Origin of the sequence: Xanthomonas sp. fls2-241-TYG-148 (assembly GCF_030208815.1) — a bacterium.
Lineage (GTDB): Bacteria > Pseudomonadota > Gammaproteobacteria > Xanthomonadales > Xanthomonadaceae > Xanthomonas > Xanthomonas campestris.
The window spans coordinates 169,419-227,089 of sequence record NZ_JARVTE010000012.1 but is presented as its reverse complement, the minus strand read 5'-3'; the positions used below and the strand labels follow the sequence as shown (position 1 = coordinate 227,089).

Below are 57,671 nucleotides of genomic sequence, written 5' to 3'. Positions count from 1 at the left end.
TGGGCCGCACCACCATCGTCGAGTTCCTGGTGATGAACGACGAACTCCGCCGCGCGGTAATGCGCCGCGCCGGCATGGGCGAGATCGAGCAGTTGGCGCGCAAGTCCGGCATGCGCACCATGTACGAAGATGGCTTGTCCAAGGCCCTGCGTGGCGAAACCACCATCGAAGAAGTCCTGCGCGTCACGGAGGATGCGTGAGAGCAGCGAGTGCAGCAACGCGCGCAGCATGCGCGTTATCTAACGCGGACCATGTTGGCTTTCAGGCAGTCCCACGCATGCGCTGCAACGCAAAGGCCCCCGCACCCATCGCCCGCAGCGCCGCGCTGTTCCTAAATCCCCACGACCAAGCGCCTCACCCCATTCCCGATTCCCAATTCCCAATTCCCGGCCTCCCAGCCTAATGCCCCTGTACCGCTACAAGGCGCTCGATGCGCACGGCGAAATGCTCGATGGTCAGATGGAAGCGGCCAACGATGCCGAGGTGGCGCTGCGTCTGCAGGAGCAAGGCCACCTGCCGGTGGAAACGCGTCTGGCCACCGGCGAAAACGGTTCGCCGTCGTTGCGCATGCTGTTGCGCAAGAAGCCGTTCGACAATGCCGCGCTGGTGCAGTTCACCCAGCAGCTGGCCACGCTGATCGGCGCCGGGCAACCGCTGGACCGCGCGTTGTCGATCCTGATGGATCTGCCCGAAGACGACAAAAGCCGCCGCGTCATCGCCGACATCCGCGACACCGTACGCGGCGGCGCGCCGTTGTCGGTGGCGCTGGAACGCCAGCACGGGCTGTTTTCCAAGCTCTACATCAACATGGTGCGCGCGGGCGAAGCCGGCGGCAGTATGCAGGACACCCTGCAGCGCCTGGCCGACTATCTGGAGCGCAGCCGTGCACTCAAGGGCAAGGTGATCAACGCGCTGATCTACCCGGCGATCCTGCTGGCGGTGGTCGGCTGCGCGCTGCTGTTCCTGCTGGGCTATGTGGTGCCGCAGTTCGCGCAGATGTACGAAAGCCTGGATGTGGCCCTGCCGTGGTTCACCCAGGCGGTGCTGAGCGTTGGGTTGTTGGTGCGCGATTGGTGGCTCGTGCTGGTGGTGATTCCTGGCGTGCTCGGTCTATGGCTGGATCGCAAGCGCCGCAATGCCGCGTTCCGTGCTGCGCTCGATGCCTGGCTGCTGCGTCAGAAAGTCATCGGCAGCCTGATCGCACGGTTGGAAACCGCGCGGCTCACGCGCACGCTGGGCACCTTGTTGCGCAACGGTGTGCCGCTGCTCGCCGCGATCGGCATCGCGCGCAACGTGATGTCCAATACCGCGCTGGTCGAAGATGTGGCCGCCGCGGCCGACGACGTCAAGAATGGGCATGGCCTGTCGATGTCGCTGGCGCGCGGCAAGCGATTCCCGCGGCTTGCGCTGCAGATGATCCAGGTGGGCGAGGAGTCCGGCGCACTGGACACCATGCTGCTCAAGACCGCCGACACCTTCGAGCTGGAAACTGCGCAGGCCATCGACCGCGCGCTGGCCGCGCTGGTGCCCCTGATCACCCTGGTGCTGGCCTCGGTGGTGGGGCTTGTCATCATTTCGGTGCTGGTACCGCTGTATGACCTCACCAATGCCATCGGTTGAGCGTGGTGGCCGCGTGCGGCGCGCAGCAGGCGTAGATGTGCGCCTGGCAACCGGCATGCGCATCGCTGATGCCGCGCTGGCTGCCGGTCCTCTGCGTGCAATTGGCGACATCGCTTCGCATGCTGACACGCGCTCCCGTGTACACGCACCACATCCACCACAACGTTTCGGTGACCGCATGACACCCATGCGGGAACCATTGCAGTGCCGGCCGTGTCATCTTCTGGCGGCAGCATCTTTCATCGACGTGCAAGGAAATCGTTCATGATCAAGCGTTCCATCACCCGCAGTCCGTCGCGCGCAGGCCAGGCCGGCATGAGCTTGCTGGAAATCATCATCGTCATCGTGCTGATCGGCGCGGTGCTCACCCTGGTCGGCAGCCGCGTGCTCGGTGGTGCCGATCGCGGCAAGGCGAACCTCGCCAAGTCGCAGATCCAGACCCTGGCCGGCAAGATCGAAAACTTCCAGCTCGACACCGGCAAGTTGCCGAGCAAGCTCGATGACCTGGTCACCCAGCCTGGCGGCAGCAGCGGTTGGCTGGGCCCGTACGCCAAGCCGGTCGAGCTCAACGACCCGTGGGGCCACACCATCGAATACCGCGTGCCCGGCGATGGTCAGGCCTTCGACCTGATCAGCCTGGGCAAGGATGGCCGCCCCGGCGGCAGCAGCTACGACTCGGACATCAAGTACCAGTAAGCAGCGACCCATGCGCGTTGCGCGTCTGCCGTTGCTGTCCCCGCACCGCGCTGCGCCCGTTGTGCGCAGGCAGCTGCGTGGCAGCTCGTTGCTGGAGATGCTGCTGGTCATCGCGCTGATCGCGCTGGCCGGTGTGCTGGCCGCCGCCGCGCTCACCGGCGGCATCGACGGCATGCGTCTGCGCAGCGCGGGCAAGGCCATCGCCGCGCAACTGCGCTATACGCGCACCCAGGCCATCGCCACCGGCACGCCGCAGCGCTTTCTGATCGACCCCCAGCAGCGGCGTTGGGAAGCGCCCGGCGGCCATCACGGCGACCTGCCCGCTGCCCTGGAGGTGCGCTTCACCGGTGCACGTCAGGTGCAATCGCGCCAGGATCAGGGCGCCATTCAGTTCTTTGCCGATGGCGCCTCCACCGGCGGGCGCATCGATCTGACCATCAAGGACGCGCGCTGGCGCGTGGACGTGGGCTGGATCACCGGTGAGGTGCGTTCCGGCCCGCTGCGGACGCCAATGCCATGAAGCATCAGCGCGGCTATTCGTTGATCGAAGTGATCGTGGCTTTTGCGTTGCTTGCCTTGGCGCTGACGCTGTTGCTCGGCTCCTTGTCCGGTGCGGCGCGGCAGGTGCGTGGGGCCGATGAAAGCACCCGCGCCACCTTGCATGCGCAGTCGTTGCTGGCCGTGCAGGGCATGGAACAACCGCTGGTGCCGGGGCAGCAGCAAGGCAGCCTGGAAGACGGGCATTTTCGCTGGTCGCTGGATGTGCGCCCCTACGACGAACCGCGTCGCAATGCGCAGGCGCCGGCAGACCCGAGCGCCCCCACGCTGCTGCAGCTCACCTTGGTGGTGCGGTGGGGCGAGCAACCCAACCAGCGCTTGTTATGGCGCACGTTGCGGCTGGTGACGGCCACCGCACAGGGCAACCCCGCGTGATACGTCCGCGCGCTGCCGGGTTCACCCTGATCGAAGTGCTGCTGGCCACGATGCTGCTGGTCGGCGGGCTGGCGCTGGCCTTTGCCACGTTGCGTTCGGCCAGCGCGATCAGCCAGCGCGGCGAAGCCATTGCGCAACGCAGCGAACGCACGCGCGCGGTAGAAGAATTCTTGCGTCGCCGGTTGTCTGCCGCGTTGCCGATCGCGATGGGCATCGATACGCAAAGCCAGCAACCGATGCTATTCGTCGGCGAGCCGCAGCGCATGCGGTTTGCCGCCGATGTGCCGGATTATCTGGGCCGCGGCGGGCCGTATCTGCATGACGTGTCGGTGGTGGGCGATGGCGAGCAGCGCACGCTCACCATTGCGCTGACCATGTTGCAATCGGGCAAGGAGATCGAAGAAGGCAACGCCTTGCCGGCTGAAACGCTGGCCGATGACGTGCAGCAGGTGAGCTTTCGCTATCGCGGGCTCGATCCACAAAGCGGTGCGCTGAGTGGGTGGCTGCCGCAATGGGAATGGCATGATCGCCTGCCCTTGCTGGTGCGCATCGACATCCGCAGCGGCGGCGCGGCCTGGCCGCCAGTGGTGGTGGCGTTGCCGCAGTCCGGCGGTGGTGGAGCGCTGGCGCAATGAAGACGATGCGCGGCGCAGCGCTGGTGCTGGTGTTGTGGTTGATCGCCTTGCTCACCGCGATGATCGGCGCGTTTGCATTGACCGCGCGCGTGGAAGCGCTACAGGGGTCCATGCTGCGCAACGGCGGCCAGGCGCAGGAATACGCACGCGCCGGCATGGAATACGCGCTGTCGCGATTGAGCAGTGGCGAGCCGCAAGCGCGCTGGCGTCCGGACGGGCGCCGCTATCGTTGGCAGATGGACGATGCCAACGTGGAGATCCGCATCATCGATGAGAGCGGCAAGGTGGATCTGAACATGGCCGAGCCAACGCTGCTCGCCGGGCTGGTGCGCGCAGTGGGTGGCGAAGCCGGGCGCGATGTGCGCCTGGCTGGCGCAATCGTGGATTGGCGCGATGGCGACACGCTCACGCAGCCGGGCGGTGGTGCGGAAGATCGCGACTACGCCGATGCCGGGCTGCCGTATGGCGCCAAGGATGGTCCGTTTGAAACACTGGGCGAATTGCGCCTGGTGCTGGGCATGGACGCAGAGCTGTACCGCAAGCTGTTGCCGCATGTCACCTTGTACAGCGGCCGTTCGCGCCCGGAAGCGCGCTTTGCCACCGGCCCGGTGCTCACCGCCATGGGCCTGGATGCGCAGCAACTGCTGGCGCAGCGTGACGCGCCGCTGGGTTTGCCAGGCAGCGACGCGACGCTTGGTGGGACAGACACTTATAGTATCGAGAGCCGGGCACGCCTGAGTCAGGGACGCGAGGCCGTGCTGCGTGCGGTCGTGCGCACCGGTGCGTCGGCCCTGCCCGGGTCCGCCTACACCGTTTTGCGTTGGGAAGAGGGAGCAGCAGTGCAATGACCGCGTGGCGGGATACCTTGGGACGCATTGGCGTTCGCGCCATGCCCGGCGCGGGCGGCTTCTGGCGTTGGTGGCAGCAATCGTTGCTGGCGTGGTTGCCGCAGCGCTGGCAGTGGCAGCTTGGCCTGTCGCAGTCACGGCTGCTATTGCAGCTGGATGGCGAGGCGCTGCAGTTGCTGCGTCAGCGCGACCAGACCAGCGACACCGTCGCCAGCCTGCCGTGGCCGGTGCAACCGCAGGAAGTGAACGCGCTGCTGCCCACCGCGCTGGAAGGCTTGCCGCAGCATTGGCTGCTGCCGGCCAGCCATGCGCTGCGCCGCCCGTTGCGGCTGCCTGCCGCCGCCGCTGCACGCCTGCAGGACGTGGCGCGCTTCGAGATCGACCGGCAAACCCCGTTCACCGCCGACCAGGTGTACTTCGATGCACGCGTGCTCGACGTGCGCGAAGACGGCCAGCTCGACGCCGAACTAGTAGTGGTGCCGCGGCGCATGATCGACGGCCCGGCCGGCGTGCCCGAGGCCTGGAGCAACGCGTTGTCCGGGATCGACGTGGCCGATGCGCGCGGCGCGCCGTTGGGCGTGAACCTGCTGCCGCCGGCCCGCCGCTTGCGCCGCAGCGACCCGATGCAGCGCTGGAATCTGTTGCTCGCCGTGGCCGCGCTGGTGTTGCTCGCGGTGGCCGGCTGGCTGCTGCTGGACAACCGCCGCCAGGCCGCCGACGACCTGCGTACCAAGGTGCAGGCCAATGCCGGGCGCGCGCGCCAGGTGGCCGCCGAGCGCCAGCAGTTGCTGGAACTGGTGGAGGGTGCAGCGTTCTTCCAGGAGCAACGTGCCACGCGTCCGACTTCGGTGGAAATCTGGGACGAATTGAGCCGCCGCCTGCCCAGCGGTACCTATCTGGAAAAGTTTTCGGTCGAGGGCGGGCAATTGCAGTTGATCGGTTTGAGCAAGGAGGCCTCCTCGCTGGTGCGCCGTCTTGAAGGTTCGCCGCTGTGGCACACGCCATCGCTGACCGGCGTGCTGCAGAGCGATGCCGGCCGCAACGTGGACCGCTTCACCATCACCGCCGAACTGGCCGGTCCCGATGCCAAGGAGGCCGCCGATGCCGCGCAGCGTTAAACGCGATCGCTGGATCGCCTTGGGCCTGTTGCTGCTGGTGATGGGCGTGGCATATCTGGTGTTGGTGCACCCGTGGTTCACCCAGCCGATGCTCGCCGTGCAGGACGACCTGCAATCGCTGCGCGAGCGCGAATTGCGTGTACGCGTGCAGTTGCAACAGGCTCCACAGGTCAGCCAGCGCCTGCAGCAGGCCAGGCAGACGCTGCAAAGCCGCCCCGGCTTCTTGCCGGAGAGTTCCGCCGAGCTGGCCTCGGCCGGGCTGGTGCAGCGGCTGGAACGTGCCGTGGTCGACGCCAGCCCGGGCAACCGCAGCTGCGCGATCAGCAACCGCTCGCCGCTGCAGCCGGAAACCAAGCGCTTCACCCGCGTGGCGGTGCAGGTGCGCTTGCGCTGCGGCACGCCGGAACTGGCCTCGGTCTTGTACAGCCTGGAAAACGGCACGCCGCGCCTGTTCGTGGACAACCTCAACGTGATGGCGCAGCGCTACCAGCTCTCACCCAACGAAAGCGGCAACGGCCTGGATATCGCCTTCGAACTGGCCGGCTACCTGCGGCCGGGCAGCAATGCCGGCCCGGTGAACACCGGCGCCGCGCCTGCCGCCGGGGAGGCCAGCAATGCGCCTTGAAATGATCGGCCTGCGCACCTGGTTGCTGGCCACTGTGGTCGGCTGGGCGTTGCTGGTCTGCGTGCTGGCCGTGGCCGGCCTGGGCAAGCGGGTGGAATTGCTGCCCGATGACCCGGCCCTGGTGCAGCGCCTGCCGGCGTTGCCGGCACCGGCCCCGGAGCGGCTGGGGCCGTTCGAGAAATACGCCGAGATCGCCGCGCATCCGGCGTTTGCCGAAGATCGCCTGCCGCACCCGTTCTTCCTGTCCGGCAACGACGGCAGCGGCGCCGCCTCCACGGTGCGCCTGACCGGCGTGCTGCTGACCTCCACCTTCAAGATGGCCACGCTTACGCTGGATCCGGCCGATTCGGTGCGGGTGCAGCTGGGCGGCGATGCGGTGAAGGGATACCGGTTGCTGGCCCTGCAGCCACGCAGTGCAACCATCGAAGGCCCGGGCGGCACCCAGACCCTGGAGCTGCAGGTGTTCAACGGCCAGGGCGGGCAGCCGCCAACCGCCATCGGGGGCCGCCCGCAGGCGCCCGGTGCCGTGCCGCCGTTGCCGCCGAATGTTCCGCCGGCACCTGCAACACCCGCGCCGCCGCCAGCCGAGGTGCCTCAGCAGCAGCCCGGTGGCCAGGCGCCGCCGACGGTGCCGCCGCAGCGCAGCGATGGCGCCCAGGAAGCACCACGCCCCTCCGATGAGCAGATGCGCGCCATCCGTGAACGTATCGAAGCCCGACGCCGCCAGCTGCAACAGCAGCGCCAGGGCGGCTCCACCCCCGGTCAGACCCAATGAGTGAACGCATGACGCCGCGCCTGTTTCCCGTGTCCCTGCTGATTGGCCTGCTGGCCGGTTGCGCCACCACTCCGCCACCGGACGTGCGCCGCGACGCGCGCCTGGATCCGCAAGTCGGCGCCGCCGGCGCCACCCAGACCACCGCCGAACAACGCGCCGACGGCAACGCTAGCGCCAAGCCGACCCCGGTGATCCGGCGCGGCAGCGGCACCATGATCAACCAGAGCGCCGCCGCGGCCCCATCGCCCACCCTGGGCATGGCCAGCAGCGGCAGTGCCACCTTCAACTTCGAAGGCGAATCGGTACAGGCCGTGGTCAAGGCGATCCTGGGCGACATGCTCGGCCAGAACTACGTGATCGCCCCGGGCGTGCAAGGCACCGTCACCCTGGCTACCCCCAACCCGGTGTCGCCCGCGCAGGCGCTGAACCTGCTGGAGATGGTGCTGGGCTGGAACAACGCGCGCATGGTGTTCAGCGGTGGCCGCTACAACATCGTGCCGGCCGACCAGGCGCTGGCCGGCACGGTCGCGCCCAGCACCGCCTCACCATCGGCCGCGCGCGGCTTCGAGGTGCGTGTGGTGCCGCTGAAGTACATCTCCGCCAGCGAAATGAAGAAAGTGCTGGAGCCGTACGCGCGGCCGAACGCGATCGTCGGTACCGATGCCTCGCGCAACGTGATCACCCTGGGCGGTACGCGTGCCGAGCTGGAAAACTATCTGCGCACCGTGCAGATCTTCGACGTGGACTGGTTGTCGGGCATGTCGGTGGGCGTGTTCCCGATCCAGTCCGGCAAGGCCGAAAAGGTCAGCGCCGATCTGGAAAAGGTCTTCGGCGAACAGAGCAAGACCCCCAGTGCCGGCATGTTCCGTTTCATGCCGCTGGAAAACGCCAACGCGGTGCTGGTGATCACACCGCAGCCGCGCTATCTGGACCAGATCCAGCAGTGGTTGGACCGCATCGACAGTGCCGGTGGCGGCGTGCGCCTGTTTTCGTATGAGCTGAAATACATCAAGGCCAAGGACCTGGCCGATCGCCTGTCGGAAGTGTTCGGCGGCGGGCGTGGCCAGGGGGGTGATTCCAACGCCTCGCTGGCACCGGGCTCGGAAACCAGCGTGCTTGGCGGCGCACTGGGTAATCGCGACAGCAGCATGGGCGGCAGCTCCGGCATGACCGGTGGCAGCATTGGCGAAAACGGCGACAGCAGCGGTGGAGGCGGCAGCTTCGGCGGCAGCAGCGGCGTCGGTGGTGGCAGCAGTGGCAGTAGCGGTGGCCTGGGCAACGGCAGCCTGCAATTGTCGCCGCGCAGCAACGGCAATGGTGCGGTCACGCTGGAAGTGGAAGGCGACAAGGTCGGTGTTTCTGCGGTGGCCGAAACCAACACCTTGCTGGTGCGCGCCACCCCGCAATCGTGGAGCTCGATCCGCGACGTCATCGAAAAGCTCGATGTGATGCCGATGCAGGTGCATATCGAAGCGCAGGTGGCTGAGGTGAATTTGACTGGGCAGCTGCAGTACGGGGTGAACTGGTACTTCGAGAATGCGGTGACCACACCGTTCGATGCCAACGGCAACGGTGGTCCGGCGTTGCCATCTGCTGCGGGCCGCAATATCTGGGGCGACATCGCAGGAAGCATCACCAACAACGGTGTGGGTTGGACATTCCTTGGGAAAAATGCGGCTGCGGTCATCAGCGCGCTTGATCAGGTCACCAATATCCGCCTGCTGCAGACGCCATCTGTCTTTGTGCGCAACAACGCCGAAGCCACGCTCAACGTGGGTTCGCGTATTCCGATCAATTCCACATCGATCAACACTGGGCTGGGCAGCGACAGCAGCTTCTCGTCGGTGCAATACATCGATACCGGTGTGATCCTGAAAGTGCGCCCGCGCGTCACCAAAGACGGTATGGTGTTCCTGGACATCGTGCAGGAAATCAGCACGCCCGGTGCACGGCCCGCAGCATGTACGGCGGCAACCACCACGACCGTCAACAGCGCTGCCTGTAACGTCGACATCAATACGCGCCGTGTCAAAACCGAAGCTGCGGTGCAGAGTGGCGACACCATGATGCTGGCTGGCCTGATCGATGACAGCACCAGCGACGGAAGTTCGGGGGTCCCGTTCCTCAGCAAGTTGCCGGTGGTCGGTGCTTTGTTTGGTCAGAAGACTCGGGACACGACCCGCCGCGAAGTCATCGTGCTGATCACTCCATCGATCGTGCGTAACCCGCAGGAAGCGCGCAATCTCACCGACGAATACGGTCAGAAGTTCAAGGTGATGGAGCCGCTGAAACCCAGCCAGAAGCCGCAATGAGTGCGGCGTTGCCTGTCGTACTGGTGCCGGTCGGCACCGACGACGAGGCGCTGGATGCGTGTCTTGGTGCATTGGATGCCGCCACGCCTGCCGGCACGCGGGTGTGGCTGGCCGACGATGCGCAGGCCGGCCCGCGCGGGCGCGCAGTGATCGAACACTGGCTGGCGCGCACGCAGCTGCAGGCGCACCACACCCGCCGCCAGCGCATGCTGGGCGAGGTGGCGCATCTGGATGAAATGCTCGCCGCCTGTGGCGATGCCGATGTGGTGGTGCTCGGCATCGATGCGCGCCCATTTCCGGGCTGGCTGCGGCAACTGCAGGCCTGCTTTGCGCGCGATGCCGCGATTGCCACCGCCACCCCGTGGAGCAATGCCGGCGAGGCCTGTGCGTGGCCACGGCTGGGCGAAATCAATCCACTGCCGGAAGCACCCGAACGCCTGGCCGCCGCCTGCGCGGCGATGCCGCCGCTGCATCCGGAATTGCCGTCGGCCGCCGGCCATGCAGTGCTATTGCGCGGCAGCGCACGTCGCAAGGCCGGCGGGCTGGATGCCAGCAGTTATGGCTCGTGGTACGCCGCGCTGACCGATCTGAGCCTGCGCATGGCCGGGTTGGGTTGGCGCAACGTGCTGTGCGACACCGCGTTCGTGGCTTCCCCGCACGAAGGCCGCCCGGCCGATGGCGACATGGACGCACTGGCCACGCGATGGCCCGCCTGGCATGCGCGCCTGGCCAACTTCCTGATGCACGACCCGCTGCGTGCGCAGCGCGAGCAGCTGACGCACCTGCTGGCCGACCTGCCGCCGCCGGACCCGCAGCGCACCTTGTTCGACGCGTAGCTCGATCGCGACCGAATCTGCCCGGTGTGCAGGGCGGGAGTCGCGACCGAACGCATAAAAGCGACTGACAAGAACGTATTTGCAGTGGCGAGACAGGCGCAGCGCAGCGGCCATTCAATACGCATTAAACCGTTTTTTTAGCGTGTCGCACCCTCAAACGTTCGCGACGCATTGTCCGCCGCGTTGAGGCTCGCGAACGCAACGAAGTGCGCAGCGCGCAATGCTCACCATCGATTCCCGATTCCCGATTCCCGATTCCCGATTCCCGGCGCTACAGCGCCGAGTGCGTCGGCGCCTCGGTGCGCACCACCACATCCAGCGCATCGTGGCGCCAGGATTCGATATCCAGTTCCACCGCGCTGCCGTCTTCGGCGAAGCTCACCCGCTGCAGCCGAAAGCACGGCGTGCCGGTGGTGGACTGCAGCAGGATTGCCTGCGCCGCATCCAGGCCGGCCGGATGCATCGACAACTGGCTGCGGCTGAGGAACAGGCCCAGTTTCTGGTTGAACACGCTCGACAATGAGCCGGCCAGATCATGCTCAAGCAGCCCGGGTGCCCAGGCGGCCAGCACCACGTTGGTTTCCAGCAGCACCGCGCGGCGATCGATCCAGCGCCGCCGCTGCAGCACGAACACCGGCTCTTGAACGCGGTGCAGGCGCAGCGCGGCGGCATACACCGCGCCGGCCGGTTGCAGGGTGGCGCTCAACAGCTCGGTGCGCGGCTTGCGCCCTTGCGCGGCCACGTACTGCATGAAACCGGCAATGCTGGTGGGATCGTAACGCACGCGCGGTGCGCTGACGAACCAGCCACGCCGATTCTCGCGGTAGATGCGGCCTTCGGCTTCGAGTTGCTGCAGGGCTTCACGCAGGGTGATGCGCGTGCAGCCAAAACGCTCGGCCAACGCGCGCTCCACCGGCAGGCGCTGGTCCGGGCCCCATTCGCCCGCAGCGATCTGCGCGCTGATGGCATCGGTGATGGTGGACTGGCGGGAGACGTTCATGCGGCGATCCGCTGACGGGTGACACACAGCATGTGCGGGGAGATGACCGAAAAGACGAGTGCTCCGATGGTAATGAAGAATGCGGCCACAAACCTGTTTCAGGTCACTGCGCGTTTACCGGGGTGCGCTGCCGTTGGGCGTTCCAGCTGTGCCAACCGTACACGGCAAGGCCCACGAAGCCGGCGTAGAGCAGAGCGGTGGGGTACAGCGCCTTGCTGACGAACACGCCCACATACACGCAGTCCAGCACGATCCACAGCACCCAGTTGGCGATGCGCCTGCGCGCGGCCCACACGCTGGCCACCAGGCTGAAGCTGGCGAGCGCCGCGTCCAGCCACGGCAACGCCGCATCGGTGCGGTGGTGCATGTAGGCGCCCAACGCGGCAGCGAAGCCGGCGCCAAGACCCAGCGACAGCCACAGCTCACGTTGCGGCATTGGCAGCGGGCGGATACGCGTCTCCAGTGCAGTGCCGCGCTGCCACTGCCACCAACCATATAACTGCGTCAGCACGTACACGCCCTGCAGCAACATGTCCGAATACAGCTTCCATTGGTAGAACAGCCAGGCGTAGAGCGCCACGGCCACGATGCCCACCGGCCAGCACCAGCGAATGCGCCGCGCAGTGAGCCACACGCCCAGCAGGTTGATCACAACGGCGATGGATTCGAGCAAGGACATGGTGGCCTGGAGGCAAGATGCGATGTGGGTGGACGGTGTGCAGGACGCTGTGTGATTGCTGCCGATCAGCCGCACGTGCACGGTGCGGGTGCCGTCATGGCGCTGCGCGTGATCGCTGAGCCTGCAGACGCGCTGCAGGTTTATGCGCTGCGCCGCTGCACACGGCGCAGCGCAGCGATTGCGGGTTAGAAATCCACCTGCACGGTCAGCCGGGCGGTGCGCGGTGCGCCGGGGAAGAGATAGGCATCGCCCTGGTATTCGCCCGCATCGCGCCAGTAGCGTTTGTCGAACACGTTGTCCACGTTCAAGCGCCAGGTGGTGGCCAGCCCGCCCAGCGTGGTGGCGTAACGCGTGCCCAGGTTGGCCACCGCGTAGGCCGGGACGCTGGCGCCGCCGAGGCGGTCGGCAAACTTGCGGCCGCTGTATTGCACACCCGCCAGCAGTGCCAGGCCGTCGATGCCGGGTACGCGGTAGTCGGCCTGCACGCTGGCGCGCAGCTTGGGCACATTGATGGCCTGGTGGCCTTCGTAGGCGGCAATGCCGGTGTCTTCGGCCCGCGCGCGAATCGCCGCCACGCTGGCAAATAGCTGCAGTTGCGCGGTCGCCGCGCCATCGGCAGACAGCTCCAGGCCGCGGTTGTGCAGCCGCCCCTGTTGCACGTACAGCAGGCCACCGTCGGCCTGCGGCTGGGTGAACTGATAGGCCTGGCGGATATCGAAGACGGCGGCGCCCAGGCGCACGCCCTGCAGCTGCCATTTCGCGCCGGTTTCCAGCTGATAGGCATTGGTCGGCGGCAGGATTTCATCGGCGTTGTCGGCAAACCATGGTGCGGTGCCACCGGCAGCCAGGCTCTTGGCGTAGCTCGCATACACGGTGACCTGCTGCTGCGGTTTGAACAGCAGTGCCGCCTGCGGCAGCAATGCGTCCTTGCGGGTGCGGCGTTCCAGCACGCCATCGCGGTCGAAGGCGCGCTCGTCCAGGCGAACGTAGCGGGCACCGAGCGCCAATTCCCATTGCCCGCCCAGGCCAATCCGGTCGGCCAGCACCACGGCGCGCTGGCGGCTGTCCAGGCGGCGCTGTTTCGGGTCCAGCGCGACATCGGTTTGCGCGAAGACCTCCGGGTCGCGATCGATGCTGCCGCTGCCGACGAACTCATTCACCGACCCGTAGCGGTCGATGGTCCGGCGCAACCAATCGGCACCGATACTCAGCTGGTGGTCCAGCGCGCCGGTGGTCACGCGGCCATCCAGGCTGGCGCGCAGCTGGTCGTGCACGCGGGTGTCGTCCGGGCTGCGGTAGTCGTAAACGTCGTATTCGCCCTGCGCACTGAAAAAATTCGGCGTGGCAATGTCCGCGCAGCTGGCCGCGCCATAGCAGCCCCAGGCAAACGCGGAGAAATCGTTGATGGTTGAGCGGCTGCGCGACGCTTCCACACTGGCGCGCCACGCCTCGTTGAACTGGTAGGCATAGCGCAGCTGCGCGTTGAGCGAATCCATCTCCACCGGCCGCGACCACGGCTGATACCCGAGCAGGCGATGCACATCGATGTTGCGCGGCACCTGCGTGCCGCCCAGCAACTGATAGCCGGGCACGGAGCGCTGCTGCCGATGCTGGTATTCCACATCCACCTGCAGCAGCGATTGCGCGGTGGGTTTCCAGTCGCCGGCCAGCGACAGGAAATTGCGGTAGCCATCGGCATGGTCGACATAGCTGCGGAAATCTTCGCGCGCCGCATTCACGCGCACGCCCAGCGTGCGATCGGCATCGAACCAGTCGCCCAGATCGGCCGCGATGTAGCGCGAGCCTTGTTCGTCGGTCCCCAGGGTCACGCTGCGCACGTGCTCGGGGCGCTTGGTGCGGTAGTCGATCAGCCCCGCCGGTTCGTTGACCCCGGATTGCAGCCCGGCCAGTCCCTTGAGGATCTGCACTTGCTGCTTGTTTTCCAGCGCGATCGATTGCTCGCCTACCGCGCTCAGCCCGTTGATGCGGTAGCTGTTGGCGGCGTTGAGCGAGTAGCCGCGCAGCACGAAGTTTTCGTAATAACCGATCGGCGCATACGCATCGCCGGCAGAGGCATCGGCGCGCAATACCTCGCTGAGCACGCGCGCCTGGCGGTCGAGCAATTGCTGGCGCTCGATCACCGCAATCGATGCCGGCGCATCCAGCAGCGACGTAGTACCAAAGCCGCTCAGCGTGGTGGCGGCATCGGCGCGCTCACCCCGCACGTTGACCGCATCCAGTTGGACGGCCGCGCCGTCCGGTTGTTGCTGTGCCAGCGCAGGCAAGGTGATGCACAGCGCCAGCGCCAAAGCGAGCGGACGAAGAGAAAGCAGGGAAGGGCAGGGTGCGTACATGCGCAAGACTCGAAGAAAGGATGAAAGACGCTCAGCGCAGCCGGCGCGCACGCGCGTGCAGATGCTCGCGCAGGCGACAACCCTCGGGGCTGGCAAACCAGTCCGCGTGGCCGAGCAGATAACGGTGATAGGCGATGTCGGCGTTGTCGGCCGAGCGGGTAATGCCGGCGAAGTAGCCGATCTCGCTGAGCGCAAAATCCGCATGCACGATCGGCAGTAACGCCGCGAGCAGGCGCAGTTGCGCCGCATCCAGCGGGCAGTGCTGCGCGTAGCCGTCCAGCAAGGCGTCGAGCTGTTCCAGCTGCGGCTCGGCGCGCTGCGCGGTGTCCAGGTTCAGCCATGGAATCAGATTGCGTTCGATCGCCGTGGCCAGATCGAACAACGCGAAACTGCGATCGCACAGGCCGAAGTCGAACACCGCGCTGACCTCCGTGTGGCCCGCATCGGTGTCCCACAACAGATTGGAGGCGTGCCAGTCGCCGTGCGTCCACAGCGGCGGCAACGCACCAGGAGCAGAGAGCAACGGCCAGGCCTGCGCATGCCAGGGCAGCAGGTGGGTGGCGATGTCGGCACGCCATGGCCGATGGCGCAGATCGGCCGCCAGCGCGGGACGCGATGCCAGCGCCTGTTCCAAGGCGTGGAGCGGGTCCTCCTGGGTGAACAACGCCAGATTGGCCACCAGCACACTGGTCTGGCGCGGCGGCGCGTCAAATCCCTGCGCGCACATATGCAGGCGTGCCAGCGCGGCGCCGGCCGCGAACGCATGCGCAACGTTGCAGAACGGGGTCCACGACAAGGCATCGCGATACACGTCCTGGCCGCGGCCCACGCGTTGCACTTCGTAGACCCACTCCGCCTCGGTCAGCGCAGTGCGGCCTTGTGCGTCGTGCAGGACTTCGACCACCGGCGCGCCTGCCCAACGCAGATGCGCCATGAAGGCATGCTCCTGCCGCAGCGTCTCCACCGTGCGCACCCTGTGGTGATGCCGTTTGACGATGACCATGCCGGCCGCCGTCTCCACACACGCCGCCGCGGAAAACGGGCGCGCGCTATGCCAGCGCACGGCTTCAGTGCCGACGCCCCCGACGAACCGCTGCAGCACATGGTGGATCTCGTCGGCGCGCAGCACCGGCCAATCCGGCAAGGCCAGTTCCAGGCCCATGCCGTGGACGTGATGCGGCCCGTTCATGGCTGCCCGCCGGCGACCGCGCGCGGTCTGGCTTGCGGACTTGGTATAGACCAGGAGGGTGGGGCCGATCGTCGGGGCCCGGCGTGCATGCCGGCAAGATCCAAGACGGCGCTGCCAGGCCGTCGTTGCAGCGCAGGCACCATCAGGCGGCCGCGACGCAGGGAGTGAAAGGGCAGCGCGAAACCGTGGGGTCGCTGGCCGTCATCTCGAAGCTGAAAAGTGGGAGGTGCGCCGCAGGGCGGCGTCCACGGAAGACCGCATGGCGGTTCCGGGCGCGCAGTATGCCCCCTGCGTTTGTCGACCGCCATGCACCCGGCCGCTGCGGCGATGGCGCTGCGGGTGCGCGGCACGGGATAATCGCTGGATGACTTCCCTCTCGATAGCCGCCGTCGTTGTCACCTACCAGAGCAGCAGCACGATCGACGCGTGCCTGGCGCGGTTGCGTGCGGCCGAGGGCGTCAGCGAGATCCGCGTGGTCGACAACGCCTCCAGCGACGACACCCTGGATGTGGTGCAGCGGCATGCGTTGGCCGATCCGCGCGTGCAGTTCATCGCCAACCCGGACAACCCGGGCTTCGCCACCGCCTGCAACCAGGGCGCGCGCGACTCGCAGGCGCCGTGGCTGGTCTTCATCAACCCTGACCTGATGGTCGAGCACGACACGCTGCGCCGGCTGTGCGAGCGCGCTGGCGGCCATGCCGCAGTGTTGCTGGGGGTGGAGCAGGTGGACGAACACGGCCAGCCCGACGCCGCGGTACGCCGGCGTGACCCGGACTTTGCTGCCATGCTGCGTGCGCCGCGCGCCGCCGCCCAACTGGCCGTGCCTGCGGACCTGGCGCTGGCGCTGCAACCGGTGGATGCCATCTCCGGTGCCCTGATGCTGATGCAGCGCAGCCTGTTCGACCGCCTGGACGGCTGGGACGGCGGCTACCGCCTGCATGCCGAGGACCTGGACCTGTGCCGGCGTGCGCGCCAGGCTGGCGCACTGGTGGCGGTGGCCAATGACCTGCAGGTGGTGCACGTGCGCGGGGTCTCCAGCCGTTCGCGCCCGTTTTTTGTGGAATGGCACAAGCACCGCGGTCTGTGGCGGTATTTTTGCAAGTTCGAGTCCGCGCAACGCGGGCTGCTGGTGCGGCTCGGGGTCTGGGCGGCGATCTGGACCCATGCGGCGGCGCAGGTGCCCCGGCTGCTACGCCAACGCTGAGTTCGCCGCGTTAAATTTGTGATAAATCCGTGATGCGATAGTGTCTGGAACTGTGATACGTTTCTCTTAGAAATGTGATCAACGTCGATTGCTTCCTGTCCCTTCCGGGTCCCCCACCAGGAAATCTGCAATGTCCCTACAGAACGACCCGCGCTCGCGGGCACGTCAGTCGTGTGCCACGCCCTCACTGTCCGGCTCGGTTGAGCGGGCGCCAGAGTGCAGCCAGTCCCAACGGCGTCCCATCCAGCGGGCGGTCGTGTCGTTGCTTGCGGCGGGTTGCCTGATCGCCGCGCTGCCTGACACCGCCATGGCCGGTGCCTGGACCCAGCCACAAGGCGACACCCTGGTGATCGTCAAGGCGCTGCATAGCGATGGACGCGGTTGGTTCGATGACAGCCATCACCGCACCACCTTCGGTGACGGACAGCAGTTCGATGGCAACGGGCGTAGCCGCCAGGACCAGCTCAATGTCTACGTCGAGCATGGCCTGACTGACCAACTGAGCGTCATCGGCAACTTCTATTTCACCGACGTGGGTTTCAGCAACCACGGCGGAGACGGCCGCACCCGCGCCAGCACCACCGGCTTCGCCGATCAGGAAATCGGCCTGCGCTACGCGCTGCCGAGTGCGCAGGACGATGTCTGGCGCAGTTCGGTGCAGGCACTGGTGAGCATCCCAGCCTATGGCCGCAGCAAGACCTACCACCCGAACACCCCTGGTGCGAATTCCGACCCGGCCTTGGGGTTGGGTGACTATGGTCTGGAGTTGCGCTACAGCCGCGGGCGTGGATACACGCTGGGTGGGCGCAATGGCTATGTCGACCTCGGCGGTGCGGTGCGTCTGCGCGGCAGTGCCGCCTCCGACGAACTGCGGGTGGATGCCTCCACTGGCCTGAGTCTGACCCCCAGCTGGCTAGTGCTTGGCGAACTCAACGTGATCCAGGGCTTGGGCAACGGGCGTAACAACTTCGACGTGCCCGGCTCTGCTGGTGGCGTCAGTTTCGTAGCCACCGGCACCAACTACGACCTCACCAAGCTGCAGCTGTCCACGCTGTATACCGCCCCCGGCGGTAGCCAGTGGCAGGTGGGCTACCAGCAGCCAGTGATGGGCCGCAATACCGGTGCTGCCGGCGGGCCATTCGTGGCCGCCTGGTGGCGGTTCTAGGGCAGGGCCGACAATGACGGTCACCTGCGAAATGGACGCGCTGGGACGGGCGCCGGATATCGGCCGCGAACGCGGCTTGTTGGGGCGTTCGCTGGTGTCTGCCGGCGTCATCACCGACGAGCAACTGCGCGCCGCGCTTGCCTTGCAGCAACGCTGGAATTCGCGCCTGGGCGATGTGATCCTGGCCCAGCGCGGCGTGCCGGCGCAGCGGTTCTACGCCATCGTGGCCGCGCACTTCGGGCTGCAGTTCGTCGACCTGGTGCAACAGCCGCCGGACCCCGAGCTGCTCACCGCCACCGACCTGGATGTGTATGCGCAGCGGCTGATCCTGCCATGGCGGCGCGAGGACGGTGTGCTGGTGCTGGCCGTGGCCGACCCGGACCCGGCGCTGTTCGCCTGGGCGCGCGAGCACTACGGTGCGGAAGTCCGCTTCGTCGGCACTGCCAAGTTCGACATCATCTGGAGCCTGCAGCGCTACGCCGACGAGCAGCTCACCGACAATGCGCTGAACCTGCTGGCCGCACACGCGCCTACCTATTCCGCACGCCAGGTGGTCACTCGCGGGCAGAAGTTCACCTTGTGGGCGATTGCCGCGGTGCTGGTGGCGGCGATTGCGGCGTTCCCCATCATCACGCTGATCACCATCAATGTGCTGGTGGCGCTGGGCTTTCTGGCGACCTTCGGCCTGAAGTTGCTGCTGGTGTGGTTCGGCTCGCGCCACCGCATCGACATCAAGGTCACCGAAGACGAAGTGGCTGCGCTGCGCGATGACGACCTCCCGGTCTATACCGTGCTGGTGCCGATGTACAAGGAGCCGGAAGTCCTGCCGATCCTGGCCAACGCGCTGCGCAAGCTGGATTACCCGATCAGCAAGCTCGACGTGAAACTGGTGCTCGAAGCGGACGATTTCGAGACCATCGAAGCGGCCAAGAAACTCGGCCTGGAAGCGTTCTTCGAAATCATCCGGGTACCGCCGTCGCAGCCCAAGACCAAGCCCAAGGCCTGCAACTACGCGCTGCATTTTGCGCGCGGTGAATTGCTCACCATCTACGACGCCGAGGACAAGCCCGAGCCGGATCAGCTCAAGCGCGTGGTGGCTGCGTTCCGCAAGGCGGAAAAAGACGTGGTGTGCATCCAGGCGCGCTTGAACTACTACAACGCCGACGAAAACTGGCTGACGCGGATGTTCACGCTGGAGTACACGCTCTGGTTCGACTTCTACCTGCCGGCGCTGGAATACCTGCGTATTCCGATTCCGCTGGGCGGCACCTCCAACCACTTCCGGCTGGACGTGTTGCGCCAGGTGCGCGCATGGGACCCGTACAACGTCACCGAAGACGCCGACCTGGGTGTGCGCCTGATCCAGAACGGCTACCGCGTCAACGTGGTCAATTCCACCACGTTCGAAGAAGCCAACGTCAGCATCCCCAACTGGATCCGGCAGCGTTCGCGCTGGCTCAAGGGCTACATGCAGACCTGGCTGGTGCACATGCGCGACCCGGTGCATCTGTACCGCAGCACCGGGTTCAAGGGGTTCTGGGGCTTTCAGTTCTTCATCGGCGGCGGCTTTTTCACCGCGCTGGGCGTGCCGGTGCTGTGGGTGCTGTACGCGGCGTGGCTGCTGACCGGGACCTCGGCGTTCGACCGCATCTTCCCGCCGTGGCTGGCCGCGGTCTCGCTGATCAATCTGCTGCTCGCCAATGGGTTTTTCATCTACATCACGCTGGTGGCCGCGTTCAAGCGCGACTACTTCAAGCTCGCGCCGTATGCGCTGACGGTGCCGTTCTATTGGTTGCTGCAGTCGATCGCGGCCTACAAGGGTCTGTGGCAGTTGATCCGCAATCCGTTCTATTGGGAGAAGACCACGCATGGCATCAGCAAGCATTCCGAACAAGAGCGCCGCGCCGCACTCGAAGAGTGAGCCGGGCGCCGCGCGCCGCGACAGCGGGCTGCCGGCGTTCCTGGTGGCGGTGGTGGCGTTGTCGCTGCTGAGCCAGCCGTTGCTGGTGCAGTCGTTGGGTAGCGCGGCACCGGCGGTGGCGCCCACGGTGGGGTTGCCGGCAACCGGCCTGCTGACCTGGCTGATCGATGTCGCTGCGCACCGCTGGAACCTGCCGTTCCAGGTGTGGCCGTTCGTGGCGGTGGCCGCCAATGCGCTGTTCCTGTCGTTGCTGTGGCGCGATCTGGCCGGCGTGTTCGGGCGCGGCTGGGCCAGCGGATTGACCTTGCTGGTGGGCTGCAACCCGCTATTCCTGCTGCCGATTGCCGCCGGTGGCAGCCAGGCGGTCGGCCTGCTCGCGTTCTACGGGTTGTGCCGCACGCTGCGCCGCCTGCAGGCGCCGGTGGAGGCCTTCACTTACCTGCGCATTGCCGGCTGGCTGTGCATCCTGTTGTGCCTGGATCTGCAGACCTTGGCGCTGTCGACGATGGTCGCGCCCTGGCTGTTGCTGGTGATGCCGCCGCAGATGCTGCGCAAGGCGCCGGGATCGTTCTATCTGGTGTGCTACCTGCCGTTCGTGTTCCTGGTCGGCATGTGGGCCTACATCAATCTGACCATGTTCAATGCGCCGTGGCCGACATTGTCCAGCATCGCCGCCGGTGCGCACCCGCTGCCGTTGCCGCTGCAGGCGCATGCCGACGGTTGGCTGCCGGCGCTGCGTTGGGGTGTGGCGGCGGTGGCGTGTTTCCCATTGCTGGCGTTGGTGATGCGCAGTCGCAGCGGCGTGTTGGCGCGTGGCGTGCTCGCCAGTGCGGGTACGGTGATCTGCGCGGCGGCGCTGTCGTTCGCGTTCGGCTGGGCCGGTTTCGATGCCTTGCTGCTGCTGTGGGTACCGGCCGCATTGTTGCTGCGCGCGCTGCGTGCCGATCAACGTGGCCAGGCCGCCGGCCTGCTGCTGTTGGGCGTGCTTGGTGCGGCGTGGGTGCAGCCGCAGGGCTGGGGCCGCTGGATGCAGGCGCCATCGGCTGAGCAGGCGCAGGCGCAGGGCGAGCCGATCGTGGTGACCGCGATGGCGGCGCTGCCGATGACGGACGGGCAGTCTGCTGTGGCAGCGCATGCTGCCCAGCCCGAAGCCGGCGCTGCGGTGCTGGCTGGCGGTGCGTCTGCGCTGGCGCCGATGGCTGCCAAGAACACTACAACCTCAAGCCCTACAACCTGCACTCAGCAGAAGGCGCTTTCGTCGAATCAGGTTTCTGCAGCATGTTCAAGCGCTTTCTAAACGCAACGTTATTGATGGGGTTGTGCGTGTTCGCCACTGGATGCCAGGCCGTGCCGACCTGGATGGGCGCCAACGTCAAGGTGTCGGCCAACGCGCCGTGGCAAAGCGACGCGGCAGCGCAATCGTTGAATGCGCTCGCCGACACCGGTGCGAGCAAGGCCTTGTTGGTGGCCTTCGTGTGGCAGGCAACGCCGCAGTCCAACGACCCGGTGCTGGGCAGCGACAGCAGCCTGGCCGCGATGCGCGCAGCGTTGCGGCAAAGCCACGCGGCCGGGCTGCAGCCCACGCTCAAACTGCATCTGTGGATTCCGGGGCATTGGGCTGGCGATGCGGCGCCAGCCGACCAGGCAGCGTGGTTTGCCGCCTATCAGCGCGCGCTGCTGCCGCTGGCACAGCTTGCCGAAGACGAACACGCCGAGGCGCTGGTGATCGGCACCGAGCTGCGCCAATTGCAGGACGCACCGCAATGGCCTGCCTTGGTGGCGGCCGTGCGTGCGGTCTATGGCGGCAAGCTGCTGTACGTGGCCGACGGCATGGAGCACGCGGAAACATTCCGCTACTGGTCGCTGTTCGATGCGGTGGGCACCAGTCTGTATCCGCGTCTGTCTGAAGCGGCTGCCAAACGGCGACCGGAGATGGAGGCCGCCGCGCAGCGCCTGCAGGACCTGGGCAAGCGCGTCGGTAAGCCGGTGTGGGTGGCCGAGCTGGGGCTGCGTTCGGCACGCGGCAGCCTGGCGGCGCCGTGGGAGAGCCCGGAACAGCGCACCGCGGCGGTCGATACAAAACTGCAACTGCAGGTGCTGCAACAGTGGCGTGCGGTGTTGCAGGCGCATGGCGTGGAAGGCATCGCACTGTGGTGCTGGTACACCGACCCCAAGGCCGGCGGTCCCGGGGATAGTGACTTCACCGTGCAGGGCAAGCCGGCGCAACAGGTGCTGGCGGACTAAGCGCCGCTTTAAAACGACGGCGCAGTGGCCATGCGGGCGCGGCCGGTACTCGGAATCGGCATCTACCCCCGAACACTCCGGTTTCTGTGCGCCGTCCGCAGCCACCTCCGATTGCTCGCTACGCGTTGTCAGCCGCTCCAAGTGGGCGCGTGGATGTGCTGCGTTGGGATGCGCGCGGTGTGCTGCGTCCAGTCGATGACTGTGCGCTGCAAGTTCGGCGCACATGCAGTCGAGATGCGCGCGGATTTCCGTCGATACGATCCCGCTAGCTGAGCCGGTGCTGCGTCACGCGTCCTCGAACGACACGCGCCAGACAGGCGTGACCGCTGCGGAGCACATGGATAGTGCGTTCCAACCTCGCGGCTGCTCGCAACGCGTCGCCCGCAGCCCTCGGCGTGATCGCAAATCCGCGTCCTGTACGCCCTGAGTCCGCTTGAACGGCCTGACGGATGCAGCGCCGTGTACGCCCGCTGTTGCGTTCGGCTGCGGCGGGGAACACTGCCGGCGCTCCCCGGTGTCTCAATGCAACGACACGCACCCGCCCCGCCGCTGCGGGCATAATCCGGCAGCATGATCATTCATTCGCTGCTCGACACCGATCTGTACAAGTTCACCATGATGCAGGCGGTGCTGCATCAGCACCCGGCCGCGCAGGTGGACTACCGCTTCAAGTGCCGCACACCCGGTGTGGATCTGGCGCAGTTCATCGACGAGATCTCGCGTGAGATCGACGCGCTGTGCCGGCTGCGGCTGCGCGAGGACGAGGTGGACTACCTGCGCAGCCTGCGCTTCATCAAGCCGGACTTCGCCGACTTTCTCGCGTTGTTCCACCTGGACCGCAAATACCTGACCCTGGCCGCCTCGGCCGCCCACCCGGGCGAGATCGAGCTGACCATTCGCGGCCCCTGGTTGCACACCATCCTGTTCGAAGTGCCGCTGCTGGCGATCATCAACGAGGTGTGGTTCCGCAACACCTCCGAGCCGGATTTTGAAGAAGGCCGCAGCCGCCTGCGCGAGAAGGTACGCAGCCTGCGCAGCATGCCGGCCGGTTGCAAGATCGCCGATTACGGCACGCGCCGCCGCTATTCGCGGCAATGGCATGGCGAACTGCTGCCACTGCTGCGCGATGGTTTGGGCGAACAATTCGTCGGCACCAGTAATGTGTTTTTCGCCAAGCAGTACGGGCTGACCCCGCTGGGCACCATGGCGCACGAATACCTGCAGGCGTTCCAGGCGCTGGGCCCGCGGCTGCGGGATTCGCAGGTGGCGGCACTGGACTCGTGGGCGCGCGAATACCGCGGCGACCTGGGCATTGCGCTGTCGGACGTGGTGGGCCTGGATGCGTTCCTGCGCGACTTCGATCTGTATTTCTGCAAGCTGTTCGACGGCATGCGCCACGATTCCGGCGACCCGTTCGAATGGGGCGAGCGGGTGATCGCGCATCTGGAAGCGCACCGCGTGGATCCGCGCACCAAGGTGCTGGTCTTCAGCGACGGGCTGAACATCGACAAGGTGATGCGGCTGTACGAACACTTCAGCCCGCGTTGCCGGCTGGCGTTCGGCGTGGGCACCAGCCTGACCAACGACCTGGGCCCGACGCCCTTGCAGATCGTCATCAAGATGGTCCGCTGCAATGGGCAGCCGGTGGCCAAGCTCAGCGATTCGCCGGGCAAGAGCATGTGCGAAGACCTGGGCTACCTGCGCTACCTGCGCGATGTATTCGGCCTGCCGCCGATGCCGGAAGCCGAGGTGACTGCACGCGGCAGTCAGTGACGTCACGCGGCGGTGTGTGGCGTTCTGCGGAAGCAGGTGTCAGGGAGTGGCCGGAAAAGTGAGATGCATCTCTCAATTGAGAGTTGGCAGCCGTTAACATTGGCATCACATTTGCATTCCTTGTATGCGGCGCCCGCATCATGGCGCCCACTTCCTCCGCCAGAGACCGACGCATGAGTGCCTCTGATCCACTGTCGCTGTATCGCACCCGCAGCTGCTCCCGGCAGTGGCTGGGCTTTGTGCGTGCGATGGCCGAGGAATTCGCTGCCGAGTTGCCGGACGCGGATCTGGCCTTGCTGATGGCGCGGATCGGCGAGCGGTTTGCGCGCGCGCATCCGCTGGCGCCGTGCGCCACGCTGGAAGCGGTGGAGCGGGCCGCCAACCAGGTGTGGGACAGCTGCGACTGGGGGCAATGCACGCTGGACGAACAAGCCGACCACGTGCTGATCCAGCACACCGGTGCACCGCTCAGCGTGGCGCTGGACGGCGCCGACTGGGGCGATGGATTTCTGCAGGGCGCGTACGACGCGTGGTTCCAGCATTTGGGGATGCTGGCAGGCCTGACGGTGCAGCGCACCGCGGGCGAGACGGTCGACCTGCGCCGCCTGGTGCTGGCGCGGACCGCTTGAGCATGTGCGACTAGGCAAGGGGACTGCGATGAAGAACAAGACCACCAAGACACCGGCCGGACACGACGATGTGTCGGGCCTGTTTGCGCGTCTGGGCGGGCAGGCGAGCGAGGGGTATCACGACTTCGCCTATACCCAGCTGGCACCACGCGCCGCCGCCGGTAATTCCACCGCCAGCGATGGCGATGCAACGAAGGCCGCTGCACCCGCCACAACGCTCACCCCGGCCGCGACACCTGCACCTGCACCCGCAATCGCGCAGACGCCCGTGATGCACGTGGCACCGGCCGCACTGAGTGCCGTGCCGGCCGTCATGGCCCCCGAGGCACCGCATGCCGATGCCGTGGCGCCGTTGCGCAAGCTGCGCCAGCCCGACGCGCCGGCCGTGCGCGCCGTGCCGGCCGAGCCGGTGCAGGCGGGGACACCGTTGCAGCAGCTGTTCGAGCGCCTGCTGCAAACCGATGCGCCCGCCGCGACACACAGCAGCCCGCTCAAGCGCCTGCGTTCGCGTTGATCGCGCCTGTGCGTGCGTGTTGCCACCAGCGCCCTGGCACTGGTCTTTCCGTTTTGCCGAATATCTCAAGGACGTTTCAATGACCGCTGCCAGCCTCCGTTCCGGCTCACCGTTGCCCACCCTGGCGACCTGGTCGCTGTGGCTGCTGGGCGCGCTGCTGCTGGTGTTCGTGGTGGCGGTGCCGATGGATGTCACCCAGCAGCTGGTGTTTTCCGGCGTGCTGTTCGGCGTGGCCCTGGCAGTGCGCAACCGCGGCGGGCGCGTGGTCATCCTGATGATGATGGGCATGTCGCTGGCGGTGTCGTGCCGCTACATCTGGTGGCGCACGACCCAGACCATGGGCGTGGGCAGCGCGGTGGATTTCATCCTTGGCCTGGGCCTGCTCGGGGCCGAGTTGTATGCGTTCGTGATTCTGGTGCTGGGCTATTTCCAGGTGCTGTGGCCGCTCAATCGCAAGCCGGTGCCGCTGCCTGCCGACCAGAGCCTGTGGCCGAGCGTGGATGTGTTCATCCCCACCTACAACGAGCCGTTGTCGGTGGTGCGCACCACCGTGCTGGCCGCCAGCGTGATCGATTGGCCGGCCGAAAAAATCACCATCCATCTGCTCGATGACGGCCGCCGCGACGAGTTCCGCGCGTTCTGCGCCGAGGTCGGCATCAACTACGTCACCCGCACCAACAACGCGCACGCCAAGGCCGGCAACATCAATGCAGCGTTGAAGAAGTGCAGCGGCGAATACGTGGCCATCTTCGATTGCGACCACATTCCCACCCGCTCGTTTCTGCAGGTGGCGATGGGCTGGTTCCTGCGCGACACCAAGCTGGCGCTGGTGCAGATGCCGCACTATTTCTTCTCGCCGGATCCGTTCGAACGCAACCTGGATACGCACGGCAAGGTGCCCAACGAAGGCGAGCTGTTCTACGGCCTGCTGCAGGATGGCAACGACCAGTGGAATGCCACGTTCTTCTGCGGCTCGTGCGCGGTGATCAAGCGCACCGCGCTGGAAGAAGTGGGCGGCGTGGCGGTGGAAACCGTCACCGAAGATGCGCACACCGCACTCAAGCTGCAGCGCCGTGGCTACCGCACCGCGTACCTGGCCGTGCCGCAGGCCGCCGGGCTGGCGACCGAAAGTCTGTCCGGGCACGTGGCGCAGCGCATCCGCTGGGCGCGTGGCATGGCGCAGATCGCGCGCATCGACAATCCCTTGCTTGGCCGCGGGCTCAAGCTCTCGCAACGGCTGTGCTACCTCAACGCGATGCTGCACTTCTTCTACGGGTTGCCGCGCATCATCTATCTCACCGCGCCGCTGGCGTACCTGTTCTTCGGCGCGCATGTGATCCAGGCCTCGGCGTTGATGATCCTTGCCTACGCCTTGCCGCACATCCTGCAGGCCAACCTCACCAACCTGCGCGTGCAAAGCCGGTTCCGTCACCTGCTGTGGAACGAGGTCTACGAGACCACGCTGGCCTGGTACATCTTCCGCCCGACGCTGGTGGCGTTGCTCAATCCGAAGTTGGGCAAGTTCAACGTGACACCCAAGGGTGGCCTGGTGGCGCGCAGTTATTTCGATGCGCAGATCGCAAAGCCCTATCTATTTTTGCTGCTGCTCAACGTGGTGGGCGTGGTGGCCGGCGTGCTGCGGCTGATCTATGTGGGCGGCACCGGCGAGCAGCAGACCATCTGGTTCAACCTGGCCTGGACGCTCTACAACATGGTGCTGCTGGGCGCGACGATTGCCACCGCCAGCGAAACGCGGCAAGTGCGCAGCGCGCATCGCGTGCCGCTGGATATCCCGGTGAATCTCTACCTGCCCGACGGCAGCGCGCTGGCCTGCCGCTCGGTGAATTTTTCCACCGGCGGCATGGCGATCAAGCTGGCGCAGCCGCAGCCGATCGAACCCGGCCTGGCGGTGCAGGTGGGCCTGAGCCATCGCGGCCTCGAACAGACTTTGCCGGCCGTGGTGCGGCAGGACCGCGACGGCCAGGTCAGCATCCAGTTCATGCAGATGTCGATGGAGCAGGAACGCTGGCTGGTGGCATCGACCTTCGCGCGTGCCGACATCTGGCTTTCGCAATGGGGCCAGCACGACCGTGATTCGTTCTGGCGTTCGATGGGCCAGGTGCTGGCCGCCAGCGCGCGCGGCTTCGGGCGCCTGGGCGGTCATATCGTGGACAGCGCGCGGCAGGGCTTTCGCCCGTCGCGCCCGGTGGATCTGGAGTCGTGAACGTGGCGCGTGGTGTTTCCCTTTCCTTTGCAAAGAAGCGGCTGATGCGAATTTCTCCGGCGATGTTGACCTGTGCGCTGACCTTGCTGGCCGGCCTGGCCCAGGCGCAACAGCCCGCGCCCGCCGAAGCGCCCACCGCGATGCCGGCCGAGCAGGCTGCTGCCGACGCAACGACCATGCCTGTGCCCAGCGCGCCGGCGGCCGGCAGCACGCGCGCCTCCACGCTGCGTGACCTGGGTATCGACTACGAAATCACCTTGCGCGGCGTGCAGGGCAGCGCCGGCGTGCCCTTCAGCGTGCGCAGCGATGAGATCGTCACTGCCGCCACGCTCAATCTGAAATACAGCTACTCGCCATCGTTGCTGCCAGACCTGTCGCATCTGAAGGTCACCATCAACGGCGTCACCGTGGGCACCTTGCCCACCGACAAGGCCAATGCCGGCAAATTGCTCTCGGCGGATCTGCCGATCGACCCGCGCCTGGTCACCGATTACAACCAGCTCAACCTGCAGCTGATCGGCCACTACACGCGCGAATGCGAGGACCCGGACCACAGCAGCCTGTGGGCGAACGTGGATGCGGCCACCACCTTGTCGTTGACCACCACGCCGTTGGCGCTGGCCAATAACCTGGCGCTGCTGCCGGTGCCGTTCTTCGATGTGCGTGACACCCGCCGCCTGGAACTGCCGTTCTATTTTCCGCAGCAGCCGGACATGGCCACGCTACAGGCGGCCGGCACGGTGGCCTCGTGGTTCGGCACGCTGGCCGGCTACCGCGGCGCGACCTTCCCGGCCTCCACCTCTGCGCTGCCGGCCACCGGCAACGCCGTGGTGTTCGCCACGCCGGCCACCTTGCCGCCGCAATTTGCCACTGCCGACAGCGGCGTGGCCGACATCCGCGGCCCCACCGTGGCCGTGGTGGTCAACCCGACCGATCCCAACGGCAAATTGCTGCTGGTGCTGGGCCGTAACGCGGAAGAGTTACAACGCGCGGCCACCGCGCTGGCGTTGCGCGCCCCGCTGACCGGCGCGGTGGCGCGCATCGGCGAGCTCAGCGCACCGGCGCCGCGCGCGCCGTACGACGCGCCCAAGTGGGTTTCCAGCGATCGCCCGGTGCGTTTCGGCGATCTGGTCACCCAGCCGAGCGCACTCAACGTCACCGGCTATCACCCGGACCTGATCCGGGTCGGCCTGCAGCTGCCGCCGGACCTGTTCGTGTGGGAGCGCGACGGAATTCCGATCGACTTGAAGTACCGCTACACGGTGCCGGACGTCGACAACAAGTCCGCGCTCAACGTCAGCATCAACGAATCGTTCGTCACTACGTTGCCACTGACCGGCCTGCCGTATGCCGAGTCCACCCCGATGCGGTGGTGGAACAGCCTGGGCACGCGCGGCGCGATGCCGGTGAACCAGCATTTGACGCTGCCGGTGGGCGCGTTCTCGGCCAATAGTCAGCTGCGTTTCCACTTCTTCTTCGATCGCCCGCAAGGCGAGGAGTGCAAGAACAGCTTCCCGGACGTGTCCGGCGCCATCGATGCCGATTCCACCATCGATCTGAGCGGGTTCCACCACTACATGGCGATGCCGAACCTGGCGGCGTTCGCCAACGCCGGCTACCCGTTCACGCGCCTGGCCGATCTGTCCGAATCGGCGATCGTGCTGCCCAATAACCCGGGCGACCAGGACCTGAGCAATGTGCTGACCCTGCTCGGGCGCTTTGGTGCGTCCACCGGGTATCCGGCGCTGCACGCGCAGATCATCGCGCCCAGCGCGGTGCAACAGCATGCCGACCGCGATCTGCTGCTGCTCGGCGGCGCCAATTCGCAGCCGTTGTTCAAGCAGTGGCGCGCCAACCTGCCGGTGGGCCAGGACGGGCAGTCCACCCGTTTTCGCCTGACCGACTGGTTGTTCGACACGCTGCCGCGCTTCCTGTCGTTCGACGCGCGCCGCACCGATCTGCCGACCACCGCAGAAATCGCACTGCAGCCGCAGCCCGACGATGTGCTGCTGATGGGCTTCGAATCGCCGTTGAAATCCGGCCGCAGCGTGGTCGCATTCCAGACCGAAGACCCGGCGAATATGAGCCGGCTGTTCGATGCCTGGTTCGACCCGGCGCTGCTCAAGGATTTCCAGGGCAGCGTGGTGGTGTTGCAGCAGAAGAAAGTCACCAGCCTGGTCGGCAACCAGACCTATTACGTGGGCCATCTGCCGCTGCCGACCTGGCTGCGCTGGTATTTCTCGCATCACCCGGTGTGGCTGGCGGTGACAGTGATCCTGCTGGCCTTGCTGATGGCGCTGGCTGGCCGCGTGCTGCTGCGCCGGCACACCGCCGAACGGCTCAACGAAGGCCGCAGCGCATGAGCAGCCGCGACCAGCCCACGCCGATGACGCGCCGCAGCCTGCTGCGTGCCGGTGCGTTGAGCGGGCTGGCCGCGGTGTTGCCGGCCGGCGTGCTTGCTGCGCCGCTGCAGTGCGGGGCGTGGCCGCTGTGGGATGCGTTCGTCGCCAAGCACATCCAGCCCGACGGCCGGGTGGTGGACTTTCTCAATCCCGACCAGCGCTCCACCTCCGAAGGCCAGTCGTACGCGCTGTTCTTCGCGCTGGTGAACAACGACGCGGTGCTGTTCGACAAGGTGCTGGGCTGGACCCGGCACAACCTGTGCGCTGGCCGCCCCGATCTGAATCTGCCGGCCTGGCTGTGGGGCCGCGACAGCAGCGGCGATTGGCGCGTGCTCGACCCCAATACCGCCAGCGATGGCGAGTTGTGGATCGCCTACGCGTTGCTGGAAGCCGGCCGCCTGTGGAACCGGCCTGGCTACACCAAGGCCGGTCAACAGGTGCTGCAGCTGATCCGCGCGCAGGAAGTGGCCAACCTGCCGGGGCTGGGGCCGATGCTGCTGCCTGGGCGCACCGGATTCACCGCGCCGGGGCGCTGGATGCTCAACCCCAGCTACTTGCCGCTGCAGGTGCTGCGCCGCTGCGCCAATGCCGACCCCAAGGGCCCATGGGCGGCGATTGCGCTCAACGCCACGCGCGTGCTGCGCGACAGCGCGCCGGTGGGACTGGCGCCGGACTGGACGGTGTGGGATGGCAAGGCCTTCAGCCCCGATCCCCAGCGCGGCAACGTAGGCAGCTACGACGCCATCCGCGTGTATCTGTGGGCCGGCATGCTCGACGCCGGCGAGCCGCTGCGCACCAAGCTGCTGCGGGACCTGTCCGGGCCGATGGACCTGCTCGCCGCGCAAGGCAACTTCGCCGAAAAGATCGACACCACGCGCGGTGTGGGCACTGGCGCGGCACCGGTCGGATTTTCCGCCGCGCTGCTGCCGTACCTGAGCGCGCTGCGCCAGCCGGCGCTGCTCAAGGCGCAGGCACAACGCCTGCCGGCCGCTGCACAACCGGCGGCCGCCGCGCTGCCGTATTACGAACGCACGCTGGCCCTGTTTGGACAGGGCTGGCTCGAGAACCGCTACCGCTTTGCCGCAGACGGGCGCCTGCTGCCCGCCTGGAGAACCCCTGCATGCTCCGCAAGAACCTGAGACCGCTTTACCTCGCCGGTGTGATCGACCTGTGCCTGCTCGCCGCGCCGGTGCATGCGCAAACCAGCGCCACCCAGCAACTGGTCAGCCAGGGCAATTACTGGCACGACCAGGGCCGCGACGATCTGGCCGCCGATACCTGGAAAAAGCTGCTCGGCATCGATCCGGACCAGCCCGACGCGCTGCTCGGCCTGGCCCAGATCGACCTGGCGCAGGGCCGCCAGTCCGAAGCGCGCAAGCGCCTGCAGCAGCTGGAAGCGGCCCATCCGCAATCGCCGCAGGTGCAGCGCCTGCGCGTGGCGATCGGTGCCCGCGGCAACGCCAATGCCGGTGAAGATCCGAACCTGCGCAATGCCCGCCGCGCCGCCACCGCCGGGCGTTATGTAGAAGCGGCGCACAGTTACGAAGCCGCCTTCGCCGGCAAGCCGCCGCCGCCAACGCTTGCGTTGGAGTATTACCAGTCGCTGGCCGGCACACCGACCGGCTGGGAGCGCGCACGCAACGGGTTGCGCGCACTGCAATCCAGCGAGCCGGCCAATGCGTCGGTGCAGCTGGCACTGGCGCAGGTGCTGACCTACCGCGAGCCCACCCGGCGCGAGGGCATCGCGCAATTGCGCGCACTGGCGCAGCGTGCCGATGTCGGCGGGCCGGCACGCAACAGCTGGCGCCAGGCGCTGCTGTGGCTCAACGCCAGCGCCGCCGATGCGCCGTTGTATCAAGCCTTTCTGGCCGGCACGCCCAACGATGCGGAAGTCACCACAAAACTGGGCCAGTTGCGCGAGCAGCGCACGGCCGCAACTGCCGCTCCGGCCGATCCCAACGGCGTGCTGCTGGGCGAGGGCTTTCGCGCGCTCAGCGCCGGCAATCTGAGTGCGGCCGAACAACGCTTTACCCAGGTGCTGCGCGCGCGTGCGCGTGACGCCGACGCGTTGGGCGGCCTGGGCTCGGTGCGCCTGCGGCAGCAGCGCTTTGCCGAAGCGCAGGAACTGCTGCGCCCGGCCGCCGCCGGCAACGGCAAATGGCAGAGCGCCTACGACAGCGCGCGCTATTGGCAACAGCTCCAGCAGGCCGAGGCCGCGCGTGCGCGCGGTGATCTGGCCCAGGCGCGGCAACTGGTGGAGCAATCGATCCAGTTGCTGCCCAACGAGCCGGCCGGGCATGTCGCGCTGGGTGGCCTGCAGGCGGCCGGTGACCCGGTGGCGGCCGAGGCCAGCTATCGCAAGGCCTTGTCGCGCGATGCCGACAACGCCGGCGCCTTGCAGGGCCTGGTGGGGCTATACAGCCGCCAGGGCCGCATGCAGGAGGCCAGTGCATTGTTCAACCGGCTGCCGGCGGCCGAGCGCGCCAAGTCCGGGGGTGAAGCATTGCTGCGCTCCAACGTGCAGCGCGCCCGCGCGCGCCAATCGCTGGAAGCCGGCGACACCGTCAGCGCGCAAGCGGAACTGGAAGCGGCGATGGTCGAGCGCCCCGGTGATCCGTGGATCCGTCTGGACCTGGCGCGCCTGTACCAACAGGCCGGGCGCCCGGACCAGGCGCGCAGCGTGATGGACGGCTTGCTCGCCGTGCATGGCGACCAGCCCGAAGCGCTGCATGCCAATGCCTTGCTCGCCCAGGAAACAGGCGACTGGCAGGGCGCGTACGCCAGCCTGGAGCGTATTCCCAGCGCGGCGCGCACGCCTGAGATGACTCAGCTGCGCAACACCGCCTGGATCGAACTGCAGGCGCGCCAGGCGCGCTTGCTGGTCGCGCAGGGGCGGGCGGGCGAAGCGCCACAATTGCTGGCGCGCACTGAAACCGCGCTCGGCAACCAGCTCGACGACCCGCAACTGCTGGCCGCGCTGGCCGGTGCGCACGCCGATGCCGGCAACACCCCGCGGGCATTGACCCTGGCCCAGCGCCTGGTCACCGGCGCCACCCCGAGTACCGAAGACCGCCTGCAGTACGCCGGCGTGCTGCTGCGTGCGCATCAGGACGCCGAACTCTCGGCGGTGCTGCGCCAGCTGCAGGCCATCACCATGACGCCGGAGCAGCTGCACCGGTATCGCACGCTGCGCAGCGCCTACACGCTGCGGCAGGTCGATGCCTTGCGCGAGCTGGGCAATCTGGAAGGCGCCTACGACGCGTTGTCGCCGGTGCTGGCGCAGCAGCCGGACAACCGCGATGCGCAGGCCGCACTGGCGCGCCTGTACGCCGCCGCCGGTGACCAGCGCCAGGCGCTGGCGCTGTATCAACAGCTGCTGCAGCGTCATCCCAACGATCTGGACATCCTCACCGCCGCCGCCAACAGCGCCGCTGCGCAGTCGGATCTGGCCAACGCCGAGACCTATCTGCAACGCGCGCTGGCGCAGGCGCCGGAGTCGCCGGAAGTGCTGGCTGCCGCCGGCCGCGTCTATCGCAGCGCCGGCAAGAACCGCAAGGCCGAGCAGTATTTCCGCGCCTCGCTGGCCGCGCAGCAGCGTCAGGCCGGCCAGTTGGATAACGGCCTGCCAGCGGCACGCGGTGGCACCGCCGTCGCTTTGGCCGGGCGCCCGCTCAATCCGTTCTCCGGCATTACCGGTGGCATGCGCAGTTCGCCGGCAGTGCTGTCCGACCGCCTCGACGCGGCCGCGGCCAGTTACGACAGCGCGCAGGCAGTGGCCATGCCCCAAGTACCTGCGCGTTACGCCAGCGCTGTGCCGGCCAGCATCGATGGCGGCAGCGGCGACGATCTGCCACCGCCGGTCAGCGCCAGTGCCGGCCCGGCACCGTTGCCGATGGCCAATCAGCGCAGCCGGCTACCCACCCGCAGCGAGGCCTATGCAGCGCCCGCAGCGCCGGGCCGCAACGACGCCTATGCAATGGCGCCGACGCAGGCACCACGGTTTGGCGGCGCACGCGGGCAGGCCCTGCCGGCTGGTACGACGGGCAACAGCGTGCTCGACGAATTGCGCGCCGTGCAATCGGAAAACAGCGACAACCTGGCCGGCGGCGCGCTCTATCGCTCGCGCGATGGCGAAGACGGCCTGGGCCGGCTGGACGACATCGAAATGCCGGTGCAGGCCGAGTTCTCGGTGGGTGAGGGCAAGCTCGGCGTCACGCTCACCCCCACGGTGGTGGATGCCGGCACGCTCGGCACCGAATACGCCACCGCCAGCCGCTTCGGCAGTGGCCCGCAAGCCGCCGTCAACGATGCCTTGGCCGCCGACCGCAGTGCGATCGATACGCTGGTGGGCTCGTCGGTGTATCAGTTGATCGCCACCGAAGGCGACACCGTCGCCACCCGCGAGCGTTTGCGACGCTATGCCTTGAACACCGGTTTGTTCGGCGAACTGCTCACCGAAAACAACAACAGCACCGCGGCCGCGGTGGCTGCGCTGGCCAACGAACCGTTGCCGGCGTATCTGCTCAGCATCAACGCATCCAACACGCCGATCGCCCAACTCGCGCGCGACATCCTCACCAACACCTCCATCAGCCAACAGCTTGCCGCCGGCGATGCGGCCGCGTTGCAGGCGCTGGCCGGCAGCAGCGCCGCCGCGCAGCAGACGCCCACCACTCTGGCCGACACCTTGAACAGCATGGCCGCGAACGGCAATGGCGCCCGCCGCCTGAGTCAGGACGACACCGGCGTGGGCGTGGGCGTGCGTTATCGCAACGGCGGTTTCAGCGCCGATGTAGGCAGCACGCCGATTGGGTTTCAGGAGCAGAACATCATCGGCGGCGTTGGCTACCGCGGCGAGATCGGCGACACCGTCAACTGGTCGGCCGACGCCTCGCGGCGTGCGGTCACCGACAGCGTGTTGTCCTTCGCCGGTGCGCAGGATGGGCGCAGCGGGCGCGAATGGGGCGGGGTGACCAGCAATGGCGTGTCGGTCTCGGCCACCGCCGACAACGGCCTGCTCGGTGGTTATGCCAATCTGGCCGCGCACCGGTTGGTTGGCAACAACGTGGCCGACAACGACCACCGCCAGGTCGACCTGGGCTTCTACGTGCATGCGCTGGAAACCCAGAACCAATCGCTCACCGCCGGCGTCAATCTGACCGCCATGCAGTACGACAAGAACCTCAGCGGTTTCACCTACGGCCACGGTGGCTACTTCAGCCCGCAGGACTATGTGGATCTGGGGTTCCCGGTGCACTGGAGCGGCCGCAGCGCCGGGCAGACGGTGAACTGGAAGGTGGACGCCAGCATCGGTGTGCAGCACTTCACCACCGAAGCCACGCCGTATTTCCCGACCGATCCCACCTTGCAGCAGGCCGCCTACGATGCCGCCTCGGTCGCGGCGTTGCTGGGCCTGGTCAACCGCTATACCGATCCGGTGTACGCGGGCGAAAGCCGCACCGGCGTGTCCTACAACCTCAGTGGCGCGGCCGAATGGCAGGTGGCACCGCAGTTGTTCCTGGGCGGGCGCATGACCTTCAACAACGCGCGCGACTACAACCAGTTCAGCAGCAATCTCTATCTGCGTTTCGTGCTGGATCGGCTGGGCTCCGCGCTAGGCCGCGCGCCGCAGGTACTGACTTCGCCGTACGCGGCGGATCACTGAGCCAACGCAGTGCAGTGCGCAAGGTGTGCGGTGATGCGTGCGCGCGCCGGGCACGTTGCACGCCTGGTCTGCAGCGGCAATGAAGAACGGCGCCTTGCGGCGCCGTTCCGGTCACACCGTGACTGACCGCCGTGCGTCCGGGTTACGGGCGCACCTTGGTCGCACACACGAACACCGACGCCTGCTGCAGGCGGCTGATCGCGCCCTGGTCCTGCAGCCCACGCACGTGCTCGTCCATGCAGGCCAGGTAACCCAGGCGGTTGCCTGCGTTCTGCGTCTTGCACAGGCTGCTCTCGGCCTGGATGTTGGCGCCGGGAATCAACCCGCCGGTTTCCACCGTCGGCACCAGCGTGCTGCAGCTGCCCAGCTTGGTGAGGCCGCGGTTCACCGTCCAACCGATATCGGCAAACATCGCCGGGGTCAGGTCGATGTTGAGCTGCGCCTGCACTTCCGGCGTATCGAACGGTTCCATCAGCGCATTCGGCTGCAGGTCGGTATCGAAGTGCGAGAAGGTCGAGCCGCCGGCCACCACGCTGGGGGCGTACAAGCGCGTGCGGCCCTGGCTGTCGGTGCCCTGCAGCAGTTCCGGGTCCTCGTACAGCCCTGCCACCACCGCGGCGCTGCCTTTCAGGCGCGCGCCGTCGGCTTGCGAGACCATGATCGCCGGGATGGTGATGTCGGTGATCGGCGGTGCGGCATTGCCCATCGTCTGCACGCCGGCCGCGTTGTTGGCCACGATCACACCCACCGCGCCATTGAGCTGGGCGTTCTTGACCTTGATGGCGAAGGCGCAGGTGCCGCGGTCGATCAAGGCCACCTTGCCGGCCACGGCCGCCGCATTGACGAACGGGGTTTCGCAACCGTCGCTGGCCGAGGCAGCGGCCACGCCGTCATCCACCGTCACCACCGAACGCGCCGGGAAATTGCCGGCGGTGGCCAGCGGCCCGAAGCTGGCAAAGCCCACTTCGAACTTGCCGGCCGCACCGGCGGGCGCGCTCACCTGCAGCAGCGTGCGCGGATCCAGGATCAACGCCGCCTCGCGGTTGACGCGCGTACCGGCCCACACCGTCCGCCCGGGCGTGCGCATGGCTTCGGCACGCAGCGCATTGGTCATGGTGGGGTCGTCGAAACGCTTGTTCTGCACGTTGTCGAAGGCCTGCGCGGTATAGACGTCGGTCAGGCCGGAGCCCGAGCCGAGCACACCGGTGGTCTTGTTGAGGAAGCCCGCCGCGCCCAGTCCATGGCCGATCTCGTGCATCACCACGTTGAGGAAGTTGATCTGGCCCTCGGGCGTCTTGCCGTCCAGGCCCAGGTACCAGCCCGACCCGGCCAGGCAGTCGTCCTTGCCCAGGTCGCCGTTGAATTGCGAAAACACGTCGGCCGGATCGGCCGGGTCGGGCACCAGATCCTGCCCGGCGATCGCATCGCCCAGCGCGGATGGGTACAAGGTATTGGCCTTGGCGCCGGGGAAGTTGTTGACGATCCAGTTCGGGCCTGCCTGGCCCAGGGTGCCGCCGGTGGCGGTACAGGTCAGCCGCGCGAACGAGGCATACACCTTGATCTCGACACTGCTCTGCAGCACCGCGCCCCACATGTCCATGGCGTACTGGTAAGCGATGCGCCGCTGCTCACCCACCGACCGGCCCGGGTTGCCACCCAGCGGCGCGGCAGCGGTGGGGTCGTTCAAGCCGACATTGGTGCCGGCATCGCCATTGATCAGGGTGACGATGGCGGCCGAGGCGTGCAGCGGCGACAACGCGGCGGCGATGCCCAGGGACAACAGCAACAGGGGCTTATTCATGCGGCAGCGCTCCGTGCTCGGCGTGGGCAGGTTGGGTGGTGGCGTCCTCGCTGTGCTCGATCACCAGGCGGCCATCGGCCTGCCGGGTCGCAACCAGGGAGCTCATCTGGGTGGCCGGCAACTTGCGCGCGATGGTGCCGTTAGGCAGGCGACGCTCGGTGGCCAGGGCGGCCGCCTCGGTCTGCGGCACTGCACTGCGTTGGGCGCTGCGCGCAGCCGGGGCTGCGGCGGCCTGCCGGTCCAGTGCGGCGCTTTCTTCGGCGGTCAGCGCACGCAACTTGCCGGTGACCGGGTCGATACCGACCTTGGAGCTGCTGGTTCCTGCATCCTGGGCTGCGGCGAGTGCCGGCAGGCAGGCAAGACACAACACACCGGACAGCATCCATCCGGGCTTGCGAAAGCTCATCATCGTTGGGGTTTCCTTGGGTCCAACAGGGGAAATACGCCGCACTGACACCGGCGCTCGGGGGAATCCTTCATTTCCAGTCTCTTCATGACTGAATCATGAATCCGTGATGTGTGTCAACTTTTTGACACGTCCAACCCCTGAATGCGAAGTCGTTGCCTGAAATAGTCATGTCTGCGCTTGCCTTGTGCGCGGGATGCTACGTCGGCCTGAGTGCTCTGCCTGTTCCGAGCTCCGAGGGATGCGATCGGATTGCGTACGGCAGGTGGAGAGGGCTAGCTGGCGCACGAGGTGCGGGTGCTTAGCGTTGTCGTGTCCACACAGGTGTTGGCTTCCGCGTTTTCGACGGGTCTGACCTGAAGGGCGTACGGCAGACGGAGATGCCGGCGCCGCAGGTGTTGCCGGGAGTTGGCCGTGGCATCGCGCAGACAGACGCGGCGACATCGCACACGCCATCGGATGCGATGGAGGTTGGTCGGCGCGAACGCGCGCTGCTGCCATCGCCATCAGATCGCAGGACGGAGTGGTTTCGTAAGGAGTTGCAGTCACCGCGCCTCGCGCGGATGCGCAGCTCGCACGCGGACGTGGTGGGAGGCAAGTGCTACGTCGCGTACACCGCAGTTGCCACATCGCCGCGCCTGCAGCACAACGTTAGTCGCTTGATTAGGCGCGGCAGACGGTTTGCGGTTCGCGTTTCGATGGCAGGCGCTGAGACCGCTCGTGCTGCAGTGTGCACGCCACTACCATTGGCTCCCGTCCTCCACGCCATCGGCGTGACGCCCTCAGGTTGCCCATGCACGCCGTCATCTATCACAACCCTGCCTGCGGCACCTCGCGCAACACGCTGGCCTTGATCCGTCATGTCGGCATCGAACCGCAGATCATCGAGTACCTGCGTGACCCACCAACGCGCGCGACCTTGCAGGCACTGATTGCCGAGGCCGGCCTGTCGGTGCGCGATGCGCTTCGCCAGAAGGGCACGCCCTATCTGGAACTCGGGCTGGATGAGCCCACGCTGGACGATGCCGCCTTGCTGAGCGCGATGCTGGCGCATCCGATCCTGATCAACCGCCCGTTCGTGCGCACCGATCGCGGAGTGCGGCTGTGCCGGCCGTCCGAGCAGGTGCTGGAGTTGCTGCCGGCGGCGACCAGCGGCTTCATCAAGGAAGACGGCGAACGTGTGCTCGATAATGCCGGACGCCGCGTTAGTCAGTGAGGTCGTGCGGGCAACGTGCTAGGACCCAGCAGCGCTGCCTGCCGATGACACCGCCGCGGTCGTGGCCGCGCGCGCAACGGCGCCGCCACGCGCCCGCCAGCGCAGGGCTCGCGCCTCCGGGAGGCTTTCCGGTTCCGCAGTCGCGCAGCCACTGCGCACCGGTGCTGGCTGGCGTGGGTCTGTCGGGCTAGGTTGCTCACCTCACACCTCACACCACGCGCCACGCTCTACCATCGGCGCATCGTTTACTGGAGCACCCGCATGATTCGCGAAATTATCCGCATGGGCGATAAGCGCCTGCTGCGCGTGGCGCCGCCGGTCACCAACCTGGGCAGTGACGAGCTGCACGCGTTGGTGGCCGATATGTTTGAAACCATGGATGCGGCGCGCGGCGTCGGGCTGGCCGCACCGCAGATCGCGGTGGACCTGCAATTGATGGTGTTCGGTTTCGAGGCCAGCGAGCGCTATCCCGAAGCACCGGCAGTGCCACGCACCGCCTTGGCCAACGTGCAGATCGAACCGCTGTCCGATGAGATGGAAAACGGCTGGGAAGGGTGCCTGTCGATCCCCGGCCTACGCGCGGTCATTCCCCGCCACCGCGTCATCCGCTATTCCGGCTTTGCCCCGGACGGCACCGCCATCGAGCGCGAGGCCGAAGGCTTCCATGCACGCGTGGTGCAGCACGAATACGACCATCTGGTTGGCCGCCTGTATCCCTCGCGCATCGAAAACTTCGACACCTTCGGCTTCGAAGACGTGTTGTCCTACGACCTGTAGCGCGACGCCCGCAGCGCGCGCGTCGCGGCGCAACGCGCACAAGAAAAGGGCGCCCTCAAGGCGCCCTTTTTCCATCCAGCCTCATGACAGCGCCCTCATCCGGGCGCCGTGGATGGCTTACTTCAATGCCTTGAAACGCAGGCGCTTGGGACCGGCGTCATCGCCCATGCGGCGACGCTTGTCTTCTTCGTACTCGCGGTAGTTGCCCTGGAAGAACTCCACGTGCGACTCGCCTTCGAACGACAGGATGTGCGTGGCGATACGGTCCAGGAACCAGCGGTCATGCGAGATCACGAAGGTGTTGCCCGGGAACTCCAGCAACGCGTCCTCCAGCGCACGCAAGGTTTCGATGTCCAGGTCGTTGGACGGTTCGTCGAGCAGCAGCACGTTGCCACCCTGCAGCAGCGTCTTGGCCATGTGCAGGCGGCCACGCTCACCACCGGACAGCGAGCCGACCATCTTCTGCTGGTCCTGCCCCTTGAAGTTGAAGCGGCCGATGTAGGCGCGCGACTGGATCTCCACGCCATTGATGTTGAGGATGTCCAGGCCGCCAGCGATTTCCTGGAACACGTTGTGGTTGCCCTCGAGCTTGTCGCGGCTCTGGTCCACGTACGACAACTGCACGGTCGGGCCCATCACGATCTCGCCCGAGTCCGGCTTTTCCGCACCGGTGATCATCTTGAACAGGGTCGACTTACCGGCACCGTTGGGGCCGATGATGCCCACGATGGCGCCCGGCGGCACGATCATCGACAGGTTGTCGATCAGCAGGCGGTCGCCGAACTTCTTGGAGACGTTCTTGAACTCCATCACCGAGTTGCCCAGGCGCTCGCCCGGCGGGATGAAGATTTCATTGGTCTCGTTGCGGCGCTGGTAGTCCACCGACTGCAGCTCTTCCAGGCGGGCCAGACGCGCCTTGCCCTTGGTGCGGCCACCCTTGGCGTTCTGCCGCGACCATTCCAGTTCCTTCTGGATCGCCTTCTGGCGTGACTTTTCCTGATTGTCTTCCTGCTTGAGGCGCTCGTCCTTCTGGGTCAGCCACTCGGTGTAGTTGCCCTTCCACGGAATGCCGCGGCCGCGGTCCAGTTCCAGGATCCATTCGGCAGCGTTGTCGAGGAAGTAGCGATCATGCGTGACCGCCACCACGGTGCCGGTGTAGCGCGCCAGGAACTGCTCCAGCCACTCCACCGACTCGGCGTCCAAGTGGTTGGTCGGTTCGTCGAGCAGCAGCATGTCCGGCTTCTGCAGCAGCAGGCGGCACAGCGCCACGCGGCGCTTTTCACCACCGGACAACTTGCCGACGATGGCGTCCCACGGCGGCAGGCGCAGCGCATCGGCGGCCACGTCCAGCTGGTTTTCCAGGGTGTGCGCATCGCCTGCGGCCAGGATGGCCTCCAGGCGCTCCTGTTCCTTGGCCAGCGCATCGAAATCGGCGCCTTCTTCGGCATACGCCAGATAGACCGCGTCCAGCGCGGCCTGGGCCTGCAGCACGTCGCCCACGCCTTCTTCCACCGCCTCGCGCACGGTGTGCTCGGGGTTGAGCTGCGGCTCCTGGGCCAGGTAGCCGACCTTGATGCCGGCCTGCGGGCGGGCCTCGCCCTCGAAGTCGGTATCCACGCCGGCCATGATCTTCAGCACCGTGGATTTGCCGGCGCCGTTCAGGCCGAGCAGGCCGATCTTGGCGCCGGGGAAGAAGCTCAGCGAGATGTCCTTGATGATCTGCCGCTTGGGCGGGACCACCTTGCTGACGCGGTTCATGGTGTAAATGTATTGCGACATGGGGACTCCGTGGACGCAGGCAGCCCACCGGCCGAGGCCGGAGGCAGCGGAAAAGGGATTGCGCCGATTATACCGGCAAGTGTTCACCCCCGCCGGACCGCAGATGCGGCTAAACGGCAGCTTACTTTCCACCTGAATGGGCGTTTTCGTAACCGATTCCAGCAAGAAAGCGTTAAGCCGGGCAGCCTCTTAATGCAATTGCGACATCGCACACAGGAGCAATCCCATGAACCGCAAACGCATCGTCACCGTTGTGCTTTCCTCCATCTTGGCGCTGGGCTTCGCCGCACCGGCCGCATTTGCCGGGGACTGGGACCGCGACCACGACCGCCGTGGTCATGACCGCGACCGTCGGCGCGACTACGACCGTCACGACAACCGCAACTGGCAGGCCCAGCAGCGCTGGGACGACCACCGTCGCCGCGATGACCGCCGCGAGTGGCGCCAGGACCGCCGCGTCTACAGCAATGGCTACCGCGAGGGTTACCAGGACGCGCGCTACCGCGACCGCTACAACGATCGCCGCGTCTACACCTACCAGCCCGTCCGCCCGGCCTATTACGGCGGCCCGCGCTATGTGCGTGGCGGCTACTACAACGGCCCGGTATATGTGATCAACGATTACGACCGTCACCACCTGCGTCGCCCGCCGTACGGCTATCGCTGGCAGCGCGACAACACCGGCAACTTCCTGCTGGTGGCGATCGCAACCGGCGTGATCGCCGATCTGGTGCTCAACAATTGAGCAACACAGCTGGCAGCGCCTGACCGGGCAGCCCGGTCAGGCCAACCGGCATTGCACATGGGCGCACTTCGGTGCGCCCATGGCGTTTGTGGGCCGCGTTGCCCAGGCCTGGGTGCTGCGTCGCAAGGCCAGCCTGGTCGATTGGTCACCCGTTCCCCGGAGGCTTACAATCGGCGGTCTTACTGGCCACAGCTGCCCCCGGAGCTTCTGCATGTTCTCGCGCGACGTTCGACTGGAAACCTACGACCCCGAACTGGCCAAGGCCATTGCCGCTGAAGCCGGCCGCCAGGAGGATCACGTCGAGCTGATCGCCAGCGAGAACTACTGCAGCCCGCTGGTGATGGAAGCCCAGGGCAGCCAGCTGACCAACAAGTACGCCGAAGGCTACCCGGGCAAGCGCTACTACGGCGGTTGCGAGTTCGTCGACATTGCCGAGCAATTGGCCATCGACCGCATCAAGCAGGTGTTCGGTGCGGACTATGCCAACGTGCAGCCGCACAGTGGCTCGCAGGCCAACCAGGCGGTGTACCTCGCGCTGCTGCAGCCGGGCGACACCATCCTGGGCATGAGCCTGGCCCATGGCGGCCACCTCACCCACGGCGCCAAGGTCAATGCCTCGGGCAAGCTGTTCAATGCCGTGCAGTACGGCGTGAACGAGCAGGGCCTGATCGATTACGACGAGGTGCAGCGCCTGGCCACCGAGCACAAGCCTAAGATGGTCATTGCCGGTTTCTCGGCGTATTCGCAGAAGATCGATTGGGCGCGCTTCCGCGCCATTGCCGACAGCGTCGGTGCGTATCTGTTCGTGGACATGGCGCACGTGGCCGGCCTGGTGGCCGCCGGTGTGTACCCCAGCCCGATGGAGCATGCGCACGTGGTCACCTCGACCACGCACAAGACCCTGCGCGGCCCGCGTGGCGGCATCATCCTGGCCAAGGGCGCGGGCGAGGACCTGGTCAAGAAGCTGCAGTCGATAGTGTTCCCCGGCATCCAGGGTGGCCCGCTGATGCACGTGATCGCGGCCAAGGCGGTTGCGTTCAAGGAAGCACTGGAGCCGGAGTTCAAGACCTACCAGCAGCAGGTGGTCAAGAACGCGCAGGCGATGGCGAACACGCTGATCGCGCGCGGCTACAAGATCGTCTCCGGCGGCACCGAGAACCACCTGATGCTGGTGGACATGATCGGCCGCGATGTCTCGGGCAAGGACGCAGAGGCCGCGCTCGGCAAGGCGCACATCACCGTCAACAAGAACTCGGTGCCCAACGACCCGCGCTCGCCGTTCGTCACCTCGGGCCTGCGCCTGGGCACCCCGGCCATCACCACCCGCGGCTACCAGGAACAGGACTGCGTGGACCTGGCCAACTGGATCGCCGACGTGCTGGACGCCCCGGCCGACGACGCCGTGCTGGCCAAGGTGCGCGATGCAGTGACCGCCCAGTGCAAGAAATATCCGGTGTATGGCTGATGCGGGAATCGGGAATGGAGAGACGGGAATGGTAAAAGCAACGCTGCGATAGCCCCGCTGTTCCGATTCCCTATTCCCCTCTCCCTATTCCCGGACGTCTGATGCATTGCCCCTTCTGCCAGCACAATGACACCCGCGTGATCGATTCGCGCGTGTCCGAAGACGGGACGACGATCCGTCGGCGTCGCGAATGCGAGGCGTGCGGCGAGCGTTTCAGCACCCTGGAAACCATCGAGCTGAAGTTGCCGACGGTGGTCAAGAGCGATGGCGGGCGTGAGGCATTCGATGCGCGCAAGTTGCGCACCAGCTTCGACCGCGCGCTGCAAAAGCGCCCGGTGTCCGAAGAACAGATCGAGGCGGCGGTGCGTGCGGTGGTGCACCAGCTGCGGATGTCCGGCGAGCGCGAAGTGGGTTCGCTGCGAGTGGGCGAGTACGTGATGGTCGAGCTGCGCAAGCTCGACCATGTCGGCTATGTGCGCTTCGCCTCGGTGTACCGCAGTTTTCAGGACGTTGCCGATTTCCGCGAAGAGATCGAAAAGCTCGAACGCGAACTCCCGGTCGGCAGCGAGCAGCTGCCGTTGCTGGAAGCAGCCCTGGAACGCGCCGGCAAGCCCGGCAAGCGTTGAGCGTGATGCGCATTGCCTGCGTTGCCGACACGCCGGACCTCCTGCCCGTCATTGCGCAGGCACATCTCCAGGCCTTCGGCGCGTTGTTGCCGGACTGGAATTTTGATCAGGCATTGGAAGAACTGCAGAGCCACGACCGCGACGGGGTGATTCCCACCACGTGGGTGGCACTGGATGACACGCAGTGGCTCGGCTCGGTTAGCTTGCTGGAGAACGACGATGCGCGCATCCGGCAATGGTCGCCGTGGCTGGCGTCGCTGTACGTGCAGCCGCAGGCGCGCGGGCAGGGCATCGGCGAGACACTGGTGACGCATTGCGTGCAGGCCGCCGCGCATCTGGGCGTGGCGGCGTTGTATCTGTACTGCCAGCCCGCACTGGTGCCGTACTACCAGCGCCTGGGCTGGCAGGCGCATGCCGAATTGTTGCTGGGGCCGCTGCAGATCGTGGTGATGCAGATCGAACCGGCAGTAGTGCGGTGAGCGTGAGCGCAGACGACCACCGCTGGATGGCGCAGGCACTGCGCCTGGCCGAGCGCGGCGCTTACACCACCCGCCCCAATCCGATGGTGGGCTGCGTGATCGTGCGCGATGGCGCGTGCGTGGGCGAGGGATTTCATCAGCGTGCCGGCGGCCCCCATGCAGAAGTGTTTGCGCTGCGTGCGGCGGGCGAACAGGCGCGGGGTGCGACGGCGTATGTGACCCTGGAGCCCTGCGCGCATTACGGGCGCACGCCGCCGTGCGCGCTGGCCTTGATCGCGGCCGGCGTCACACGCGTGGTCGCGGCAATGGCGGACCCGTTTCCGCAGGTCAATGGTGGTGGCTTCACCTTGCTGCGCGATGCCGGGATCCAGGTGCACAGCGGGGTGATGGAAGCGCAGGCGCGCGCGCTCAACCAGGGCTTTCTGTCGCGCGTGGAGCGTGGCCGCCCATGGGTGCGGGTCAAACTCGGTGCCAGCCTGGATGGTCGCACCGCGATGGCCAGCGGCGAATCGAAGTGGATCACCGGTGCCGATGCGCGCGCGGATGTGCAGCACTGGCGCGCACGTGCCGGCGCGATCCTGACCGGTGCCGGCACGGTGCTGGCCGATGACCCATCGATGACGGTGCGGCTGGGCGAGGACACGCCGTGCGTGCCGCCGCTGCGGGTGGTGCTCGATGCCGGCTTGCGCACGCTGGCGTGCGCCAACATTCGCCAGGGCGATGCGCCCACCTTGTATCTGCACAGCGCCGATGTCACGGCGCCGGCGTTGGAAGGTGCGAAGTTTGCCGCGATGCCCTTGCATGCGGGCCGCTTCGATCTGGCCGCGGTGCTGGCATCGCTAGCCGAGCGCGGTATCAACGAGGTGCACGTGGAAGCCGGCGCCACGTTGAGCGGCGCACTGCTGCAGGCCGGCCTGGTCGATGAGCTGTTGGTCTACATGGCGCCAGTGCTGCTGGGTGAGACTGCGCGGCCGCTGCTGGCTGGGCTCGGCATCGACACCATGGCGCAGCGGCATGCATTGCAGCTGCTCGATGTCCGCCTCATTGGCCAGGATTTGCGACTGCGCTATGCGCCGGTTGCTACTGCGTAGTTACTGTGCGGTGCTTTTGACGCAGCACAAAAAAGGCCCCGCATGCGGGGCCTCTACGTCTTCAACGCGCTGGATCAGAAGCTCGCGCGCACGCCGACCTTGTACTGGTTGGCGTCGTCGATGAACTGGACTTCGCCGACCAGGCCCCAGGTGGGGGTGAAGTTCACCTGGCCACCGAGGGTGCCGACGAACTCGCCTTCGTCCACGTCGCTGCCATCGATGTAGCCGGCCTTGATCCAGGCTTCGGTCCGCGGCGAGGGCTTGCCACGCAGGCCCAGGTTGGCGAAGCCGAGGTTGCTCGAGTCCGACGAGTCGTCGAGCGAGCGGCCACGCAGGCGCAGGTCGGATTCGACCTTGGTGCGCAGCACGCTGATGTCGGCAGTGAAGTCGACGCGCTCGGTCATTTCCTGGCGGTAACCGATACCCAGGGTGGCCTGCTGCAGGGTGCCTTCGAGCACGAAGCCGCCGCCGAGGTTGAAGTCCTTGTTGGCACGCTCATAGCCGCCGAACACATACACCGGCTGTGCAATCTGCCAGGACCCGCGAACGTAGCCGCCGTCGATGTCGTCGGATTCGCCGTTGACGCCGATCTCGGTGCGGTTCCAGCCACCTTCCACGTAGGAATAGCTCAGGCCTTCGGCCGAGGCGGCAAACGGTGCGGCTGCCAGCAGGGCGGCCAGAATCAGGTGGTTACGCATGGGGTGTTTCTCTCCGAATTGATGTCCGTGTCTTCGTCCCGTTGCGGGGCGAAAATAGCGACGTCTCCCGCCGCGGCGCGCACTTTAACAAAACCTTCACGATTCTGGCTATGGGGAATTTCCCGACATGACGCAGCGTCCTGCCAGGCATGTCTTGGCAGTCAGCTATCGCCGGAAGCCGCCCTGTAGAATTGACGCGCCGGTTCGCCGGTACTTACGAACGTCTTCAGGGCGGGGTGCGATTCCCCACCGGCGGTATGCATGCGCAAGCGTGTGAGCCCGCGAGCGCTTCGCTGCCGATCTCTCGCTGAGAGCACGGCGGTGAAGGTCAGCAGATCCGGTGCGATGCCGGGGCCGACGGTATAGTCCGGATGAAAGAAGACGGCCAACGCGCAGCCCTTGCGGCTGCGCGCGCGCCTGTTTGCCTTGCGGCGTTTTTCGCTCAACTTTTTTGCGAGAAACGGCTATGTCCACCATGCGTCATCCAGCGTGCTACCGCACGCCAGTCCAGCGCTCTACGCGCGCCTTGCGGCCATTGCCCACAGGAGCGTGCTGATGTTCACCGGCATTATTGAAGGCGTAGGCCGCCTGGCCGCGCGCCAGCCGCAGGGCGGCGACGTACGTTTTACCTTCGCCACCGGCAGCCTGCCGTTCGAGGCGGTGCAGCTCGGCGAAAGCATCGCGGTCAACGGCGTCTGCCTGACCGTGATCGCGTTCGATGCGGCCAGTTTCCAGGCCGATGCGTCCACCGAAACCCTGTCGCTGACCACGCTGGGCAGCTTGCAGGAAGGCGCGGTGTTGAACCTGGAACGCGCGATGCGGCCCACCGATCGGCTGGGTGGCCACCTGGTCAGCGGGCATGTGGATGGCCTGGGCCAGGTGCAATCGGTGCATGGCGATGCACGCGCGCAGCGTTGGCGCTTTGCGGCGCCGCCGCAGGTGCTGCGGTATGTCGCCAAAAAGGGCTCGATCTGCGTCGACGGCGTCAGCCTCACCGTCAATGAGGTGGACGATGCCGGGTTCGAGGTCGCGTTGATTCCGCATACCGTGGCCAATACCGCGTTTTCCGAAACGGCGGTGGGCGCGGCGGTGAATCTGGAGATCGACCTGGTGGCGCGCTACGTCGAACGCCTGCTTGGCACGCGAGGGGCGGCATGAATTTCGCGCCTGTCCCCGAATTGATCGAAGAGCTGCGCGCCGGCCGCATGGTGGTGATCGTCGATGACGAGGACCGCGAAAACGAAGGCGATCTGATCATGGCGGCCGAGTTGGTCAAGCCGTCGGACATCAACTTCATGGTCACCCACGCACGTGGCCTGGTGTGTCTGTCGCTGACCCGCGAGCGCTGCACGCAGCTCGGTCTGGCACCGATGGTGCGCAACAACACCGCGCAGTTCCATACCAACTTCACCGTCAGCATCGAGGCGGCCGAAGGGGTCACCACCGGGATTTCCGCCTACGACCGCGCGCATACCGTGCGCACCGCGGTGCGGCCGGATGCCAAGCCGCACGATCTCAGCCAGCCGGGGCACATTTTCCCGCTGATTGCGCAGCCGGGTGGCGTGCTGACGCGCGCCGGGCACACCGAGGCGGCCAGCGATCTGCCGATGCTGGCCGGGCTGGAACCGGCCGGTGTACTGGTGGAAGTGCTCAACCCCGACGGCAGCATGGCGCGCCGCCCGCAGCTGGAGGTGTTCGCGCGCGAGCATGGGCTGAAGATGGGCTCGATCGCCGATCTGATCGCCTACCGGCTGGCCAACGAGCACACCGTCGAGCGCGTGGATGAACGTGAGATCGAAACCGAATTCGGGCCATTCCATCTGGTGACCTACCGCGACCGCATCGCGCACGACCTGCATTTCGCGCTGGTGCGTGGCACCCCGGATCCGACCACGCCAACCCTGGTGCGCGTGCAGGTGGAAAACCCGCTGGCCGATCTGCTGCATTGGCAGCGCGATGATTTCGGCGTGGCCGCCACCGATGCGCTGCGCGCGATTGCCGCCGAAGGACAGGGCGTGATGGTGGTGCTGTCGGCCCCGCGCGACAGCGAATCGCTGCTGGCGCGCCTGCGCCAACAGCCGGAGGTGGCCGCCAACGCCAAGGATGTGAGCCAGTGGCGCCGCAACGGTGCCGGCGCGCAGATCCTGGCCGACCTGGGCCTGGGCAAACTGCGCGTGCTGGGTACGCCGCGGCGGCAGGTCGGCCTGGCCGGCTTCGGCCTGGAGGTGGTGGAGTTTCTGGAATGTCATCCGGGCGCCGCCCCGCGCGTGGCCGCCGCGCCCTGAGCCGGCGGCCGCCACGGCCAGGCCTGCGCAGGCGCGCCCGGCCGTGGCGTGCAGACCGGGCGCATTGCCCGGCTGCTGTTAAACTTCCCGCCCCCTCGAGTTGCCGACCCGCATGACCCACTACGAAGGCGATCTTCGCCCCACCACCGCGCGCTTTGTGATCATCGCCAGCCGCTGGAATGCCCGTATCACCGACGCCCTGGTGACCGGTGCGCGTCAGAGCCTTGCCGGCAACGGCATTGGCGAAGACGCCATCGACGTGGTGCGCGTGCCCGGCGCCTGGGAAATCCCGATGGCCGCCAACCGCGTTGCCCAGGGCGGCCAGCATGCGGCGATCATCGCGCTGGGCTGCGTCATCCGTGGCGATACCCGCCATTACGAACACGTTGCCGACCTGTGCGCCGAAGGCCTGATGAGCGTGCAGTTGCAGACCGGCGTGCCGGTGCTCAACGGCGTGCTGGCGGTCGAGCGCGTGGAAGATGCCGAGGCACGTGCCGGCGGCAGCCACGGCAACAAGGGCGAAGAATGCGCCCTGGCCGCACTGGAACTGGTCAATTTGATGGAGCTGTTGCCATGAGCAAGCCCGGTGGACACGCCCGCCACGGACGTCGTGACGGCATCGACCCGGTGCTGCGCTCGCGCGCACGCCGTCGCGCCTTGCAGGCGGTGTATGCCTGGCAGATCGCCGGTGGGTTCGCCAAGCAGGTGATCGCGCAGTTTGCCCACGAGCAAGCGCATGAAGTGGCCGATCTGGCCTACTTCGAAAGCCTGGTGGAAGGCGTGCTCAGCAACCGCAATGAGCTGGATACCGCGCTGACGCCGTATCTGGACCGTGGCGTGGAAGAAGTCGATGCGATCGAGCGCGCCGTGCTGCGCCTGGCCGCCTACGAGCTGTTGTATCGCCAGGACGTGCCGTACCGCGTGGTGATCAACGAAGCGATCGAAACCGCCAAGCGTTTTGGTTCCGAACACGGCCACACCTATGTCAACGGCGTGCTGGACCGCGCAGCCGTGGAGTGGCGCAAGATGGAATCGGGCGCCAGCGGCGCGTGAGGCGCCGCTGGAATGGGGAGTCGGGAATGGGGAATCGTAAGAGCAACGTTTCCGACATCTCCTGACGCGCCTTTGCAATTCCCGATTCCCCTCTCCCGATTCCCGTCCCCATGCCCGAATTCGATCTGATCGCCCGCCTGCGTGCCCGCATTGCTGCGCGGGCCGATGTGCCGTTGGGCATCGGCGACGATGCGGCGCTGCTGCAGCCGCCGGCCGGCGAGCAGTTGGCAATCACCGCCGATACGCTCAATGCCGGCGTGCATTTTCCCTTGGAAACAGACGCCGCCGACCTCGGCTGGAAGACGCTGGCGGTCAATCTCTCCGATCTGGCCGCGATGGGCGCGCAGCCGCGCTGGTGCACCTTGTCGCTGTCGTTGCCGCACGACGATGCCGCGTGGGTGGATGCGTTCGCCGATGGGTTTTTTGCGCTGGCCGATCTGCACGGCATTGCCCTGGTCGGTGGCGACACCACGCGCGGGCCGTTGTCGTGCGCGGTCACCGCGATCGGCAGCCTGCCACCAGGCGCGGCGTTGCGCCGCGATGGCGCACGCGTCGGCGACGACATCTGGGTAACAGGTGCGCTGGGTGAGGCGGCGGCGGCATTGTCGCTGTGGCAGGCCGGCGACCTAGACGTGACGGTGCCGGCCACTGACGCCGTGCAGGAGCAGTGGCGACAGCGCCTGCTGCGCCCGCAGCCACGCGTACAGGCCGGACTGCGACTACGCGGGCTTGCCCATGCCTGCATCGATGTGTCCGATGGTCTGTTGGCCGATCTGGGGCATTTGTGCGAACGCAGCGGCGTGGGCGCGGAACTTGCGCTGGCTGCCTTGCCGCAGATGCCACCCACCGCCGGCGTCACAGCGACGCAGTACAGCGCGTGGCAACTGGGCGGCGGCGACGATTACGAACTGTGCTTCACCGCTGCCGTGCAGCATCGCGATGCGGTGCGGCAGGCACTGGAATTCGCACAAGTGGCCGCCACGCGCATCGGGCGCATCGTCGCCGCGCCCGGCGTGGTGGTCCACGATGCCAGCGGCAACCCATGGCAACCGCCGCAACGTGGCTACCAGCACTTCGTCGGCTGAGTCGGTTGGCGCTGTGTTCTGCGGGTGGGGTAGGCGCAGGGTGAGTCTTACGCGTTCGCTTTGATGGTCCATTCGACTGTAGTGACTTACCATGCGATTGGCACCATCGCGCGTTGCGCAGCGAGCGCGATTTTGGAATGCGCAGTGCAACGGCGCCTTTGAATCGGCAAACGTATTGATCCGACGTATTCGGGCGCAGCTGCGTCAGCCAGTTCTGAAGCAACAATCCAATCGCCCTGCCTGTGCTCGGCTCGTCGCTCGTCCCGACTCCCGACTCCCGACTCCCGATTCCCGATTCCCGATTCCCGATTCCCGATTCCCGATTCCCGATTCCCGATTCCCAACCCTTGAGCCATACCGTACCGTCTGGTACGTTCGCCACGTTCTCCCCCGAACCACGGATGCATGGCAGTTGCCGCTGGGCTATCCCGGCCCGGCCTCGCGTGGGAGAACACGATGGACAAGCGTTGGATGGGCGGTCTTGCCGCCATGGCGTTGTTGCTGTCGTCGGCGTCGGCTCTGGCCGGTGCCTTCAGCAAGACCTACGAACGGATTCCGGGTTGGGACGGCGCGCAGATGGGCGCCCTGGTGCTGGTGCCGCAAGGGCAGGGTAGCGGGCCATTTCCGCTGATCGTGATGCCGGCCAGCTGGTCGCTGCCGAATCTGGAATATCTCGGGCGCGCCACCCAGTTGGCCAGCGATGGCTATGTGGTGGTCAGCTATACCTCGCGCGGGTTCTGGGATTCGTCCGGGCAGATCGACATCGCCGGGCCGGACACCGTGGAAGATGTCAGCGCGGTGATCGACTGGGCGCTGGCGCATACGCCGGCCAATCCCGATGCGATTGGCGCCTCGGGTATTTCCTATGGTGCGGGCATCAGCCTGCTGGCGGCCGAGCGCGACCCGCGCATCAAGGCGGTGGCCGCGCTCAGCGGGTGGGCGGATCTGGAAGCCTCGCTGTACTCAAATCGCACGGTGAGCCAGCAGGGCGTGGGCCTGCTGGTAGGGGCAGGCGCGCTCACCGGCCGGCCGGGGCCGGACTTGGCCAGGATCGGCGCCAGGGTGGCGGCTGGCGATTACGATGGCGCGGTGCAGGGCTTCCTGCCGCAGGCCGCATCGCGTAGCCCCGCGAGCGATGTGGCGGCGCTCAATGCGCGCGGCACCGCGGTGCTGCTGGGCAATGCCTTCAACGACGGCTTGTTTCCGCCCAACCAGACCATCGCGTTCTACAACCAGCTGCGCGGCCCCAAGCAACTGCTGCTCAGCCAGGGCGACCATGCCACCGCCGAATTGCCGGGCGCGCTCGGGCTGCCCAACGCGGTGTACACGGCGACCACGCGCTGGTTCGACCGCCACCTCAAGCAGCTGCGCAATGGCGTGGACGACGAAGCGCCAGTGCGGCTGTCGCCGCGCGCCGGGCAATGGCTGGACTACCCGGACTGGGCGGCGGTGCAACAGGGCGCCACGCGGTTCGGGCTTTCCGCGCCGGGCGGGCTGCTCAGCCCTACGGGCGGCTTGATCAACGGCACTGTCAGCGGCTGGCAGTCGCGCATTGGTACCGACGTGCCGACGCTCGCCGAGTCTGGCGTGGTGCTGGCCAGTGGGCTGTTGCAGGGAATCGGCCTGCCGGTGACCACTTCCATCCCGCTGGTGAACCGGGCCGGTGCGGCGGTGTGGATGGGTGCACCGTCGGGCGGAGTGCGCCGCCTGGCCGGCAGTCCATCGTTGCGGGTCACCGTGGTGCCCAGCCAGACGCAGGTGAGCCTGTTCGCCTATCTGTACCGCATGGATGCACTGGGCGTTGCACAGCTGCTGACCCACGCGCCGTATTCGCTGCGCGGCGCAACGCCCGGCACGCCGGTGACGCTGGAGTGGGCACTGCAGGCCGCCGCAGCAGAGATCCCGGCTGGCCAGCGCCTGGTGTTGGTGGTCGACACGCGCGATGCGCGCTACACCGATGCCAGCGACGGCGGCGGCACGCTGACCTTTACGTCGCCGGTGGCGACGCCATCGGTGTTGAATGTGCCGCTGCGATGAGCTTGTATTTTTGATACTGAAGAGGCTCGGCGGCAGGAGGCTGCCGAGAGCCGTCGGATGGGAGCGTGCTTGGGCGTGTGGGCAGGACTTCAGTGCGAAGTGCAGCTTTGCGTGCGTAAGACGATAAGCCGGCAGATGGCTATCGATTGATCGGTGCTTTGTATTGCGGGGGATTTGTGTCGGAGTGCATGCATGTGCTCGTGACTGATGCTGTCTTCGCGCATGCCGTGTCCTGCTTTTCAGTGTGTGTCTCATCCCTTCGTCTGCGTTGGTTGCACGGCGCGAACTGAGGGGCGTTGTAGGGCCCTTGCCCGCCCACCATCGCGGGACACGCCGCAAGTACCTCCTTGTAGGCTCTTTGGCGGCATCCATGCCGCCAAAGGTCCCGCGACGGTGAGCGGGCAAGGACCGGTCGAGGATGTCGGTGTGCCGGGGTGCAAACAAAAAAGCAGTGCGGTGTGATCCAGACAATGGCTTTTGCAGCATGACTTCTGTTTCGAACGGCGCCGCATCGGTGGCTCGGGGGCACCCTGTAGGTCTAGGTTGGTGGCCAGATGCATGCGTGCGGTGGAGCTGTCCTAAATGATCTTAAGGACATGCTTGGATGTGGAGTTCATCAAGTCGCGGCGGTGGTTGTCTGAGTTCGACGCGTCGCCTGCGCTATCGAATGCGAATCTCGTGTTCCTGATCTGCACGCGAGTGATTGATCAATAAGCGCTGCAGTTCGAACACAACCTGCTTTGCTGTTGTGAGTGCACTGACGGTCTTAGCTCTGCCGTCTCTACACGTCTAGGCACGTTCCAGAACTGCAAGTGCAAAGCACTGACATCAAACAGTAGTCGCGCTAACGCTAACGCCGTTCTATCCATCCACAGCCAACCTGCCGGCGGACTGCCCTGCCCGATTTCGGGCTCCTTGGCGGCATGGATGCCGCCAAGGAGCATCCATGGATGGATTCACGGCGTGTCCCGGAAGCGGTCAGGGCAGGCCGCCCGCGACCAACCCTGCGTGGGCTCGCAGGAACTCCAGCACCTGCCAATAGCGCTGAACCCAAGTGGGCCCGGCTACCGAAACAAGCAAGCCGATTCAGCGCTTTATGCGGAATTTACGCGGCCGCCCCACCAGGTCCATAGCGACTTTACGCAGCACAGGACGAGACTGCGCGCATTGGCGGAGCGGTTCCGCCGTGGACATCCCGATGCACGCTCTTTCCTGTCTGTCCCATCGGCGCTGTGCGCCCGGTGCGGCAGCGCCTTGTCTTGTTGGTTCGTCCCTGCCGCCTGCAACTGCGGGCGGTGTCTCGCTTGCGCCGCGTTGCGCAGCCACGGAGTGAACGACATGCCTGCCTGGTTGTCCCTGCTGTGCGGCGTGGCCGTGTTCGTGGCGGCCGCGTACCTCTTGTACGTGGTGCTGCGGCCCGAAGACTTCTGATGCGAGTGCGCTCCAATGACTGAAACATTGCTTGTCTACGCGCTGGCCATCGTGCTGGCGTGGCCCTTGGGTCGCTATCTGGCGGCGGTGATGCGCGGTGCGCCCATGCGCAGCGACGCCGTGTTCGGCTGGATCGAACGGCCTCTTTACGCAGCGCTTGGTACGCGCCCGCAACAAGGCATGTCGTGGCGCGGCTACGTCGCCGCGTTCCTGCTCAGCAATCTGGTGGTGGGCGTGCTGACCTGGGGCGTGTTCATGACCCAGGCCTGGCTGCCGTTCAATCCCGATGCCATCCCCAACATGCGTTGGGACACCGCGTTGCACACGATGGTGTCGTTCCTCACCAACACCAACCAGCAGCATTACTCCGGCCAGGCGCAGTTGTCGTACCTGGCGCAGATGACCGCCATTGTCGGCCTGCAGGTGGTGACGCCGATGATGGGTCTGGCACTGGCGGTAGCAACCTTGCGCGCGCTGTTTGGCGGGCGGGCGGTTGCGAATGCCAACGACGCTGCGGCAACGGCAAGCGGCCCGCACTCCACCGCGTTGCAGACCGCGACAGCGAGCTTGGCTGCGCACCAGACGCAGCCGTCAACGCCGGCAGGCGCGCCGTTGCCCGATGCAGACGTGGGCAACTACTGGGCCGATGTGATCCGTGCCAGCGTGCGGGTGCTGTTGCCGCTGTGCCTGCTGTGGACGCTGCTGCTGGGCTGGCAGGGTGTGCCGTCGACCTTGCAGGGTGCAGCGACGGCAACGCCGCTGGACAGCAGTGCCGGTATGGCCACGCAGACCATTCCGGTCGGGCCGGTGGCGGCGATGGTGGCGGTCAAGCAACTCGGCACCAATGGCGGTGGCTGGTATGGCCCCAACAGTTCGGTGGCACTGGAAAACCCCACTCCGCTGAGCAATCTGCTGGAAACGCTGGCGCTGGTGTTACTGCCGATGAGCGTGGTGTTCATGGTCGGCTACCTCACCGGGCGCAAGCGGCTGACCGCATTGGTGTTCGGCACCATGCTGCTGATGTCGGTGGCATCCACCGGCTTGCTGCTGTGGTCGGAAGCGCATTCGGCAAGTGCCGCATCGCCCGCGTTGATGGAAGGCAAGGAAGTGCGCATCGGTGCCGACGCCTCGGCGTTGTGGGCCGCGTTGACCACGCAGACGTCCAATGGCTCGGTCAACGCAATGCACGATTCGCTCAGCCCGTTGAGCGGGCTGGTCACGTTGGTGGACATGTTGATCAACGCCATCTGGGGCGGCATCGGCTGCGGGCTGCAGCAGTTCGTGGTGTATCTGTTGTTGAGCGTGTTCCTGGCCGGCCTGATGACCGGACGCACGCCGGAATTGTTCGGCCGCAAGATCGAAGCGCGCGAAGTGCAATTGCTGGCGCTGTTGATCCTGCTGCAGCCGCTGGTGGTGCTGGGCTTCACCGCGGTGGCGTTGTCGGTGCCAGCGTGGACGGCCAATTCCAACCCCGGCTTCCATGGCATCAGCCAGGTGTTCTATGAGTACACCTCGGCATTCGCCAACAACGGTTCCGGTTTCGAAGGCCTGGGCGATGCCACGTATTGGTGGAATTTGAGTTGCGCGGTGGTGCTGGCGCTGGGGCGTTACCCGGCGCTGATCCTGCCGCTGATGGTGGCCGCGCGCATGGCAACCAAACGCTGTGCGCCGGAATCGTCCGGCAGCCTGCAGATCGAAACCCCCACCTTTGCATTGACCCTGATGGCCATCGTGCTGGTGCTCACCGTGCTGCAGTTCATGCCCGCACTGGTGCTGGGCCCCATCGCCGAACACCTCGCCCTGGCGGCGTCCTGAGAGTTCCCGAGCAATGTCTACGATTCCTGTGATTGAAAAGCGTGAGCGCGCCGACGCCAAGTTGTTCGATGGCGCGGTGCTGCTGGCGGCGATGCGCGCGGCATTTTTGAAGTTGACGCCGCGGCATCTGCTGCGCAGCCCGGTGATGGCGGTGGTGATGGGCGGCACCTTGCTGGCAGCGGTGATCACCGCCAGCGGGCATGGCAATGCCGGCTTCGGCTGGGCGGTGACGGCGATCCTGTTCGTCACCGTGTTGTTCGGCAACTTTGCCGAAGCCATCGCCGAGGCACGCGGTCGCGGCCAGGCCGCCTCGCTGCGGCGTGCGCGCAAGGACCTGGTGGCGCGGCGCGTGGAAACCGCATTGGGCGGGCGCGAAACCCGCGTGCCGGCGGCCGAATTGCGCCCGGGCGATTTCGTGCTGGTGTCCGAAGGCGAGTTTGTGCCTGCCGACGGCGAGATCGTGCGCGGCCTGGCCACCATCAACGAAGCGGCGGTCACCGGCGAATCCGCGCCGGTGCTGCGCGAGGCCGGGACCGACCGCAGCGGCGTGATCGGCGGCACGCGCGTGTTGTCCGACGAGATCGTGTTCAAGGTCACCGCCGAGCCGGGGCAGAGTTTTCTCGATCGCATGATTGCGCTGGTGGAAGGCGCCAACCGGCAGAAGACGCCGAACGAAATTGCGCTGACGCTGCTGCTGGCGGCGATGACATTGACCTTCCTGATCGTGGTGGCGTCGCTGCCGGCGATTGCCGGCTTTGTCGGCGTCACGCTGGATCCGTTGCTGCTGATCGCGTTGCTGGTGTGCCTGATTCCCACCACCATCGGCGGGCTGTTGCCGGCGATCGGCATTGCCGGCATGAACCGCGCGCTGTCGGCCAATGTGCTGGCCAAGTCGGGCAAGGCGGTGGAAGTGGCCGGCGACGTGGACGTGCTGCTGCTCGACAAGACCGGCACCATCACCTACGGCGATCGCCAGGCCACCGCCTTTCATCCGCTGGCCGGCATCGACCGTGCACAGCTGCGCGATGCCGCCATGCTGGCCTCGCTCGCCGACCCGACGCCGGAAGGCAAGTCCATCGTCAAGCTGGCGCGTCAGCAAGGCGCAGTGGCAGTGGAGCCGGAAGACGCGCACTTCATTGCATTCACCGCACAAACGCGCATGTCTGGCGTGGACCTGGCCGGGCGCAACATCCGCAAGGGTGCGGGCGATGCGATCGTGGCGTATGTGCAGGCGCAAGGCGCCACGGTGTCGCCGGAGTTGAACGGGCGCATCGAAGAAGTGGCACGCGGCGGCGCCACCCCGCTGGTGGTGGCCGAAGGCCGCCACGTGCTCGGCGTGGTTGAACTCAGCGACGTGGTCAAGCAGGGCATCAAGGAAAAGTTCGCGCAGTTGCGTGCGATGGGCATCAAGACGGTGATGATCACCGGCGACAACCCGCTCACCGCCGCAGCGATTGCCGCCGAAGCCGGCGTGGACGACTACATCGCCCAGGCGCGCCCGGAAGACAAACTCGCGCGCAT

At 66.6% G+C, this 57,671-nt stretch carries 48 protein-coding genes, 1 other RNA gene and 1 riboswitch (2 of these 50 cut by a window edge); of the genes, 41 read left to right on the top strand and 8 right to left on the bottom strand.

All coding sequences use genetic code 11. From position 1 onward, the window contains the following. From gspE to QRM60_RS13700, 12 genes are all read left to right on the top strand, one after another. Nucleotides 1-200, top strand: the final stretch of a protein-coding gene (gene gspE / locus QRM60_RS13755; protein ID WP_192884101.1) for a type II secretion system ATPase GspE. 1,528 nt of this gene lie to the left of the window's left edge; only the last 200 of its 1,728 coding nucleotides appear in the window; its start codon lies off the left edge, out of view; its stop codon occupies nt 198-200. A gap of 202 nt (nt 201-402) precedes the next feature. Then, on the top strand, nt 403-1,620 hold the full coding sequence (locus QRM60_RS13750; RefSeq protein ID WP_011035901.1) for a type II secretion system F family protein: 1,218 nt from the start codon (nt 403-405) through the stop codon (nt 1,618-1,620). A 264-nt stretch (nt 1,621-1,884) separates the two neighbouring features. Next, nucleotides 1,885-2,316 (top strand): type II secretion system major pseudopilin GspG, encoded by a 432-nt coding sequence (gene gspG / locus QRM60_RS13745; protein ID WP_011035902.1) that lies wholly within the window; start codon nt 1,885-1,887, stop codon nt 2,314-2,316. Between the two features lie 97 nt (nt 2,317-2,413). Beyond that, the gene (locus tag QRM60_RS13740; RefSeq protein WP_228442928.1) at nt 2,414-2,836 is read left to right on the top strand and encodes a GspH/FimT family pseudopilin; all 423 of its coding nucleotides are present in this window, start codon (nt 2,414-2,416) and stop codon (nt 2,834-2,836) included. Further along, complete coding sequence (locus tag QRM60_RS13735; RefSeq protein ID WP_115539619.1) at nt 2,833-3,249, top strand: prepilin-type N-terminal cleavage/methylation domain-containing protein; 417 nt, start codon at nt 2,833-2,835, stop codon at nt 3,247-3,249. Before QRM60_RS13740 ends, QRM60_RS13735 begins: the two co-directional genes overlap by 4 nt. Beyond that, on the top strand, nt 3,246-3,884 hold the full coding sequence (locus tag QRM60_RS13730; RefSeq protein ID WP_075286162.1) for a type II secretion system protein J: 639 nt from the start codon (nt 3,246-3,248) through the stop codon (nt 3,882-3,884). The genes QRM60_RS13735 and QRM60_RS13730 overlap by 4 nt, the downstream gene beginning before the upstream one ends. Continuing rightward, nucleotides 3,881-4,732, top strand: coding sequence for a type II secretion system protein GspK (locus QRM60_RS13725; RefSeq protein ID WP_076036428.1), 852 nt, complete (start codon nt 3,881-3,883; stop codon nt 4,730-4,732). The genes QRM60_RS13730 and QRM60_RS13725 overlap by 4 nt, the downstream gene beginning before the upstream one ends. Next, nucleotides 4,729-5,850, top strand: a complete 1,122-nt coding sequence (locus QRM60_RS13720; protein ID WP_285446396.1) for a PilN domain-containing protein — start codon at nt 4,729-4,731, stop codon at nt 5,848-5,850. Before QRM60_RS13725 ends, QRM60_RS13720 begins: the two co-directional genes overlap by 4 nt. Further along, nucleotides 5,834-6,475, top strand: coding sequence for a type II secretion system protein GspM (gene gspM, locus QRM60_RS13715; RefSeq protein ID WP_011035908.1), 642 nt, complete (start codon nt 5,834-5,836; stop codon nt 6,473-6,475). The genes QRM60_RS13720 and gspM overlap by 17 nt, the downstream gene beginning before the upstream one ends. After that, the gene (gene xpsN, locus QRM60_RS13710) at nt 6,465-7,250 is read left to right on the top strand and encodes a type II secretion system protein XpsN (protein ID WP_011035909.1); all 786 of its coding nucleotides are present in this window, start codon (nt 6,465-6,467) and stop codon (nt 7,248-7,250) included. The genes gspM and xpsN overlap by 11 nt, the downstream gene beginning before the upstream one ends. Then, nucleotides 7,247-9,562 (top strand): type II secretion system secretin GspD, encoded by a 2,316-nt coding sequence (gspD, locus tag QRM60_RS13705; protein WP_115539623.1) that lies wholly within the window; start codon nt 7,247-7,249, stop codon nt 9,560-9,562. Before xpsN ends, gspD begins: the two co-directional genes overlap by 4 nt. After that, on the top strand, nt 9,559-10,398 hold the full coding sequence (locus QRM60_RS13700) for a glycosyltransferase (RefSeq protein ID WP_115539624.1): 840 nt from the start codon (nt 9,559-9,561) through the stop codon (nt 10,396-10,398). Before gspD ends, QRM60_RS13700 begins: the two co-directional genes overlap by 4 nt. A 271-nt stretch (nt 10,399-10,669) precedes the next feature. On the opposite strand, the gene QRM60_RS13695 is transcribed toward QRM60_RS13700, so the two are convergent. The 4 genes from QRM60_RS13695 to QRM60_RS13680 form a co-directional block, all read right to left on the bottom strand. Further along, the gene (locus QRM60_RS13695) at nt 10,670-11,398 is read right to left on the bottom strand and encodes a UTRA domain-containing protein (protein ID WP_070691829.1); all 729 of its coding nucleotides are present in this window, start codon (nt 11,396-11,398) and stop codon (nt 10,670-10,672) included. 103 nt (nt 11,399-11,501) lie between these two features. Next, entirely contained in the window at nt 11,502-12,077 is a 576-nt protein-coding gene (gene pnuC, locus QRM60_RS13690; RefSeq protein WP_225042303.1) for a nicotinamide riboside transporter PnuC, read from the bottom strand. A 185-nt stretch (nt 12,078-12,262) separates the two neighbouring features. Then, nucleotides 12,263-14,431 (bottom strand): TonB-dependent receptor, encoded by a 2,169-nt coding sequence (locus QRM60_RS13685; RefSeq protein WP_285446395.1) that lies wholly within the window; start codon nt 14,429-14,431, stop codon nt 12,263-12,265. Between the two features lie 31 nt (nt 14,432-14,462). Continuing rightward, nucleotides 14,463-15,620 carry an aminoglycoside phosphotransferase family protein gene (locus QRM60_RS13680; RefSeq protein WP_115555371.1) on the bottom strand — a complete coding sequence of 386 codons (1,158 nt, stop codon included), beginning with the start codon at nt 15,618-15,620 and terminating at the stop codon, nt 14,463-14,465. A gap of 364 nt (nt 15,621-15,984) precedes the next feature. Between QRM60_RS13680 and QRM60_RS13675 the strand changes: the two genes are divergently transcribed. The 13 genes from QRM60_RS13675 (at nt 15,985) to QRM60_RS13615 (ending at nt 35,361) form a co-directional block, all read left to right on the top strand. Then, a complete protein-coding gene (locus QRM60_RS13675) occupies nt 15,985-16,824 on the top strand; it encodes a glycosyltransferase family 2 protein (protein ID WP_285446394.1) in 840 nt (279 codons plus the stop codon). Between the two features lie 130 nt (nt 16,825-16,954). Then, complete coding sequence (locus QRM60_RS13670) at nt 16,955-17,989, top strand: hypothetical protein (protein ID WP_285446393.1); 1,035 nt, start codon at nt 16,955-16,957, stop codon at nt 17,987-17,989. A gap of 13 nt (nt 17,990-18,002) precedes the next feature. Beyond that, nucleotides 18,003-19,910: a glycosyltransferase family 2 protein gene (locus QRM60_RS13665; RefSeq protein WP_042597533.1), complete on the top strand. Its 1,908-nt coding sequence runs from the start codon at nt 18,003-18,005 to the stop codon at nt 19,908-19,910. Nucleotides 19,911-19,959: 49 nt separating this feature from the next. Beyond that, complete coding sequence (locus QRM60_RS13660) at nt 19,960-21,207, top strand: hypothetical protein (RefSeq protein ID WP_285446407.1); 1,248 nt, start codon at nt 19,960-19,962, stop codon at nt 21,205-21,207. Then, entirely contained in the window at nt 21,189-22,154 is a 966-nt protein-coding gene (locus QRM60_RS13655) for a glycosidase-like protein (protein ID WP_285446392.1), read from the top strand. The genes QRM60_RS13660 and QRM60_RS13655 overlap by 19 nt, the downstream gene beginning before the upstream one ends. Before the next feature lie 60 nt (nt 22,155-22,214). Beyond that, nucleotides 22,215-22,288: non-coding RNA, sX9 sRNA (locus QRM60_RS13650), on the top strand. A gap of 436 nt (nt 22,289-22,724) precedes the next feature. Further along, complete coding sequence (gene pncB, locus QRM60_RS13645) at nt 22,725-23,927, top strand: nicotinate phosphoribosyltransferase (protein ID WP_285446391.1); 1,203 nt, start codon at nt 22,725-22,727, stop codon at nt 23,925-23,927. Between the two features lie 173 nt (nt 23,928-24,100). Further along, entirely contained in the window at nt 24,101-24,556 is a 456-nt protein-coding gene (locus QRM60_RS13640; RefSeq protein ID WP_285446390.1) for a hypothetical protein, read from the top strand. Between the two features lie 28 nt (nt 24,557-24,584). Beyond that, the gene (locus QRM60_RS13635; RefSeq protein WP_285446389.1) at nt 24,585-25,070 is read left to right on the top strand and encodes a hypothetical protein; all 486 of its coding nucleotides are present in this window, start codon (nt 24,585-24,587) and stop codon (nt 25,068-25,070) included. Nucleotides 25,071-25,149: 79 nt separating this feature from the next. Further along, nucleotides 25,150-27,294: a UDP-forming cellulose synthase catalytic subunit gene (bcsA, locus tag QRM60_RS13630; protein WP_285446388.1), complete on the top strand. Its 2,145-nt coding sequence runs from the start codon at nt 25,150-25,152 to the stop codon at nt 27,292-27,294. A gap of 44 nt (nt 27,295-27,338) precedes the next feature. Further along, nucleotides 27,339-29,657, top strand: a complete 2,319-nt coding sequence (gene bcsB / locus QRM60_RS13625) for a cellulose biosynthesis cyclic di-GMP-binding regulatory protein BcsB (protein WP_285446387.1) — start codon at nt 27,339-27,341, stop codon at nt 29,655-29,657. Next, on the top strand, nt 29,654-30,835 hold the full coding sequence (gene bcsZ, locus QRM60_RS13620; RefSeq protein ID WP_285446386.1) for a cellulose synthase complex periplasmic endoglucanase BcsZ: 1,182 nt from the start codon (nt 29,654-29,656) through the stop codon (nt 30,833-30,835). Before bcsB ends, bcsZ begins: the two co-directional genes overlap by 4 nt. Then, nucleotides 30,817-35,361, top strand: a complete 4,545-nt coding sequence (locus QRM60_RS13615; RefSeq protein ID WP_285446385.1) for a cellulose biosynthesis protein BcsC — start codon at nt 30,817-30,819, stop codon at nt 35,359-35,361. Before bcsZ ends, QRM60_RS13615 begins: the two co-directional genes overlap by 19 nt. A gap of 142 nt (nt 35,362-35,503) precedes the next feature. On the opposite strand, the gene QRM60_RS13610 is transcribed toward QRM60_RS13615, so the two are convergent. Both QRM60_RS13610 and QRM60_RS13605 read right to left on the bottom strand, forming a co-directional pair. After that, a complete protein-coding gene (locus QRM60_RS13610; RefSeq protein ID WP_285446384.1) occupies nt 35,504-37,162 on the bottom strand; it encodes a PA domain-containing protein in 1,659 nt (552 codons plus the stop codon). Beyond that, nucleotides 37,155-37,571, bottom strand: a complete 417-nt coding sequence (locus tag QRM60_RS13605; protein WP_014506632.1) for a hypothetical protein — start codon at nt 37,569-37,571, stop codon at nt 37,155-37,157. Before QRM60_RS13605 ends, QRM60_RS13610 begins: the two co-directional genes overlap by 8 nt. 790 nt (nt 37,572-38,361) lie before the next feature. On the opposite strand from QRM60_RS13605, the gene arsC reads away from it, so the two are divergent. Both arsC and def read left to right on the top strand, forming a co-directional pair. After that, on the top strand, nt 38,362-38,784 hold the full coding sequence (arsC, locus tag QRM60_RS13600) for an arsenate reductase (glutaredoxin) (RefSeq protein ID WP_285446383.1): 423 nt from the start codon (nt 38,362-38,364) through the stop codon (nt 38,782-38,784). A 261-nt stretch (nt 38,785-39,045) separates the two neighbouring features. Continuing rightward, nucleotides 39,046-39,561: a peptide deformylase gene (gene def / locus QRM60_RS13595; protein WP_057673241.1), complete on the top strand. Its 516-nt coding sequence runs from the start codon at nt 39,046-39,048 to the stop codon at nt 39,559-39,561. 117 nt (nt 39,562-39,678) lie between these two features. Here the strand turns inward: def and ettA are convergent, their stop codons facing one another. Further along, on the bottom strand, nt 39,679-41,340 hold the full coding sequence (gene ettA / locus QRM60_RS13590) for an energy-dependent translational throttle protein EttA (RefSeq protein WP_011035928.1): 1,662 nt from the start codon (nt 41,338-41,340) through the stop codon (nt 39,679-39,681). A 226-nt stretch (nt 41,341-41,566) separates the two neighbouring features. Here ettA and QRM60_RS13585 point away from each other — a divergent pair, with 226 nt between their 5' ends. From QRM60_RS13585 to ribD, 5 genes are all read left to right on the top strand, one after another. Further along, nucleotides 41,567-42,085 carry an RcnB family protein gene (locus tag QRM60_RS13585; protein ID WP_285446382.1) on the top strand — a complete coding sequence of 173 codons (519 nt, stop codon included), beginning with the start codon at nt 41,567-41,569 and terminating at the stop codon, nt 42,083-42,085. Nucleotides 42,086-42,296: 211 nt separating this feature from the next. Next, nucleotides 42,297-43,550, top strand: coding sequence for a serine hydroxymethyltransferase (glyA, locus tag QRM60_RS13580; RefSeq protein WP_042597551.1), 1,254 nt, complete (start codon nt 42,297-42,299; stop codon nt 43,548-43,550). A gap of 101 nt (nt 43,551-43,651) precedes the next feature. Next, entirely contained in the window at nt 43,652-44,176 is a 525-nt protein-coding gene (nrdR, locus tag QRM60_RS13575; protein WP_005997276.1) for a transcriptional regulator NrdR, read from the top strand. Beyond that, a complete protein-coding gene (locus QRM60_RS13570) occupies nt 44,173-44,655 on the top strand; it encodes a GNAT family N-acetyltransferase (protein ID WP_228436592.1) in 483 nt (160 codons plus the stop codon). The genes nrdR and QRM60_RS13570 overlap by 4 nt, the downstream gene beginning before the upstream one ends. After that, complete coding sequence (gene ribD / locus QRM60_RS13565; protein WP_285446381.1) at nt 44,652-45,746, top strand: bifunctional diaminohydroxyphosphoribosylaminopyrimidine deaminase/5-amino-6-(5-phosphoribosylamino)uracil reductase RibD; 1,095 nt, start codon at nt 44,652-44,654, stop codon at nt 45,744-45,746. Before QRM60_RS13570 ends, ribD begins: the two co-directional genes overlap by 4 nt. A 74-nt stretch (nt 45,747-45,820) precedes the next feature. Here the strand turns inward: ribD and QRM60_RS13560 are convergent, their stop codons facing one another. After that, entirely contained in the window at nt 45,821-46,444 is a 624-nt protein-coding gene (locus QRM60_RS13560) for a hypothetical protein (RefSeq protein WP_115555384.1), read from the bottom strand. Between the two features lie 218 nt (nt 46,445-46,662). Beyond that, a riboswitch (FMN riboswitch) is annotated at nt 46,663-46,831 on the top strand. A 168-nt stretch (nt 46,832-46,999) separates the two neighbouring features. On the opposite strand from QRM60_RS13560, the gene QRM60_RS13555 reads away from it, so the two are divergent. The 9 genes from QRM60_RS13555 to kdpB form a co-directional block, all read left to right on the top strand. Beyond that, the gene (locus QRM60_RS13555) at nt 47,000-47,602 is read left to right on the top strand and encodes a riboflavin synthase (RefSeq protein ID WP_011035934.1); all 603 of its coding nucleotides are present in this window, start codon (nt 47,000-47,002) and stop codon (nt 47,600-47,602) included. After that, complete coding sequence (gene ribB / locus QRM60_RS13550) at nt 47,599-48,729, top strand: 3,4-dihydroxy-2-butanone-4-phosphate synthase (protein ID WP_014506643.1); 1,131 nt, start codon at nt 47,599-47,601, stop codon at nt 48,727-48,729. The genes QRM60_RS13555 and ribB overlap by 4 nt, the downstream gene beginning before the upstream one ends. Nucleotides 48,730-48,841: 112 nt before the next feature. Further along, entirely contained in the window at nt 48,842-49,306 is a 465-nt protein-coding gene (gene ribH, locus QRM60_RS13545) for a 6,7-dimethyl-8-ribityllumazine synthase (RefSeq protein WP_011035936.1), read from the top strand. Further along, a complete protein-coding gene (nusB, locus tag QRM60_RS13540) occupies nt 49,303-49,782 on the top strand; it encodes a transcription antitermination factor NusB (protein ID WP_014506644.1) in 480 nt (159 codons plus the stop codon). Before ribH ends, nusB begins: the two co-directional genes overlap by 4 nt. Nucleotides 49,783-49,892: 110 nt before the next feature. Then, on the top strand, nt 49,893-50,867 hold the full coding sequence (thiL, locus tag QRM60_RS13535) for a thiamine-phosphate kinase (protein WP_115555386.1): 975 nt from the start codon (nt 49,893-49,895) through the stop codon (nt 50,865-50,867). 456 nt (nt 50,868-51,323) lie between these two features. After that, on the top strand, nt 51,324-52,904 hold the full coding sequence (locus QRM60_RS13530; RefSeq protein ID WP_115555387.1) for a CocE/NonD family hydrolase: 1,581 nt from the start codon (nt 51,324-51,326) through the stop codon (nt 52,902-52,904). Nucleotides 52,905-54,242: 1,338 nt separating this feature from the next. Continuing rightward, nucleotides 54,243-54,335: a potassium-transporting ATPase subunit F gene (locus QRM60_RS13525; protein ID WP_011035940.1), complete on the top strand. Its 93-nt coding sequence runs from the start codon at nt 54,243-54,245 to the stop codon at nt 54,333-54,335. A gap of 15 nt (nt 54,336-54,350) precedes the next feature. Next, the gene (kdpA, locus tag QRM60_RS13520) at nt 54,351-56,150 is read left to right on the top strand and encodes a potassium-transporting ATPase subunit KdpA (RefSeq protein WP_285446380.1); all 1,800 of its coding nucleotides are present in this window, start codon (nt 54,351-54,353) and stop codon (nt 56,148-56,150) included. Between the two features lie 13 nt (nt 56,151-56,163). After that, nucleotides 56,164-57,671, top strand: the 5' portion of a protein-coding gene (gene kdpB, locus QRM60_RS13515) for a potassium-transporting ATPase subunit KdpB (protein ID WP_115572496.1). 541 nt of this gene lie beyond the right edge of the window; the window shows 1,508 of its 2,049 coding nt (coding positions 1-1,508); it begins with the start codon at nt 56,164-56,166; the stop codon falls past the right edge of the window.

Bases quoted from the DNA above. Each gene is read 5' to 3' on its own strand.
- QRM60_RS13750 (WP_011035901.1), top strand. From the start codon at position 403: ATGCCCCTGTACCGCTACAAGGCGCTCGATGCGCACGGCGAAATGCTC.
- gspG (WP_011035902.1), top strand. From the start codon at position 1,885: ATGATCAAGCGTTCCATCACCCGCAGTCCGTCGCGCGCAGGCCAGGCC.
- QRM60_RS13740 (WP_228442928.1), top strand. From the start codon at position 2,414: ATGCTGCTGGTCATCGCGCTGATCGCGCTGGCCGGTGTGCTGGCCGCC.
- QRM60_RS13735 (WP_115539619.1), top strand. From the start codon at position 2,833: ATGAAGCATCAGCGCGGCTATTCGTTGATCGAAGTGATCGTGGCTTTT.
- QRM60_RS13725 (WP_076036428.1), top strand. From the start codon at position 3,881: ATGAAGACGATGCGCGGCGCAGCGCTGGTGCTGGTGTTGTGGTTGATC.
- QRM60_RS13720 (WP_285446396.1), top strand. From the start codon at position 4,729: ATGACCGCGTGGCGGGATACCTTGGGACGCATTGGCGTTCGCGCCATG.
- gspM (WP_011035908.1), top strand. From the start codon at position 5,834: ATGCCGCGCAGCGTTAAACGCGATCGCTGGATCGCCTTGGGCCTGTTG.
- xpsN (WP_011035909.1), top strand. From the start codon at position 6,465: ATGCGCCTTGAAATGATCGGCCTGCGCACCTGGTTGCTGGCCACTGTG.
- gspD (WP_115539623.1), top strand. From the start codon at position 7,247: ATGAGTGAACGCATGACGCCGCGCCTGTTTCCCGTGTCCCTGCTGATT.
- QRM60_RS13700 (WP_115539624.1), top strand. From the start codon at position 9,559: ATGAGTGCGGCGTTGCCTGTCGTACTGGTGCCGGTCGGCACCGACGAC.
- QRM60_RS13695 (WP_070691829.1), bottom strand. From the start codon at position 11,398: ATGAACGTCTCCCGCCAGTCCACCATCACCGATGCCATCAGCGCGCAG.
- pnuC (WP_225042303.1), bottom strand. From the start codon at position 12,077: ATGTCCTTGCTCGAATCCATCGCCGTTGTGATCAACCTGCTGGGCGTG.
- QRM60_RS13685 (WP_285446395.1), bottom strand. From the start codon at position 14,431: ATGTACGCACCCTGCCCTTCCCTGCTTTCTCTTCGTCCGCTCGCTTTG.
- QRM60_RS13680 (WP_115555371.1), bottom strand. From the start codon at position 15,620: ATGAACGGGCCGCATCACGTCCACGGCATGGGCCTGGAACTGGCCTTG.
- QRM60_RS13675 (WP_285446394.1), top strand. From the start codon at position 15,985: ATGACTTCCCTCTCGATAGCCGCCGTCGTTGTCACCTACCAGAGCAGC.
- QRM60_RS13670 (WP_285446393.1), top strand. From the start codon at position 16,955: ATGTCCCTACAGAACGACCCGCGCTCGCGGGCACGTCAGTCGTGTGCC.
- QRM60_RS13665 (WP_042597533.1), top strand. From the start codon at position 18,003: ATGACGGTCACCTGCGAAATGGACGCGCTGGGACGGGCGCCGGATATC.
- QRM60_RS13655 (WP_285446392.1), top strand. From the start codon at position 21,189: ATGTTCAAGCGCTTTCTAAACGCAACGTTATTGATGGGGTTGTGCGTG.
- pncB (WP_285446391.1), top strand. From the start codon at position 22,725: ATGATCATTCATTCGCTGCTCGACACCGATCTGTACAAGTTCACCATG.
- QRM60_RS13640 (WP_285446390.1), top strand. From the start codon at position 24,101: ATGAGTGCCTCTGATCCACTGTCGCTGTATCGCACCCGCAGCTGCTCC.
- QRM60_RS13635 (WP_285446389.1), top strand. From the start codon at position 24,585: ATGAAGAACAAGACCACCAAGACACCGGCCGGACACGACGATGTGTCG.
- bcsA (WP_285446388.1), top strand. From the start codon at position 25,150: ATGACCGCTGCCAGCCTCCGTTCCGGCTCACCGTTGCCCACCCTGGCG.
- bcsB (WP_285446387.1), top strand. From the start codon at position 27,339: ATGCGAATTTCTCCGGCGATGTTGACCTGTGCGCTGACCTTGCTGGCC.
- bcsZ (WP_285446386.1), top strand. From the start codon at position 29,654: ATGAGCAGCCGCGACCAGCCCACGCCGATGACGCGCCGCAGCCTGCTG.
- QRM60_RS13615 (WP_285446385.1), top strand. From the start codon at position 30,817: ATGCTCCGCAAGAACCTGAGACCGCTTTACCTCGCCGGTGTGATCGAC.
- QRM60_RS13610 (WP_285446384.1), bottom strand. From the start codon at position 37,162: ATGAATAAGCCCCTGTTGCTGTTGTCCCTGGGCATCGCCGCCGCGTTG.
- QRM60_RS13605 (WP_014506632.1), bottom strand. From the start codon at position 37,571: ATGATGAGCTTTCGCAAGCCCGGATGGATGCTGTCCGGTGTGTTGTGT.
- arsC (WP_285446383.1), top strand. From the start codon at position 38,362: ATGCACGCCGTCATCTATCACAACCCTGCCTGCGGCACCTCGCGCAAC.
- def (WP_057673241.1), top strand. From the start codon at position 39,046: ATGATTCGCGAAATTATCCGCATGGGCGATAAGCGCCTGCTGCGCGTG.
- ettA (WP_011035928.1), bottom strand. From the start codon at position 41,340: ATGTCGCAATACATTTACACCATGAACCGCGTCAGCAAGGTGGTCCCG.
- QRM60_RS13585 (WP_285446382.1), top strand. From the start codon at position 41,567: ATGAACCGCAAACGCATCGTCACCGTTGTGCTTTCCTCCATCTTGGCG.
- glyA (WP_042597551.1), top strand. From the start codon at position 42,297: ATGTTCTCGCGCGACGTTCGACTGGAAACCTACGACCCCGAACTGGCC.
- nrdR (WP_005997276.1), top strand. From the start codon at position 43,652: ATGCATTGCCCCTTCTGCCAGCACAATGACACCCGCGTGATCGATTCG.
- QRM60_RS13560 (WP_115555384.1), bottom strand. From the start codon at position 46,444: ATGCGTAACCACCTGATTCTGGCCGCCCTGCTGGCAGCCGCACCGTTT.
- QRM60_RS13555 (WP_011035934.1), top strand. From the start codon at position 47,000: ATGTTCACCGGCATTATTGAAGGCGTAGGCCGCCTGGCCGCGCGCCAG.
- ribB (WP_014506643.1), top strand. From the start codon at position 47,599: ATGAATTTCGCGCCTGTCCCCGAATTGATCGAAGAGCTGCGCGCCGGC.
- ribH (WP_011035936.1), top strand. From the start codon at position 48,842: ATGACCCACTACGAAGGCGATCTTCGCCCCACCACCGCGCGCTTTGTG.
- nusB (WP_014506644.1), top strand. From the start codon at position 49,303: ATGAGCAAGCCCGGTGGACACGCCCGCCACGGACGTCGTGACGGCATC.
- thiL (WP_115555386.1), top strand. From the start codon at position 49,893: ATGCCCGAATTCGATCTGATCGCCCGCCTGCGTGCCCGCATTGCTGCG.
- QRM60_RS13530 (WP_115555387.1), top strand. From the start codon at position 51,324: ATGGACAAGCGTTGGATGGGCGGTCTTGCCGCCATGGCGTTGTTGCTG.
- QRM60_RS13525 (WP_011035940.1), top strand. From the start codon at position 54,243: ATGCCTGCCTGGTTGTCCCTGCTGTGCGGCGTGGCCGTGTTCGTGGCG.
- kdpA (WP_285446380.1), top strand. From the start codon at position 54,351: ATGACTGAAACATTGCTTGTCTACGCGCTGGCCATCGTGCTGGCGTGG.